This is a genomic window from Novosphingobium bradum (assembly GCF_042646485.1).
Taxonomy (GTDB): Bacteria; Pseudomonadota; Alphaproteobacteria; order Sphingomonadales; family Sphingomonadaceae; genus Novosphingobium; species Novosphingobium bradum.
Window position 1 is genome coordinate 192,995 of the sequence record NZ_JBHRTQ010000003.1, and the last position, 57,671, is coordinate 250,665.

45 protein-coding genes and 1 pseudogene (2 of these 46 running past the window's edge) are annotated in these 57,671 nt (G+C 69.0%); 16 read left to right on the plus strand and 30 right to left on the minus strand.

Going from position 1 to position 57,671, the window contains the following annotated elements; all coding sequences use genetic code 11:
- Positions 1 to 232, minus strand: the 5' portion of a protein-coding gene (locus ACFOD9_RS03145) for a hypothetical protein (RefSeq protein WP_379508628.1). Its footprint begins 59 nt before the window's first position; only the first 232 of its 291 coding nucleotides appear in the window; its start codon is at positions 230 to 232; its stop codon lies off the left edge, out of view.
- A 143-nt stretch (positions 233 to 375) separates the two neighbouring features.
- Between ACFOD9_RS03145 and ACFOD9_RS03150 the strand changes: the two are divergent.
- Positions 376 to 876, plus strand: a pseudogene (locus tag ACFOD9_RS03150) (magnesium chelatase subunit ChlI family protein); the annotation flags it as partial.
- Positions 877 to 880: 4 nt separating this feature from the next.
- Here ACFOD9_RS03150 and ACFOD9_RS03155 read toward each other — a convergent pair.
- The 4 genes from ACFOD9_RS03155 to galE all read right to left on the minus strand — a co-directional run bounded on the left by ACFOD9_RS03155 (position 881) and on the right by galE (position 3,602).
- Complete coding sequence (locus ACFOD9_RS03155; RefSeq protein WP_379508629.1) at positions 881 to 1,555, minus strand: peptidylprolyl isomerase; 675 nt, start codon at positions 1,553 to 1,555, stop codon at positions 881 to 883.
- A 37-nt stretch (positions 1,556 to 1,592) separates the two neighbouring features.
- Positions 1,593 to 2,207, minus strand: coding sequence for an HAD family hydrolase (locus tag ACFOD9_RS03160; protein ID WP_379508630.1), 615 nt, complete (start codon positions 2,205 to 2,207; stop codon positions 1,593 to 1,595).
- A gap of 126 nt (positions 2,208 to 2,333) precedes the next feature.
- Positions 2,334 to 2,459, minus strand: a complete 126-nt coding sequence (ykgO, locus tag ACFOD9_RS03165) for a type B 50S ribosomal protein L36 (RefSeq protein WP_003046794.1) — start codon at positions 2,457 to 2,459, stop codon at positions 2,334 to 2,336.
- Between the two features lie 120 nt (positions 2,460 to 2,579).
- Positions 2,580 to 3,602 carry a UDP-glucose 4-epimerase GalE gene (gene galE, locus ACFOD9_RS03170; protein WP_379508631.1) on the minus strand — a complete coding sequence of 341 codons (1,023 nt, stop codon included), beginning with the start codon at positions 3,600 to 3,602 and terminating at the stop codon, positions 2,580 to 2,582.
- 182 nt (positions 3,603 to 3,784) lie between these two features.
- Between galE and ACFOD9_RS03175 the strand changes: the two genes are divergently transcribed.
- Together ACFOD9_RS03175 and ACFOD9_RS03180 are read left to right on the plus strand one after the other, a co-directional pair.
- Complete coding sequence (locus ACFOD9_RS03175) at positions 3,785 to 4,417, plus strand: DUF4136 domain-containing protein (protein ID WP_379508632.1); 633 nt, start codon at positions 3,785 to 3,787, stop codon at positions 4,415 to 4,417.
- A 16-nt stretch (positions 4,418 to 4,433) separates the two neighbouring features.
- On the plus strand, positions 4,434 to 5,600 hold the full coding sequence (locus ACFOD9_RS03180; protein WP_379508633.1) for a M14 family metallopeptidase: 1,167 nt from the start codon (positions 4,434 to 4,436) through the stop codon (positions 5,598 to 5,600).
- 264 nt (positions 5,601 to 5,864) lie between these two features.
- Here ACFOD9_RS03180 and ACFOD9_RS03185 read toward each other — a convergent pair whose 3' ends face one another.
- From ACFOD9_RS03185 to ACFOD9_RS03200, 4 genes are all read right to left on the minus strand, one after another.
- The gene (locus ACFOD9_RS03185) at positions 5,865 to 6,893 is read right to left on the minus strand and encodes a hypothetical protein (protein WP_379508634.1); all 1,029 of its coding nucleotides are present in this window, start codon (positions 6,891 to 6,893) and stop codon (positions 5,865 to 5,867) included.
- A gap of 137 nt (positions 6,894 to 7,030) precedes the next feature.
- Positions 7,031 to 7,474 (minus strand): cytidine deaminase, encoded by a 444-nt coding sequence (locus ACFOD9_RS03190; RefSeq protein WP_379508635.1) that lies wholly within the window; start codon positions 7,472 to 7,474, stop codon positions 7,031 to 7,033.
- Between the two features lie 22 nt (positions 7,475 to 7,496).
- Positions 7,497 to 8,207: a glycoside hydrolase family 25 protein gene (locus tag ACFOD9_RS03195; protein ID WP_379508636.1), complete on the minus strand. Its 711-nt coding sequence runs from the start codon at positions 8,205 to 8,207 to the stop codon at positions 7,497 to 7,499.
- A gap of 73 nt (positions 8,208 to 8,280) precedes the next feature.
- Positions 8,281 to 8,763 (minus strand): UPF0262 family protein, encoded by a 483-nt coding sequence (locus tag ACFOD9_RS03200; RefSeq protein ID WP_379508637.1) that lies wholly within the window; start codon positions 8,761 to 8,763, stop codon positions 8,281 to 8,283.
- Between the two features lie 140 nt (positions 8,764 to 8,903).
- On the opposite strand from ACFOD9_RS03200, the gene ACFOD9_RS03205 reads away from it, so the two are divergent.
- Positions 8,904 to 10,436: a replicative DNA helicase gene (locus tag ACFOD9_RS03205; RefSeq protein ID WP_379508638.1), complete on the plus strand. Its 1,533-nt coding sequence runs from the start codon at positions 8,904 to 8,906 to the stop codon at positions 10,434 to 10,436.
- A 204-nt stretch (positions 10,437 to 10,640) separates the two neighbouring features.
- A complete protein-coding gene (gene rpoZ, locus ACFOD9_RS03210; RefSeq protein ID WP_379508639.1) occupies positions 10,641 to 10,985 on the plus strand; it encodes a DNA-directed RNA polymerase subunit omega in 345 nt (114 codons plus the stop codon).
- A gap of 364 nt (positions 10,986 to 11,349) precedes the next feature.
- Here the strand turns inward: rpoZ and relB are convergent, their stop codons facing one another.
- The 3 genes from relB to ACFOD9_RS03225 form a co-directional block, all read right to left on the minus strand.
- Positions 11,350 to 11,529, minus strand: a complete 180-nt coding sequence (relB, locus tag ACFOD9_RS03215) for a type II toxin-antitoxin system RelB family antitoxin (RefSeq protein ID WP_379508640.1) — start codon at positions 11,527 to 11,529, stop codon at positions 11,350 to 11,352.
- A gap of 71 nt (positions 11,530 to 11,600) precedes the next feature.
- Positions 11,601 to 13,535, minus strand: a complete 1,935-nt coding sequence (gene ftsH / locus ACFOD9_RS03220; protein ID WP_379508641.1) for an ATP-dependent zinc metalloprotease FtsH — start codon at positions 13,533 to 13,535, stop codon at positions 11,601 to 11,603.
- A gap of 107 nt (positions 13,536 to 13,642) precedes the next feature.
- Complete coding sequence (locus tag ACFOD9_RS03225) at positions 13,643 to 14,869, minus strand: glycosyltransferase family 4 protein (protein WP_379508642.1); 1,227 nt, start codon at positions 14,867 to 14,869, stop codon at positions 13,643 to 13,645.
- Between the two features lie 161 nt (positions 14,870 to 15,030).
- Between ACFOD9_RS03225 and ACFOD9_RS03230 the strand changes: the two genes are divergently transcribed.
- Entirely contained in the window at positions 15,031 to 15,759 is a 729-nt protein-coding gene (locus ACFOD9_RS03230; RefSeq protein WP_379508643.1) for a fatty acid desaturase CarF family protein, read from the plus strand.
- Here ACFOD9_RS03230 and ACFOD9_RS03235 read toward each other — a convergent pair.
- The 9 genes from ACFOD9_RS03235 to ACFOD9_RS03275 form a co-directional block, all read right to left on the minus strand.
- Positions 15,723 to 17,021: a capsule biosynthesis protein gene (locus ACFOD9_RS03235; RefSeq protein ID WP_379508644.1), complete on the minus strand. Its 1,299-nt coding sequence runs from the start codon at positions 17,019 to 17,021 to the stop codon at positions 15,723 to 15,725. The genes ACFOD9_RS03230 and ACFOD9_RS03235 overlap by 37 nt on opposite strands.
- Positions 17,018 to 18,724 (minus strand): capsular polysaccharide export protein, LipB/KpsS family, encoded by a 1,707-nt coding sequence (locus tag ACFOD9_RS03240; RefSeq protein WP_379508645.1) that lies wholly within the window; start codon positions 18,722 to 18,724, stop codon positions 17,018 to 17,020. The genes ACFOD9_RS03235 and ACFOD9_RS03240 overlap by 4 nt, the downstream gene beginning before the upstream one ends.
- 78 nt (positions 18,725 to 18,802) lie before the next feature.
- Positions 18,803 to 19,939 carry a GDP-mannose 4,6-dehydratase gene (gmd, locus tag ACFOD9_RS03245; RefSeq protein ID WP_379508646.1) on the minus strand — a complete coding sequence of 379 codons (1,137 nt, stop codon included), beginning with the start codon at positions 19,937 to 19,939 and terminating at the stop codon, positions 18,803 to 18,805.
- Positions 19,936 to 20,784 (minus strand): 3-deoxy-8-phosphooctulonate synthase, encoded by an 849-nt coding sequence (gene kdsA / locus ACFOD9_RS03250; protein WP_449290021.1) that lies wholly within the window; start codon positions 20,782 to 20,784, stop codon positions 19,936 to 19,938. The genes gmd and kdsA overlap by 4 nt, the downstream gene beginning before the upstream one ends.
- Complete coding sequence (kdsB, locus tag ACFOD9_RS03255) at positions 20,777 to 21,586, minus strand: 3-deoxy-manno-octulosonate cytidylyltransferase (protein WP_379508647.1); 810 nt, start codon at positions 21,584 to 21,586, stop codon at positions 20,777 to 20,779. Before kdsB ends, kdsA begins: the two co-directional genes overlap by 8 nt.
- Before the next feature lie 15 nt (positions 21,587 to 21,601).
- Positions 21,602 to 22,621, minus strand: a complete 1,020-nt coding sequence (locus tag ACFOD9_RS03260; protein WP_379508648.1) for a KpsF/GutQ family sugar-phosphate isomerase — start codon at positions 22,619 to 22,621, stop codon at positions 21,602 to 21,604.
- 143 nt (positions 22,622 to 22,764) lie between these two features.
- Positions 22,765 to 23,550 (minus strand): DUF5672 family protein, encoded by a 786-nt coding sequence (locus tag ACFOD9_RS03265; protein WP_379508649.1) that lies wholly within the window; start codon positions 23,548 to 23,550, stop codon positions 22,765 to 22,767.
- Complete coding sequence (locus tag ACFOD9_RS03270; RefSeq protein ID WP_379508650.1) at positions 23,532 to 25,136, minus strand: glycosyltransferase family 2 protein; 1,605 nt, start codon at positions 25,134 to 25,136, stop codon at positions 23,532 to 23,534. The genes ACFOD9_RS03265 and ACFOD9_RS03270 overlap by 19 nt, the downstream gene beginning before the upstream one ends.
- 25 nt (positions 25,137 to 25,161) lie before the next feature.
- Complete coding sequence (locus tag ACFOD9_RS03275) at positions 25,162 to 26,220, minus strand: polysaccharide biosynthesis/export family protein (protein WP_379508651.1); 1,059 nt, start codon at positions 26,218 to 26,220, stop codon at positions 25,162 to 25,164.
- A gap of 296 nt (positions 26,221 to 26,516) precedes the next feature.
- Between ACFOD9_RS03275 and ACFOD9_RS03280 the strand changes: the two genes are divergently transcribed.
- Positions 26,517 to 28,289, plus strand: a complete 1,773-nt coding sequence (locus ACFOD9_RS03280; protein WP_379508652.1) for a glycosyltransferase family 2 protein — start codon at positions 26,517 to 26,519, stop codon at positions 28,287 to 28,289.
- Positions 28,286 to 29,401: a phytanoyl-CoA dioxygenase family protein gene (locus ACFOD9_RS03285; RefSeq protein WP_379508653.1), complete on the plus strand. Its 1,116-nt coding sequence runs from the start codon at positions 28,286 to 28,288 to the stop codon at positions 29,399 to 29,401. Before ACFOD9_RS03280 ends, ACFOD9_RS03285 begins: the two co-directional genes overlap by 4 nt.
- 3 nt (positions 29,402 to 29,404) lie before the next feature.
- Here ACFOD9_RS03285 and ACFOD9_RS03290 read toward each other — a convergent pair whose 3' ends face one another.
- The 4 genes from ACFOD9_RS03290 to ACFOD9_RS03305 all read right to left on the minus strand — a co-directional run bounded on the left by ACFOD9_RS03290 (position 29,405) and on the right by ACFOD9_RS03305 (position 35,772).
- A complete protein-coding gene (locus tag ACFOD9_RS03290) occupies positions 29,405 to 30,052 on the minus strand; it encodes an ABC transporter ATP-binding protein (RefSeq protein WP_379508654.1) in 648 nt (215 codons plus the stop codon).
- The gene (locus ACFOD9_RS03295) at positions 30,049 to 30,831 is read right to left on the minus strand and encodes an ABC transporter permease (RefSeq protein WP_379508694.1); all 783 of its coding nucleotides are present in this window, start codon (positions 30,829 to 30,831) and stop codon (positions 30,049 to 30,051) included. Before ACFOD9_RS03295 ends, ACFOD9_RS03290 begins: the two co-directional genes overlap by 4 nt.
- 2 nt (positions 30,832 to 30,833) lie before the next feature.
- Complete coding sequence (locus ACFOD9_RS03300) at positions 30,834 to 31,994, minus strand: Wzz/FepE/Etk N-terminal domain-containing protein (protein WP_379508655.1); 1,161 nt, start codon at positions 31,992 to 31,994, stop codon at positions 30,834 to 30,836.
- A 97-nt stretch (positions 31,995 to 32,091) separates the two neighbouring features.
- Positions 32,092 to 35,772, minus strand: coding sequence for a glycosyltransferase (locus ACFOD9_RS03305; RefSeq protein ID WP_379508656.1), 3,681 nt, complete (start codon positions 35,770 to 35,772; stop codon positions 32,092 to 32,094).
- Between the two features lie 321 nt (positions 35,773 to 36,093).
- Between ACFOD9_RS03305 and ACFOD9_RS03310 the strand changes: the two genes are divergently transcribed.
- From ACFOD9_RS03310 to rfbA, 6 genes are read left to right on the plus strand one after another with little or no spacing between them, the layout of a single operon-like run.
- On the plus strand, positions 36,094 to 41,586 hold the full coding sequence (locus tag ACFOD9_RS03310; RefSeq protein WP_379508657.1) for an HAD-IA family hydrolase: 5,493 nt from the start codon (positions 36,094 to 36,096) through the stop codon (positions 41,584 to 41,586).
- A complete protein-coding gene (locus tag ACFOD9_RS03315; RefSeq protein ID WP_379508658.1) occupies positions 41,583 to 44,906 on the plus strand; it encodes a glycosyltransferase in 3,324 nt (1,107 codons plus the stop codon). Before ACFOD9_RS03310 ends, ACFOD9_RS03315 begins: the two co-directional genes overlap by 4 nt.
- Positions 44,903 to 45,478: a dTDP-4-dehydrorhamnose 3,5-epimerase gene (gene rfbC, locus ACFOD9_RS03320; protein WP_379508659.1), complete on the plus strand. Its 576-nt coding sequence runs from the start codon at positions 44,903 to 44,905 to the stop codon at positions 45,476 to 45,478. Before ACFOD9_RS03315 ends, rfbC begins: the two co-directional genes overlap by 4 nt.
- On the plus strand, positions 45,469 to 46,524 hold the full coding sequence (rfbB, locus tag ACFOD9_RS03325; protein ID WP_379508660.1) for a dTDP-glucose 4,6-dehydratase: 1,056 nt from the start codon (positions 45,469 to 45,471) through the stop codon (positions 46,522 to 46,524). The genes rfbC and rfbB overlap by 10 nt, the downstream gene beginning before the upstream one ends.
- A 9-nt stretch (positions 46,525 to 46,533) precedes the next feature.
- Complete coding sequence (rfbD, locus tag ACFOD9_RS03330; protein WP_379508661.1) at positions 46,534 to 47,436, plus strand: dTDP-4-dehydrorhamnose reductase; 903 nt, start codon at positions 46,534 to 46,536, stop codon at positions 47,434 to 47,436.
- Positions 47,433 to 48,296, plus strand: a complete 864-nt coding sequence (rfbA, locus tag ACFOD9_RS03335) for a glucose-1-phosphate thymidylyltransferase RfbA (RefSeq protein ID WP_379508662.1) — start codon at positions 47,433 to 47,435, stop codon at positions 48,294 to 48,296. The genes rfbD and rfbA overlap by 4 nt, the downstream gene beginning before the upstream one ends.
- Positions 48,297 to 48,377: 81 nt before the next feature.
- Here the strand turns inward: rfbA and ACFOD9_RS03340 are convergent, their stop codons facing one another.
- A complete protein-coding gene (locus ACFOD9_RS03340; RefSeq protein WP_379508663.1) occupies positions 48,378 to 53,144 on the minus strand; it encodes a beta strand repeat-containing protein in 4,767 nt (1,588 codons plus the stop codon).
- A gap of 226 nt (positions 53,145 to 53,370) precedes the next feature.
- On the opposite strand from ACFOD9_RS03340, the gene ACFOD9_RS03345 reads away from it, so the two are divergent.
- The gene (locus ACFOD9_RS03345) at positions 53,371 to 54,348 is read left to right on the plus strand and encodes a complex I NDUFA9 subunit family protein (protein WP_379508664.1); all 978 of its coding nucleotides are present in this window, start codon (positions 53,371 to 53,373) and stop codon (positions 54,346 to 54,348) included.
- A gap of 57 nt (positions 54,349 to 54,405) precedes the next feature.
- On the opposite strand, the gene ACFOD9_RS03350 is transcribed toward ACFOD9_RS03345, so the two are convergent.
- Entirely contained in the window at positions 54,406 to 55,077 is a 672-nt protein-coding gene (locus ACFOD9_RS03350) for a glutathione S-transferase family protein (RefSeq protein ID WP_379508665.1), read from the minus strand.
- A gap of 96 nt (positions 55,078 to 55,173) precedes the next feature.
- Positions 55,174 to 55,563, minus strand: a complete 390-nt coding sequence (locus ACFOD9_RS03355) for a hypothetical protein (protein WP_379508666.1) — start codon at positions 55,561 to 55,563, stop codon at positions 55,174 to 55,176.
- 131 nt (positions 55,564 to 55,694) lie between these two features.
- On the opposite strand from ACFOD9_RS03355, the gene ACFOD9_RS03360 reads away from it, so the two are divergent.
- Complete coding sequence (locus ACFOD9_RS03360) at positions 55,695 to 56,072, plus strand: VOC family protein (protein ID WP_379508667.1); 378 nt, start codon at positions 55,695 to 55,697, stop codon at positions 56,070 to 56,072.
- A gap of 131 nt (positions 56,073 to 56,203) precedes the next feature.
- Here the strand turns inward: ACFOD9_RS03360 and metW are convergent, their stop codons facing one another.
- Positions 56,204 to 56,794, minus strand: a complete 591-nt coding sequence (gene metW / locus ACFOD9_RS03365; RefSeq protein WP_379508668.1) for a methionine biosynthesis protein MetW — start codon at positions 56,792 to 56,794, stop codon at positions 56,204 to 56,206.
- Positions 56,791 to 57,671, minus strand: partial view of a homoserine O-acetyltransferase MetX gene (metX, locus tag ACFOD9_RS03370; protein ID WP_379508669.1) — the 3' portion only. The gene runs 253 nt beyond the window's last position; only the last 881 of its 1,134 coding nucleotides appear in the window; its start codon lies beyond the right edge, outside the window — the gene reads right to left on this strand; the stop codon is at positions 56,791 to 56,793. The genes metW and metX overlap by 4 nt, the downstream gene beginning before the upstream one ends.

Below are 57,671 nucleotides of genomic sequence, written 5' to 3' on the forward strand. Positions count from 1 at the left end.
TAGCTACAAACACAGGCAACATCGGCCATAGCCTGTCCTCCGGGGGATCGATGATGAGAAATGTGAAGAACGCCCCCAGCGACACCAAGGCAACGCTCGCCTTTCTCCGTTTAGTGAAAGGCCAGTATTCGTAGTCAAAACTGGTCATTTTGGCGGCAGCCCCATTGACCAAAACCCAGTCATACACAGGTGCGCCGACCAGCGCCGCAATCACAGCTTGTTCCAAGGCCATAAGGGGCAAGTTGGCAGGATAGAGGCCAGTCCGCAATGTCGAAATATCCAATTCCGGCTCTCTGACCAGGCCAGAACTGCCGCTTTTCTGGCCGCTCAGCGCGCAGCCGACCAGTTTTTATGCCTACGTGCGTTGCCACTTGCGTCCAGCTGATCGCGGCGATGAACCCGTGCCGCTGCGGGCACCTGGGCGATCCGGCGCTGGGCTGCTCGCGCGCGCCCAGATGCGCCGCCGACTATCAGAGCAAGGTCTCCGGCCCCCTGCTTGACCGCATCGATCTCCACGTCGATGTCGATCCGGTCCGCGCCGCCGATCTCGCCCTGCCCCCGCCCGCCGAAGGCTCGGCCGAGGTGGCGGCCCGGGTCGCGGCGGCCCGCGCCGTGCAGACCGCGCGGCTCGAAGGCACCGGCGCGCGCTGCAATGCCCAGCTCGATGGCGAGCCGCTCGAACGCTTTGCCACGCCCGACGAGGCGGGGCGCAAGCTGCTGCTCCAGGCCGCCGAAGCCATGCGGCTCTCCGCGCGCGGCTACACCCGCATCCTGCGCGTCGCGCGCACCATCGCCGACATGGCCGGCGCCGAACAAGTCGGCCGCATCCACGTGGCCGAAGCCCTGAGCTACCGACGGATGCCCGCGCGCAGCTGAACCATCACGGCTGGGCCGCACGCCGCACGGTCAGCACCTTGACCGGCGGCTCCAGCATCTGCCCCTTGAGCGCCCCTTCCCCGGCGGTGGGCGAAAGCGGCGAATCCCAGATCCGGCGCACCACGTCCATGCCCGAAACCACCCGGCCAAAGGCGGCATAGCCGGCCCGGGCCTCGGCATCGGCGGCCTCGGGATTGGCATCCAGCCCGCCCAGATCGGAGAGCAGGATCGAGAAATCGGCGGTCGCCGTGCCCGGCGCCCAGCGCGCCATCGAAAGGGTTCCGGCCTTGTGGCGGATGCCGGTCTGGCTGGTCGGCTCGTGGGCGATCGGCTTGAACACCTTGGCCGGATTGCCACGCAGCCCGGTCTGCACCAGGCCATTGGGCTGGTCGCCCCAGGCCAGCCGCATCGCGCGATAGAAGGTCATCCCGTCGAACCTGCGGCCATCCACATAGCGCATGAAGTTCTCCACCGTGACCGGCGCATGGCCATGATCGAGCGCCAGCTCGATCGGGCCAAGCTCGGTCACCATGATCACCCGCACCGTATCGCCCAGCGGCGCGGGCGGCGGCGGCGGCGGGACCGGGCGGGCGGGCGTGGCCTTGCGCGGCGCGGCGGCGGCGGGCGCCCCCAGCACGGCAGCGGCGATCAGGGCGACAAGGGCGAATCGGCGGTTCATGGCCGCAGGATGCCGGGCGATGCCGCCGGCGCAAAGCCTAACCGATCAGCCCCCGCGCCCTGAGGTCCGCCTCCAGCCCCGCCGCATCGGTGAAATGGTGCCCCTGCCAGCCGCAGGCCCGCGCGGCCTCGATATTGGCGGCATTGTCATCGATGAACAGCATGGCCTCCGCCGCATGGCCGAAGCGCGCGCGGGCAATCTCGTAGATGCGCTGATCGGGCTTGGTCACCTTCTCCACGCCCGAAACCACCACGTCGCGGAAGCGGCCAATCACCGGCCAGTGCGGGCGGAAGCCGGCCCAGAACTCGGCCCCGAAATTGGTGATCGCATAGAGCGGCACCCCGCGCGCGTGCAGCGCCTCGACCAGGTCGGCGGTGCCCGGCACCGGCCCAGGGATGGTTTCGTTGAAACGGGTCGCCCAGGCGGCGATCAGCTCGGCATGATCGGGAAACTCGGCGCTGCGCTCGGCCACCATTTCGGTGGGCGAACGGCCGGCATCGTGCTGGAAGTGCCAGGCCTCGCTGACCACGTTCTCCAGGAACCAGGCGCATTCGGCGGGATCGGGGATCAGCGGCCGGTACAGCGCGCCCAGGTCCCATTCGACCAACACCCGGCCGACATCGAAGACCACCGCCTCGATCCGTCCCGCCATCGCACCTGCTCCGCCCGGCGGCCCGGCAGGCCGCGCCCCAAACGACCGCGGCCCGCGCTCCGGCAAGGGAGGCGGGCCGCCGATCATGCCGGCCAGGCCATCATGGCCCGGCCGCAACCCGGGCCTTCAGCCCTGGCGCGCCTTGAAGCGGCGGTTGGTCTTGTTGATCACGTAGGTCCGGCCGCGACGACGGATCACGCGATTGTCCCGGTGACGGTCCTTGAGCGACTTCAGGCTGTTGCGAATCTTCATGGAGTACCTCGTGCGGGACAACCCCGCGGAAAACTGGAAGCCGGGCCGTTAAAGGCAGGCCCGGCCCGAGTCAAGGCGCTGGCTGGCCAAAGCCCGCCGCCCGCCCGTCCGCACGCGAATCTAGGCGCCCCGCAGGTCCCCCAGCCGCCGTTCCCAGGCCAGGGCATGGGCCACGATGGTATCAAGGTCGGCATATTTCGGCTCCCACGGCAGGGTGGCCCTGATCAGGCGGTTGTCGGAAACCAGGCTCGCCGGATCGCCCGCGCGCCGCCCCTCGAACCGCCGCGCGATCGCGCCGCCCGTCACCCGGTCGACCGCATCGAGCACTTCCAGCACCGAGAAGCCCCGGCCATAGCCGCAATTCATCGTCAGCGAGCGCGCCGGCTCGGCGATCAGCGCCTCCAGTGCCAGCAGGTGGGCATTGGCCAGGTCGGCCACGTGGATATAGTCGCGCACCCCGGTGCCGTCGGCCGTGTCGAAATCGGTGCCGAACACGCCGACATGGCCGCGCTTGCCCAGCGCCGCTTCCACCGCCACCTTGATCAGGTGCGTGGCCCCGGCGGTCGATTGGCCCGAACGCGCCTGCGGATCGGCCCCGGCCACGTTGAAATAGCGCAGCGCGCAATAGTTGAGCGCATGGGCCTTGGCCGTATCGGCCAGCATGAATTCGGTCATCAGCTTCGACATCCCGTAGGGATTGATCGGCCGGCGCGGGCAGTCCTCGGTCACCGGCGATACGTCCGGTTCGCCATAGGTGGCGGCGGTCGAACTGAAGATGAAATGCGGCACGCCCGCCGCCACGGCTGAGGCAATCAGGGCGCGGGTCTTGGCGGTGTTGTTGTGATAATACTTGAGCGGATCCTCCACCGATTCAGGCACCACGATCGATCCGGCGAAATGCATGATCGCCCCGGTGCCCGCGCCCATGCCCTGCTCGGCGAAGATTCGCGCCACCAGCGCCTCGTCGGCGATATCGCCCTCGTAGAACGGCACGTCCCCGGGCACCGCGAAGCGGAAGCCGGTGGTCAGGTTGTCGATCACCGCCACCGGCCAGCCGGCATCCTTGAGCGCCAGCACGGCATGGCTGCCGATATAGCCGGCGCCGCCGGTGACCAGAACGGGAATGGGGGCAGGCTGGGACATCGTTCGCGAATCGCTCCTTGGCAACAGGCGTTAAGCGCTAGCACAGAGCTGGCGCCAAGCCGTTAAAACGGTTGCAGCGGGCGCGCCGCCGGCGATCGGCCCTGCGATCGGCCCTGGAATCGGAAAGACCGGCGGAGCACGCCGTCCTTGCAAATGCCCCCCGGGCGGCACAGGTTGGCCCCATGGTTCCCGCCTCCCTCCGGCGCCTGCTCGCGCTTGCGCTCCTGCTCCCGCTGGCCGGCTGCGTCGCGCCCACCGGGCCAATCGAGGTCACCCGCTTCCACGTGGCCGATGTGGCGCCGCTGGGCCACGGCCCGATCGCGGTGGTGCCGGCACCGGGGATGGACCCGGCCTCGGCCGACCTGCAAACCTTCGCAGCCGCCGTCACCCGTGAACTCCAGCGCGCCGGCTATGCCACGCCCCCGGGGCAGGCAGGCGCCCAGATCGCCGCCCAGGTCGCCGCCCAGGTCGCCGAGGTGCGGCTCGAACGGCGCACCTGGCAGCCCGAACGCGCCCGCTCGCCGGTCAGCGTCGGGCTGGGCGGTTCGGCCGGAACCCATGGCTCGGGCCTGGGCATGGGCGTGGGGATCGACCTGTCCGGCCCGCCGCCCCGGATGACCGAAACCCTGCTGGGGCTGGTGATCCGCGATTCGGCCAGCCGCGCGATCCTGTGGGAAGGGCGCGCCCTGTTCACGGTCCGCGCCGATTCGCCGCTGGCCACCAGTCCGCTCGGCGCGGCCCAGCTGGCCTCAGCGCTGCTCGGCGGATTTCCCGGGCGCTCGGGCGAGACCGTGCTGGTCCGCCCGGCGCCCTGACCGCAACGCTCGCACCATGCCCGATATCCCAATCCCCGATATCCAGATCCACGCGGCCTTCGATTCCGGCAATATCGCAGTGCTCGCCCTGTCCGGCACCGAGGCCCGCCTCGCCATCCGCAAGGACCAGGGCGCCGATTTCTTCCAGTGGTTCCACTTCCGCGTGGCGGGCTGCGCCGGGCGCGAACTGGTCCTTCGCCTCACCGGCCTTGCCGCCAGCGCCTATCCGCTGGGCTGGCCCGGCTATCACGCCGCCGTCTCGGAAGACCGCGCCGAATGGACCCGCGCGGCAACGACGTGGGACCGCGAGGCCGATGGCGGCACTCTCACCATCCGTCACCGCCCCAGTGGCGATCTCGCCTGGTTCGCCTATTTCGCCCCCTATTCGCTCGAACGGCACGAGGATCTCGTCGCCCGCGCCGCCCGCGCGCCGGGGGTCACCCACCGCTGCCTTGGCACCAGCCTCGATGGCCGGCCGATCGATTGCCTCGATCTGGGCGAGGGCGATGTCCAAGTCTGGCTCTATGCCCGCCAGCATCCTGGCGAAACCATGGCCGAATGGTGGATGGAAGGCGCGATCGACCTGCTCACCGATCCCGGCAATGCCTGGGGCCGCACCTTGCGCGAACTCTGCCGCTTCCACCTGGTGCCCAATTGCAACCCCGATGGCTCCTTCCGCGGCCACCTGCGGACCAATGCGGCCGGCGTGAACCTCAACCGCGAATGGCACGCCCCCAGCCCCGAACGCTCCCCCGAAGTCCTCGCCATCCGCGATGCGATGGATGAAACCGGCGTCCACTTCGCGATCGACGTCCACGGCGACGAGGCGATTCCCGCCGTTTTCCTCGCCGGGTTCGAGGGCATCCCTTCGTGGACCGAACGGCAGGGCGCCGAATATGCGCGCTACCGCCAGATCCTCCAGCGCCGCACCCCCGATTTCCAGACGCGGCTGGGCTATCCCGTCGCCCGCCCCGGCGCGGCCAATCTCGCGATGAGCACCAACCAGCTGGCCCAGCGCTTCGGCCGCTCGCACGGCTGCGTCTCGATGACCCTCGAAATGCCCTTCAAGGACAACGACGACCTGCCCGATCCGGCGCGCGGCTGGAGCCCGGCCCGCAGCCGCCAGCTCGCCCGCGATTGCCTCGCCGCGCTGGGCGAATGGCTGGAAACCCGCGAAACCTGACCAACGAAACGCCCAGCCCTCCCCCGCGCCGGGGAGAGGGATCCCGCAGCTTGACGGCAAAGCCGTCCAGAATCTGATGCCATTGGATCGAAGCGCCGGGCTCCCCTCCCCATTGGGGAGGGGCTGGGGGTGGGGGTACGGCGCCGGCGTGGAACCCGCATCCCAACCGTTCCCCAACGGGGAAGGGCTTTGCGCTTCAACGCAATGTCATCCTGCTCCAGCGCAGGTTGGGTGGGGGTAACGGCCTCGCCGAAGCCCGCCCCGTCAACTCTCCAGCAGCAGCGAAAAATCCTTCAGCAGGTCCAGGCACCGCCCCTCGCCCAGGATCACCCGGTCGTCGCGCTCCACCCCGGTCTTGCGCTTGAGCATCCGGATCGCGGCATCGCGGTTCGGCCCGGTCAGGCCGGGGGCGGAAATGACCAGCTCGGGATTGTGCGAAAGGCTGCCGTCCACCATCAGGTCGAGCGCGGCGGGCGCGAAATCGAAGCCCAGGAACACGATCCGCTGCGAGGCCGCCACGGCGGCGCGCAGCGCGCCCAGCGCGGCGCGGTCCTTCATCGCCTGGCCGGCGGTGCGGATATGGGCCGACAGCGCGGCGATGTTCCAGGCCGTCTCGTTGCCCCAGTCCACGTCCGGCCCCTCGCCGGTCTGCCACGGCAGGCGGCCCACCGAACCCAGCGGATGGAACACCTTGAGCTTGCCCGCCACCAGCCGCTGCGCCTCCTGCACGGTCATCCCGTAGGCGGTGGAGAGCACATAGGGCAGGACGTGCTCGGCCGAACGGTCATAGGTGAAGGACACGATGGCCAGGTCCGCCAGCCCCTTCTCCAGCTGCGAGCGCGGCAGCCCGGCCGAGATCAGCCGCCCCAGTTCCAGCAGCCAGTAATCGCCGGTCTGCAACGGCACCCCCCCGGGCACCTGCGGCACGGCGCGCACGGAAGACCGCTGCTCCGATTGCAGCGTGAACACCGCCAGCGCCAGCTTGCCGAAAGCCTCGACCAGCGGATCGTCGTCGTTCTGGTCAACCACGCCCTCGATCGTGCGGCCCACCTTGGCCGCCTGGTGAATGCGCTGGGCGGCGCGATAAAGATGTTCCTCGGTCCGCCCCGTCCGCTCGGCCAGCTTGCCCACGTGACGCAGGATCGCGGCGGTATCGCGGGTCATCTGGTTGGCCGAGGCGCGCGAAAAATCGAGCGCCGCCGCAATCCGCTCCAGCGTCTCCCCCGGCCCCGGAAAATGCAACTCCGCCGCGGCGCCAGGCCCAAGCACAAAGGTGGTCTTGCTGCGGATCATCAGGCGGGCACAAGGCTTTCCGGCGGGCCGCCATCCCCCATGGCAGCGGCCCAGGCAAACACCCCTAGTGGAAAGTCCTTAACCAAGATTTGCAGGCAGAGGATTTCCGGCCCCACCCTCGTCGTCCTTGCGGAGACCTACAAATTCCCCGGCCCGAAGGCATGGGGCAGCAGCAGGGAAAGCCGCGTCTCCAGCACGTCCTCGCCCGAAACGCACCACACCACCGGGTCGGTTCCGCCCAGTCCGGCCAGTTCGGCCAGAACCTGCCGGCAGCGCCCGCATGGCGTGACCGGCTCCGGCCCGGGGGCTGCCTCGCCGCCTGCTCCCGCCGCGCCGCCGATCACCGCCACCGCCACCAGCCCGCCTCGCGCGCCGGCGCTCATCGCGGCGGCCACGGCCACCGTCTCGGCGCAGAGCGACAGGCCGTAGCTGGCATTCTCCACATTGGCGCCGGTCACCACCCGCCCATCGGCGAAGCCCAGCGCGGCGCCCACGTGGAAGCCGGAATAGGGCGCATAGGCCTTGGCCGAAGCCGCGCGGGCGGCTTCGATCAGGGCAGAGCGATTGGGGGGCGTGGTCATGGGCGCCACTATGCCCGCAAGCTCAGGGCTGCACCACCACCCAGCGCAGCGGCTCCGCGCTCGCATCGGTGATGAGGCGGGTGTTGGCGGTCCACAGCGTCCAGGGCCGCCCGGCATAGTCCGGCTCCACCCGCTCGCCGGTCAGCCACAGGTTGCGATCGAGCGCGGCGGCCACATGGTAGCGCGCCTCGAACCGGCGCGAGAGCTTGAGGATTGCGGCCTTGCCGGTGTGGTTCTCGATCTGGTTGAGGAAGGTGGTCAGCTCGCTTTCCACCGCCGCATCGCTCACCGGCACCGGGCAATCGTCGGCCAGCCGGTCAAGGTCCACCGCGGCGGGCAGCATCCTAGCATCGCGCGGGATCACGGTCACGAAATTCGCCGCCTGCTTTTCCGCCGGCTGGCACGGATCATAGAGATGCACCGCGCCCACCTGCAATTTCGCGGCGCGGGCATCCTCCAGGTTCTTCACGAAGGCCGGATCGCGGGCAAAGGCGCTGGCCGAGGCATCGAGATAGACGAAATCGGCGCCCACCGCCTTCAGCGCCTTCCAATCGACCTCCCCTTCCATCGTGCCCACCTCGGCGCCCTGGTCGGGGAACGCCTCGCGCGGCGGGGTCCATCCGCGCAGATGCCACCACAGGGCAACCGCCCCCACGAGCGCCGCGAGCAGCACCAGAGCCGCGAGCCGCAGGCGCCAATTGCCGCCGGAGCGGGCGCCGCTTCTTTTCGCCATGGCCGTAACCGTCCCGTATCCTGGCAGCGGCCTGCTTGCATCAGCGTTGCATGGCCGTTGCGTGCGCGCCCCGTCAGGCCCTGATATGCAGCACGCAGATCAGCGTAAAGAGCCGGCGTGCGGTGAGGAAATCGCTTTCCACCTTTCCGGCGAAGGCTTCGAGCAGCAGCTCGGCCGCTTCGTTGTGAACCCCGCGCCGGGCCATGTCGATGGTCTCGATCTCGGTCGCGCTGGCCTTGCGGACAGCCTGGTAATAGCTGTCGCAGATCGCGAAGTAGTCCTTGATGTGACGGCGGAACCGGCCCAGCCCAAGGATGATCGTCTCCAGCGGCTGGCCCGCCTCGTCGCCGATCTCCAGCACCAGCCGCCCGTCCTGGACCGACAGGCGCAGGCGGTAAGGGCCGGGGTTTCCAGCAGAAAACGAACGCACCGGGGTGAAGGCATTGTCCTCGATCAGGTCGAACAGGGCAACCCTGCGCTCCTGTTCGATATCGGCATTGCGGGCAATGATCGTCGCCTCGTCAAGCTCGATGTGGGAGATGCGCTGCTGGCCCATGCGGCCCCGCTTGTTGCAAATGCGAAGGGCGCTAGCAAGGCGTGTCTGCGAAGGCCCGGCAATCGTCCCCGCTATCCACAGCGCCTTTGCCCGCGCGGGCCTTGCCGCGAATCCGGAACAGGCGCATCAGTCGCCCGCTCATGACCGAAGCCCTGATCATCCCCGCGCTCGATGCCGCGCCCTCCATCCCCGGCGCAGCCCCCGTGCGCCAGCTGCCCGCCAACATCGAGGCCGAAGCCGCCTTCCTCGGCGCTGTGCTGATCGACAACCGGGTGATCGAGGAACTCAATACGCCGTTGAAACCGGCGCATTTCTTCGAGCCGTGCCATGCCCGCATCTATGAACGGGTCACCCAGCTGCTCGATCGCAAGGCGATCGTCACCCCGGTCACGCTCAAGCCCTATTTCGAGGCGGACGAGGCGCTGAAGGCGCTCGGCGGGGTCACCTACCTCGCCCGCCTCACCGCCGATGGCCAGGGCCTGCTCGCCCCCCGCGAACTCGCCGAACAGATCTACGAGCTGGCGCTCCTGCGCGAGCTGGTCAGCGTTGGCCGCAACCTGGTGGAGAACGCGCTCGACACCTCCGAAAGCGTCGAGCCGCTCAAGCAGATCGAGAATGCCGAGGCCGCGCTCTACCAGGTGGCCGAGGGCGCTTCGACCAACAACGAAGCCAAGGACTTCTCCACCGCGACCAAGACCGCGCTGGGCATGATCGAACAGGCGCTGCTTTCGGGCGGCCACGTTTCGGGCAAGACCACTGGCCTCACCTCGGTCAACGAGAAGGTCGGCGGCCTGCACGATTCCGACCTCATCATCCTTGCCGGCCGCCCGGGCATGGGCAAGACCTCGCTGGCCACCAACATCGCCTTCAACGCCGCCGACCGCCTGCGGCGGGACCGGCTCGATGGTATCCCGGACGAGAAATCGGTCGGCGCGGCCACGGCCTTCTTCAGCCTGGAAATGAGCGCGGACCAGCTCGCCACCCGCATTCTCGCCGAACAATCGGGGATCAGTTCGGAAGCCCTGCGAATGGGCAAGATCAGCCGCGACGATTTCCAGTCGCTGTCCTTCGCCAGCCAGCGCCTGGCCGAACTGCCGCTGTTCATCGACGATACCCCCGCGCTGACCATCGCCGGCCTGCGGGCAAGGGCAAGGCGGCTGAAGCGGCGGCACGGCTTGGGCCTGGTGGTGGTCGACTATCTCCAGCTGCTCCAGGGCAGCGGCCGGGCGACAGACAACCGCGTCAACGAAATCTCGGAAATCTCGCGCGGTTTGAAGACGCTGGCCAAGGAACTCTCCGTTCCCGTGATCGCCCTCTCCCAGCTTTCCCGCGCGGTCGAACAACGCGAAGACAAGCGCCCGCAGCTTTCGGACCTGCGCGAATCGGGGTCGATCGAGCAGGACGCCGACATGGTCTGGTTCGTCTACCGCGAGGACTATTATGTCGCCGCCAAGGAACCCAAGCGCCCCAACGAAACCGACGACGCAAAAACCCACGAGGCCCACGGCGCCTGGGCGGCCGAGATGGAGCGGGTCTATGGCCTCGCCGAACTGATCGTCGCCAAGCAGCGCCACGGCGCCACCGGCAAGGTGCGGATGCGCTTCGAGCCGCGCATCACCCGGTTCAGCGATCTGGCCGAGGATGCGCTGGGCGCGGCCTATGGGGACGATTGACCGCGCGAGTTGCACATTTGCCTGCGCAAATTCCTGACAACCGCCGGATGCGCCGCGCGCCGCCTCACGCGCAGCGCCTTCATCGCGGAAGCGGCACGAAACCAAATCAAGGCGCACATTGACCTGCCCCATTTCCTTGACTTTCCGCGCCCCTTTCCCTAGCTGCCAGTCTTTCCGGCAGATTCTGACCATTCGGAGTGCTTGATGGCACGCGTTACCGTTGAAGATTGCGTCGACAAGGTTCCCAACCGCTTCGACCTCGTCCTGCTTGCCGCGCAGCGCGCGCGCGAGATTTCGGGTGGGGCCGAACTCACCATCGAACGCGACCGGGACAAGAACCCCGTCGTCGCCCTGCGCGAGATCGCGGATGAAACCGTGCGTCCCGCCAACCTCAAGGAATCGATGATCAACGCGCTCCAGCGCGTCCAGCCCGAGGACGACGACGAGGTCGATGAAATCGGCTCGCTGTCGCAGCAGGCCGAAGCTCTGCGGATCACCGCCGCCGCCCCGGTCCGCAACACCTCGCTAGGTGGTGACTACGACGGCTGAGCCCTTGCGGCCCTGCCGACAGGAAAAAGGCCCCGGGAAACCGGGGCCTTTTTCGTTGGGGCGGGGCGGCGGTTGGGCGGGGCGGCTGTGCCGTGAGCGACCCGGGGCAGCGCCCTGCCGCCCTGGATTGCCGCACAGCCTGCGGCTGCTCGCAATGACGAGGGTGGGATTGCGGCGCCTCTCGGTGGTGCGGCACACCATGTCGATGGCTGACTTCCTCGTTCCCCTCGCTGTCCATCGCCCCGGCTTTATCCTGGGTCCAGCCCATGTGCCGCAGGTGAGTGGAACGCGAGGGCAGGTATGCCCGCCCAAGGCAAAAGGAAGCGGAGCCCCGGGTCAAGCCCAAGGCGACGGGGACTGCTTTTCAGTGCTGCGAGCGCAGCTTCTCAAGATTTCGGCGGATACGGGCCATCGCCTCGTCATGCGGAACGGGCGGGCGTGGATCCGCCCGCGCAGCTTCTACCTTGGCGCGGAACCAGCGGTCGTAGGCCGCAGCCTCTTCCTCGGTCTCGAACTCCGAGACGATGGGCGAGAACTTGTCCATGACGGCAACATACCCCGACAGGCCGATATTGCCAACAGGATGCCTCCGCCTTGGAGGCATCCCGCAGGCGGTCACGCCCCCTGCGGCGCGGCTTCGCCGCCGTAGCGCTTGCCGGTCTTGGGGATGGCCGAGCCGCGCACGGGTGCCGGGGCATTGCCGCTGGCCGGGCGATCCGGGCGGTCGATCTTGCCGTCCTTGAGGAGCTGGGCGATGTCCTCGCCGGAGAGGGTCTCGTATTCGAGCAGCGCTTGCGCGAGCAGGTGCAGCTTGTCCTCGTTTTCCTTGAGGATCGCGGTGGCGCGGGCGTGGGCGCCGTCGACCAGGCCGCGGATTTCGCTGTCGATCACCTTGTTGGTCTCGTCGGACGCGAACAGGCGGGCGGTGCCGCCCATGCCGAGATAGCCCTCCTGCTGGTCTTCATACTGGAGCGGGCCGAGCTTGTCGGACATCCCCCAGCGGGTGACCATGTTGCGCGCGAGGCTGGTGGCGTACTGGATGTCGGACGAAGCGCCCGACGACACCTTGTCGTGCCCGAAGATCAGCTCTTCCGCCACGCGGCCGCCCATCGAGACCGAGAGGTTCGCGTGCATCTTGTCGCGGTGGTAGGAATAGGAATCGCGCTCCGGCAGGCGCATGACCATGCCGAGCGCACGGCCGCGCGGGATGATCGTGGCCTTGTGGATCGGATCGGACGCGGCCTCGTTGACCGAGACGATCGCGTGGCCGGCCTCGTGATAGGCGGTCATCTTCTTCTCGTCCTCGGTCATCACCATCGAGCGGCGTTCCGCGCCCATCATGACCTTGTCCTTGGCGTCCTCGAATTCCTGCATGGCGACCAGCCGCTTGTTGCGGCGGGCGGCGAGGAGAGCGGCCTCGTTGCACAGGTTGGCAAGGTCGGCGCCGGAGAAGCCCGGGGTGCCGCGCGCGATGGTGCGCGGGTTCACGTCGGGCGCCAGCGGCAGCTTCTTCATGTGAACGCCGAGGATCTTCTCGCGCCCCTCGATATCGGGGATCGGCACGACCACCTGGCGGTCGAACCGGCCCGGGCGCAGCAGGGCGGGATCGAGCACGTCGGGCCGGTTGGTGGCGGCGATGATGATGATGCCTTCGTTGGCCTCGAAGCCGTCCATCTCTACCAGCAGCTGGTTGAGGGTCTGCTCGCGCTCATCATTCGAGTTGCCCAGGCCATGGCCGCGATGGCGGCCGACCGCGTCGATCTCGTCGATGAAGACGATGCAGGGGGCGTTCTTCTTGGCCTGCTCGAACATATCGCGCACGCGGGATGCGCCGACGCCGACGAACATTTCCACGAAGTCGGAACCGGAAATGGTGAAGAAGGGCACACCCGCCTCGCCGGCGATGGCGCGGGCCAGCAGGGTCTTGCCGGTGCCGGGCGAACCGACCAGCAGCGCGCCCTTGGGGATCTGGCCGCCCAGCTTGGCGAAGCGGCTGGGATCGCGCAGGAATTCGACGATTTCCTCCAACTCCTCGCGCGCTTCATCGATGCCCGCCACGTCGTTGAAGGTGACCCGGCCCGAACGCTCGGTCAGCAGCTTGGCCTTCGACTTGCCGAAGCCCATCGCGCCGGAACCGCCGCCCTTCTGGACCTGGCGCAGGGCAAAGAAGGCCACGCCGAGGATCAGCATGAACGGCAGAGCCTGGACGAGGATATAGAGCAGCACGTTCGGTTCTTCCGGCGACTTGCCCGCATATTTCACGCCGTTGTCCTGCAGGAGCTGGGGCAGCGTGGTATCGTTCGGGATCGGCACGGTATTGAACGCATCGCCGTTCTTGTAGTGCCCGCTGATCCGTTCGGACCCGACCTGGACATCGGCGACGCTGCCTTCGGCCACCTTCGCGCGGAAATCGGAATAGGGCACCGGGGTGCCCCCGCCATCGGTCTTCGCGCTGAACATCGAGACGACCAGCAACAGGGCCATGAAGATCCCGCCCCAGACAAGCAGGCTCTTGAGCCAGGGGTTACCGTTGGGCTGGTCTTCGTTCATCGCAGGGGAAATCCTTTCGCGGCCCAATGTAGGATGCGAGGTCTGAATGGCAAGCTAACCGGGGCCAGGCGATTGGTCCGTAAGGGCGGTTGGCCGAAAGGGGCGGATCAGGCGGTCCGGCGCACGGAACGGTCCGGGGCTGATGAACCGTCGAGCAGGCGATGCGGCAGGCCAGCCAGCCAGGGATCGACCTGGGCGAAATGGCCCTCCCAGTCCGGCCCGCGATAGTCGCGCATGAGCCTGAGCTGGCGCTCGCGTTCGGCGCAATCGTCGAGGAACGAGAGCACCGCGCGTTCCCAGCCCTTGCCATCAAGCGGATCGAGGAACAGCGGGATGTCGCCGGCGATCTCGCGGAAGGCGGGAAGGTCGGAGCAGATCACCGGCGTGCCCAGTTGCAGCGCCTCGACGATGGGCAGGCCGAAGCCTTCGGCGAAGGAGGGCATCAGCAGCGCTCGCGCCCCGGCGATGAGGCGCGCCAGTTCGGCATCCTCGACATTGCCCAGTTCGCGCACGTGGCCCTTGAGCAGCGGATTGCGATCGAGCAGCGCGTGGGCCAGTTCCGCCTCCCAGCCGCGCTGGCCGACCACCAGCAGGCGCGGCGCGGCATTGCCCATGCGCTCGATCAGGCTCCGCCACAGCTGGAGCAGCAGGACATGGTTCTTGCGGCCCTCGATCGTGCCGACCACGATGAAATAGGGGCGGTCCATCCCGGCGGCAGGCGCCACCCGGGGGACATCGTTGCCGGAAATCCAGGCGGGCAGATAAGGCGGCACGGCCATGCCCTCGGCCGCGGCAAAGGCCTCGAGATCGTCCAGCGTCGCGCGCGAATTGCCGATGATCCCGGCCGCGCAGGTCAGGACATTGCACATCCGCGCCACGTGGCGTTCGCCCTCGCCAGCGCGGCAGAATTCGGGGTGGGTGATCGGGATCAGATCGTGGACCAGGAACACCGCGCGCAGCGAACAGCGCTCCACCCAATCGGCCAGGCCCGGCTCTTCCAGCCCGGTATGGCCGATGTTGAGGTAGATCGCATCGGCGCCATTGGCCCGCGCCGCGCTGGTCGCCAGCACGATCGGCAGGAGCGAGGCCAGACCACGGCGAAAGCCCGGGCCGCCATTGCGGATCAGGGCGAAGACCCGGTCGGATTCGCGCGGGGCGAGGATGCGAAAGACACCATTGCGCTGAACCACGGCCTGGGCGCGCGAACCATAGCGATCGAGATAGGCCAGGCAGACCCGATCGATCCCGGTGGGCAAGCGCCCGGTCCACACCCGCCAGACCAGGCGGCTGATATCTATCAGGAATTCACGTTCAATCAGAAATTCGATCCCCAAATGCCGCTCATCGGCCCCTCTGCCCGAACGGTCCTGCCAGTGCGATCCGCGCCCCTTCCCGTCACCGGATCATTTCGGCTTTGCCTCCGATCCGCCTCACTATAGGAGCAGGGCGCGGGCGGACAGGGTGAAATGGCAATTGCCGACGACGGGTGAGTTACATGCGGCCAATTGAGGACAATCTATCCTGGCGCCAGGCATTGCTGGGGCTGTTCTTCCTCTCCAGTCTGGCCAATGCCCTGGCCCTGGCCGCGCGGCCGAGCTGGTGGATCGCGCCGGGCCTGGTGGCCGGGTGGTATCTTGCCGATCTGGCCTCGGGCCTGATCCATATGTGGATGGACTATCGCCCCTGCCCGCCCGGCAAGCGCCTGAACGACCTGTTCTTCTATGCCGGATCGCGCGAATCGGACGAATACCAGACCATGCTGCGCGAACGCATGGCCGCAATCACCCCGTTCGAGCGGCTGGTCTACGATTTCAAGAATCACCACCCCCGTCCACTGGCGCTGGGCCGGCGCTCGCTGTGGCGGCTGATCGGATCGACCCTGATCGTGGGCGGGCTGCCCCTGTCGCTGGCGCTGAACCTGACCTGGGCGCTGTGGCCGCTGCCAGCGGGCCTGGCCGCGGCAGCGCTGGCCTTCACCATCGGCGCCAGCTTCGCCCAATTGTTCCATGCCGCCCTCCACCGCGAGCGCAATCCCTGGCCGATCGCCCTGCTGCGCCGCCTGGGCCTCTTGATGACCCCGCCCGCGCACCAGTTGCACCATGATACCCTGCGACGCGATTTTGCCACCAATTGCGGCTGGTCCAACCCGCTGGTCAACCGGCTGTTCACCACCCTGCGGCGGCGCGGCTATCTGGACGATTCGGGGCTTGAGCCCAGCTCCTGACGGCTGCTGGCCCCGCGGGCCGCGGCGGCACGCAGCTTCTCGCCAGGCGAAGGATCCTCGGCCAGCATCCGCTCCACGCTGTTGGCGATGAGGGTGCGGATCGCCGAAGCGCTGGCCAGCCCGCCGCGCACCAGACAGCGGGCATGGAGCACCTTCTTGAAGGCGCGATAGAGATCGCCCTCGGGCAGTTCGGGCCGCGACCAGAACGCATCGAGCGTGCCCTGGTGGGTCACCCCCGGCACATCATAAACCGCATCGCCAAGGACGATCACCGGGATGCCCACCTCGAGCGCGAGGGTACCCGAGGTGCTGTTGACGCAGACCATCCCCGCCGAGGCGGCGCACAGTTCCGACAATTCGCCGCCATCGATATGGCGCACCCGGTCGGCCACGCCGAGACGGCGGGCCTCGCGCATCAGGTAGCGGCGCCAGTTGCGATAGCCCACGTCCATCGGATGCTCCTTGACCAGCAGCATGGCCTGGGCCGGAGCATGGCGGGCGAAGGACCGCAGGACATAGTCCGCCGCCATCCGCATCGAGGCAAAGGGCGAGTGGGCGCGGATCTGGTAATCGCCGGTGAGCTGGAGCGGGAACAGGAAGAAATGGCGCCCGGCGATCTCGTCGAGCACGGCCTGGGCCTGCTGCGCGCGCAGCGACGAGCGGGCAAAGCGTAGCAGCCAGCCGATGCCCTCGCCCACGATCGAGGCGGCGCGATGGCTGGTGTAGAACGGGAACCGCCAGCGGCCGAGCACGACATGGTGATAGTGCCAGTAACTGTCACGCGCGCGGCGGCTGAAGGCAGCGGTGATCGACGGCAGGCTGGGCACCTCGGGCAGCCACTGGGCCGCGGCGAGGATCACCTCGGGATCGCGCGCCAGCCGCGAATGGCCGTTCACCCCGTCGCGCTCCAGGGTCATCCAGTCGGGCCGGATATAGCCTTCCTCGAAGACGTGGACCTGCAGGCCGCGCAGCTGGGCAAGGCGCAGGGCCGCCAGGTGCACCGGCCGGCAATCGCCATAGACCACCACGTCGGTCACTGCGTGGTCCTGCACGAACTGGTCGAAGAACAGCGGCCAGTTCTTCATCCGCCCGCGATAGTCGACCGCGCCGTGCGGCCAGTCATAGCGGTCACCCCCGCTCAGGTTGATGCGGTGGACCGCGCAGCCGCGCCGCACCAGCTCGCGGCCTAGCAGCGGGAAGAACGGCCCCGGCGGTCCCTGGAGGAACAGGAAGCAGCGGCTGGGCTTGCGGCCGGTGTTCATCGCGGCCTCTCAGGGTTCTGGGCCGGGTTCCGGCGCTGGTCCGCTGGCCGGCGCAGGAGCAGCCTGGCCCGGCCCTGAAGCTCGCGCAGCCAGACCAGCGGCGAGGTCACGCGGGCACGATCCTGTTCGAGGCGGTGCACCAGAACCTCAACCGGGCAGGGCAAGCGCGAAACCGGATCCATGTAACGGGGATACAGGATGAGGGTCGCCGCGACAAGTTGGTTGATCGACAAATTTCGACTGCGACCCGCCGGAACCGGCGCGAGATCGCGGGTCAGCCCCCAGCCGGCATAGAACGGAACCCCATGGGTGGTCACCGGGATGCCGCGCATCAGCGCCTCGAATCCGGCCAGCGAGGTCAGCACGTGGAGCGAATCGGCCCGGGCGAGCAAGGGCGCGATCGGGCCGGACCGATCGATCTCGTCCGCCCAGCGCAGCGCCTCGGCCTCGGCGATGGCCCCGGCGCGGTGGCCGGCCTCCACGTCGGGGTGGGGCTTGTAGGTAAGCCAGGCCTCGGCCCCTTCCAGTTCGCGCGCGCGGCGCAGCAGGGCGAGATTGGGGTTGGCCTCGGCGCCGAGCGCGGCATGGCCGCCGGTCAATACCGAACGGTCGTCCGCCACCTGGCCGGTGACCAGCACCCGCCGCCGGTTGTCCGGCGAAGCGTTGGCGGCGGCCGGCTCGGCGCGGCCATATTTGCCGATGCCCGCCGCCACCAGCCGCGCGCGCAGCGCGGCGGCCCGGGCCACCAGGCGCTCGGGAAAGTCCGCCTCGGCCAGCAGCCGTTCGAGCGCGCTGGGCCGCGAGGGATCGAAATAGATGCCATCGAAATCGACGATGACCGAGAGCGGCGGCACGCAGTTGGCGCCAAGCCCGGTGCCGCGGATCATCCCGTCTTCCACTTCGCCGACCGCGATGCCTCGCGCGGCGAGATCGGGCACCAGCCCGGCCGGCACCCGCGCCCCCCAGACCAGCGCACGGGCGCCCCGGCCCAGGGCGCGGGCGCGGTGCCCGCCGGCGAGGGCATGGCGCGGCCCGACGCCGCCGTCCCACAAGAGGCCATCCATTGTCACCCGCTTCCACCGGGCCACGCCGAACACCGCGTCGATCGTGCGGTTGGCATCGATCAGGGCGCGCCACTGGCCAAGCAGGTCGATCGCTTCAAGCGGCGCGATATCGCTGCCGGTAAAGGGGCTGGTCCAGCGCCAGGGCGAAAACAGGCTGGCGACCAGGGCGCGCCCGTCATGCGGGTCAAACGCGCTCCAGCGGCCCTCGCCCATCACCTCCACCGCCACTCCGGCCAGGGCCGCGATCGGCGCCCATTCGCCTTCGGCGCCGGCGATGACCCGGCTGGCCTGGCCCACCACGTGCCACGGATCGACCAGCCGCGCGATGACTGGAATGCCATGGCGCGCGGCGAAGGGGCCAACCAGGCAGGCGCGCCCGGCCTCGCCCCGCGCGGCCACCAGGTCCTGCATGGCCAGCGCCCCGGCCCGATCATCCGGGGCAAGCACGATGTCGCGCCCGGCGGGCAGCGACGGCTGCGCCCCCCAGAAGGGGCCGCCCACCCGGGCTTCGGCAAGCGCCTGCGGCAGGCGGGCCAGATCGCGCGGATGCAGGGCCATCGGCTCGGCCCGCGTCTGGCCCAGCGCGGTCACGCGGCGGCCGGGAAACGGCGGGATACGCAGGAAGGGAAGGACGGCCATCACCGCCCCCCTATCACCCGATAAGGATGAACGGGAACTTTCCGCACCGAACCGGCGCGAATATTCGCTCCCGCCGGCTCAGTTTTCCTGGACCACGGCAATGTCATAGCCATGGCGGCGCAACAGCGCGTGGCGGCGCGCGGCGGCAAGATCATGGGCGACCATTTCGGCGCACATTTCCTGCGCGGTGATTTCCGGCACCCAGCCGAGCCGCTCCCTGGCCTTGGTCGGATCGCCCAGCAGGGTATCGACCTCGGCCGGGCGGAAATAGCGCGGATCGACCCGCACGATCACGTCGCCGGGGCGCACGGTGACCGCCTGCGGATCGGCGATCGCCGCGACGGTGCCCACCTCGTCGATCCCGCTGCCGGAGAATTCCAGCGTGATCCCCAGTTCCGCGGCCGACCAGCGCACGAAATCGCGGACCGAATGCTGCACCCCGGTGGCGATCACGAAATCCTCGGCCATGTCCTGCTGCAGCATCATCCACTGCATCCGGACATAGTCCCTGGCGTGGCCCCAGTCGCGCAGGCTGTCGAGGTTGCCCATGTAGAGGCATGGCTCCAGCCCCTGGCTGATATTGGCAAGGCCCCGGGTGATCTTGCGGGTGACGAAGGTTTCGCCGCGCCGCGGGCTCTCGTGATTGAACAGGATGCCGTTGCAGGCATAGAGCCCGTAGGCCTCGCGGTAGTTCACCGTGATCCAGTAGGCGTAGAGCTTGGCCACGCCATAGGGCGAGCGCGGATGGAACGGCGTGGTTTCGCGCTGGGGCGTTTCCTGGACCAGGCCGTAGAGTTCGGAGGTGGAGGCCTGGTAGAGCCGGGTCTTCCGTTCCAGCCCGAGAAAGCGGATCGCCTCGAGCAGGCGCAGCGCGCCCAGCCCATCGACATCGGCGGTATATTCGGGCGCCTCGAAGCTGACCGCGACGTGGCTCTGCGCGCCGAGGTTGTAGACCTCGTCGGGCTGGATCTCCTGGATCAGCCGGGTGAGGTTGGAGGTATCGGCAAGGTCGCCGTAATGCAGCTTGAGGCGCGGCGCGGGGGCGTGCGGATCCTGGTAGATATGATCGATGCGCTGGGTGTTGAACGAGGAAGCGCGGCGCTTGATCCCGTGGACCGCATAGCCCTTGGCCAGCAGCAACTCGGCGAGATAGGAGCCGTCCTGCCCGGTGATGCCGGTGATCAGGGCCACCTTGCCGTTGCCGTCCACGCTCATCGGGCCACCTCCGCCTTGACCACCCGGTCGATCGCCTGGACCTGGCGCAGGAACGGCTCCAGCCCGGCCAGCGGCAGGGCGCTGGGGCCGTCGCACAAGGCCCGGGCGGGATCGGGATGGGCTTCGAGGAACAGCCCGGCGAGGCCCAGCGCCATGGCGCTGCGGGCCAGCGCAGTCGCCTGCGGGCCGCGCCCGTCCGCACTGTCGGCCCGGCCGCCCGGGCGCTGGAGCGCGTGGGTCACGTCGAACACCACCGGGGCCAGCCCCCGCATCTCGTCAACCCCGAGCATATCGACCACCAGGTTGTTGTAGCCGAACGAGGTGCCCCGTTCGCACAGCAGCACGCGTTCGTTGCCGCATTCGGCGAACTTGGCAAGGATGTGCGCCATCTCGCGCGGGGACAGGAACTGCGGCTTCTTGACGTTGATCACCTTGCCGGTGGCGGCAAGCGCGGCGACCAGATCGGTCTGCCGGGCGAGGAAGGCAGGCAATTGCAGGATATCGGCAACCTCGGCCACCGGCGCGGCCTGCCAAGGTTCGTGGACATCGGTGATCACCGGCACGCCCAGCCGCGCCTTGACCGCGGCCAGCGCTGCCAGCCCCTTGGCCAGCCCGGGGCCACGGAACGAATGGATCGAGGAGCGGTTCGCCTTGTCGAAGCTGGCCTTGAACACGAAGGGAATGCCCAGCCGCGCGGTCACTTCCACGAACTGCGCGGCGACATCGAGCAGGAGCGCCTCGTCCTCGATCACGTTCATCCCGCCGATCAGCACGAAGGGCCGGTCGTTGGCGAAGGTGATGGCCTCGTCGAGGCGGACCTCGGCCATGGCGGGACGGTCAGGCAATGCCGCGCTCCTTGAGGATGGCCTCGATCACCGGCACGTCAGCCGGATTGTTGAGCTCGATCGGCGACCAGTCGGGCGGGTCGAAGGCGACCACGCGCACCGGCAGGCCCGCTTCCAGGAAGCGCAGCTGCTCCAGCCCCTCCAGCTCCTCCAGCACGCCCGGATCGAGCGCGGCATAGCGGGCCAGCGCCTCGGCGCGGTAGGCATAGAGGCCCAGGTGGAGCAGCGTTTGGTCATGCGCGCGGGCAAGGTCGCTGTCCGGCACGTGGGGGAGCAGGCGCTTGGAGAAATAGAGCGCGCGGCCCTGCCGATCGGTCACCACCGTGGTTCCGCCGACCCGGCCGGCGGCGGCATCGGCGGCGAGGTGGGCATAGGTGGCGGGCGAACAGCGCACGGCGGCGGTGGCCATGGCAGCCTCGGGATCGGCCACCAGGGCCGCGACCAGCCGCTCGATCATGAAGGCCGGGGTCAGCGGGGCATCGCCCTGCCAGTTGACCACGATATCCGCGCCAATCTGCGCCACGGCCTCGGCGCAGCGCTCGGTACCGTTGCGACGTTCGGGCCCGGTCATCAGCACCTGGCCGCCGAAGCCGCGGACGACCTCGGCGATGCGGTCATCGTCGGTGGCGACGAACACCCGCTCGCCCCCCGCGACCGCGCAGGCCCCGTCCCACGATCGCCGGATCAGCGGCCGCGCCTCGCCGGTCGCCCCGGCCAGCATGGCCAGCGGCTTGCCGGGATAGCGGGTGGAGGCATGACGGGCCGGAATGATGATGGCGAATGCCGCCGCGCGATCAGCCATGGGCAGCGGGTCCGCTCAACCCAGCCCGTGGCGGACGAGATCGTGCATATGGATGATCCCGATCGGCTTGCAGCCACCCTGCGCGGTATCGACCACGAAGGCCGCGGTGATGGCATTGCGGTTGAGCAGGGCCAGGGCGTCGGCGCCGAGCATATCGGCGGTGACCGAGCGGGGCGCCGGGTTCATGATCTCCTCGGCACAGGTCGTGCCCGGATCGTCGAAATGGCGGCGCAGGTCGCCGTCGGAAATCACCCCGATCAGGTGGCCCGCTTCATCGAGCACGCCGGCCAGGCCGTGGCGTCCCGATGAAATCGTGCAGACGACATCGCCGATCGGGGCGCGGCGCCCCAGCAGCGGCAGGGCGCTGGCGGTCTGCATGATCTCGTCCACGCGGCTGAGCTGGAGGCCGATCGCGCCGCCCGGATGGGTCAGGCCCAATTGTTCGCGCGTGATCCCGCGCATATCCATCACCGCCATGGCCAGGGCATCGCCCAGCGCCAGTTGCATGGCGGTCGACGAGGTGGGGGCGATATTGGCGGCACAGGCCTCGCGTACGCGGGGCAGGAGAATCGGCACGTCGGCCATGTCCATGATCATCGAATCCGGCGACGAGGCGGCAGCGATGATCGGGATGGCGAGGCGCCGGGAATAGTTGAGGATCGGGCGCAGTTCGGGGGTGTTACCCGAGTTCGACAGCACCAGCAGGATATCGCCGGGCGCCAGCGTGCCGAGGTCACCATGCGCGGCTTCCGAGGGGTGGACGAAGACCGCCGGGGTTCCGGTCGACGCGAAAGTGGCGGCGATCTTGCGGGCGATGATGCCCGACTTGCCCATGCCGGTCACCACCACCTGGCGGCGGCCGGCGGCGATCAGTTCGGAGGCGGCAACGAACTGGTGATCGAGCGCCTCGTCCAGCAGGGCGAGAGCGCCGGCAAGGATCTGCACCACCTCGCGGCCACGGCCCAACACGTCATCGGCGCGCCCGGAATCGGCGAGGTGCAGGAATTGTCGCGGCAAGTTGTTGTTTATCTTCATTCTGTCTTCGCCGGCCTGCCGCAATAAAATTGGGCAGCCCTCAGCTCCGGGAACACTTGGTCAAGTTGGCGACCATCACCAACTTGCATAGAATACGGCCCATGGCAATTGCCCGGCGCTCGCGCAAGCGGGGCCGGGTCTGGTCAGAGCCACCGCCGCCAGCGCCGCGCCACCTCGGCCGCCAGCCGCAGCCGTCCGTGCCGGAGCGCCCACCACCCGATCTCGCGCAGTTCGTTGCGGGCCAGCGAGCGCATCGGCAATTGCGCCACCAGCCCGGCCGCTTCGCGGTCCGAGACCAGTTCGACGAGATTGAACACGCCGTGGAACCCGAAGGCCGGCGCAGTGCCGCGCTCGCGCTCGTAGGCGAAGCGGGCGGCCAGTTCGGGCGGGGCGAAGCGGATCGCATGGTCGCGCTCCAGCCGGGAGCGCATGGTCCGGCAGATGAACACGTCTTCCGCCTCCGGTCCGCAGCCGGGAAGCGCGGCGCAGGCTTGCAGCAGACGGCGCGATCGCAGGGAAAAGCCGCCATTGCCGACCACCGCGCCATCGCGGAACTGGGGCCAGACCGCGCCGATGTAGTCGAAATCGAGGAACGCCGGGTCCCAGCGCGCTGGATCGATCACGTGGCCATCCCACTGCACGCACAGAACATGATCGGTGCCGACCAGCCCGGCAAGGTCGCGCAGCATGAACCGGGAATAGGCGTCGCGGCTGGTGAGCGGGGCGATCGGCTCCCAGCGGACCCGGCCGGCCAGCGATGGCGGCGGCGCAAGGTCGCTGATCCACAGCACCTCACCAAAGGCGATCCCGGCCATCGAGAGCGCCACGGCCCGCGCGGTCGCTTCCGGCGCGATGCTGGTGATCGCAGCCAGGGTCACCTGCGGCAGGGCCACGCCTGTGGACGACGGGGTCAGAACTGGAGCAGGCATTCCTGGCTGTCCTTCCGGAAAAGCGGGTGGAACCAGGGATCGCGGCAGGTCTTGGTCTGCCAGATGGCTTGCAGGTTGTGCAATTCGCCCTCGAACCGGACCAGATCGGCCCCTGTCCGCCGGGTCCCGCGCGACTTGGACTCGTGGTGGATGAGCGCGGCCTCGCTCACCACCCGGTTCTCATAGCCCGCGCGCTGGAGCCGCAGGCACAGGTCGACATCGTTGAAATCGACCGCGAACCGCTCCTCGTCCATCCCCCCAACGGCCTCGAACCGCCCCCGCTCCACCACCAGGCAGGCCGCCGTCACCGCGCTGACCCGGCGCGTGGCGGAATGCCAGATGCGGTGCTCGGCCGCGCCGGGCAAGGCGCCCTTGGCCACGTGCCCGGCCGCGCCGCCGATGCCGAGCGCGATGCCGGCGTGCTGCACCGTGCCATCGGGATAGAGCAATTGCGCCCCCACCGCCCCCACGCGCGGCACCAGGGCGTGAACGGCCATCCGGCCCAGCCAGTGCCCGTCGAGCGGCTCGATATCGTTGTTGAGCAGGCAGAGCAGGTCATGGCTGGCCGCACGCGCGCCGTGGTTGATCATGGCAGCGAAGTTGAACGGACCGGGATGGCCGACGATGCGCGCCTGGCCGGATTGGACGAGCCGGGCAAACAGCGCGTGGGTGGCCGGCTCCACGCTGTCGTTGTCGATCACGAAGATTTCGACCGGACCGGGATAGACCAGCCGCGCAAGGCCGGCGAGGCAGGCTTCAAGCAGGTCCGCCCGATCGCGCGTGGGAATCAGGATCGAGATGCCGGGCAGCGGTCCATCCGCCGCGCCCTCGTCCGCGACCGGCGTGGCTGGCACGGCGACACAAGGCTGATGGCTGAGGATGAGCGGCAGGTGCAACGGCCCTGCATCGCCCTGCAAGGCCACTGCAAGCCGGAGCGCGCCTAGGTCGGCGGTGTCCGCGCCGCCCTCGGCCAGAACGGCGGCGGCACGATCGCACCGCACCACCGATGCCCCGCCCAGCAGATCCACCTCGCGCTGGAGCAGCGGGTCCCAGTCGGGCTTGAGCACCGGGGCGCCGCGACGCCCGTTCTCCAGCAGGTCGTGGTCCCAATAAACCACCGGGGCACAGGGTGCGGCCAGCGCCAGCGGCAGCACCCGCGCCAGGTGCGGCGAGAGGCGGCAGCCCGCCGGGAGCGGCAGGAGCCAGTCGCACCCGGTCCGTTCAGCCTCGGCCAGGACCTCGGCGGGGTTGCCCGGCACCAGGGCCACGCCTAGCCGGCCGAGCGCGGCGACCGCCCGATCGGCGTCCGGCCCCGGTGCGACGATCCCGATGCGCGGAGGCGGGTTCGTCCCGCCCCCGGCCTCAGCCGAGCCCAGCCAGGCGGCCAGCGCGCGCGGTTCGCCGTGGCGGATCCACGCAGCGTAGTAGCCGGGATGGCACGAGGCCGCGCGGTTGAGCATGGTGCGCCCGCGCTGGCGCTTGCCGCGCGCCAGGCTGGCCAGTGCCTTCAGCGCCTCGGCCGGATCGGCCATGAGGGCGAGGCGGGCCAGCGCGAGGGCGGCGGCGATGCGCCGCGGTTGGCGCAAGGAGGGTTCCGGCGCCCGCGCCGGATCAGTTGACGACACTGTTGAGGACGACCAGCGGCCCGAACAACTGGCTGACCAGCGACACCACCTTGCTCGGCTGGTTGGCCTCGGAATTGCCGACGTAGAGCACGTCCTTGTCGCGCATGACGAAGCGCTGGCTCAGGAAATAGCCCGAGGCGCGCATCATGTTGACGTGATAGGCGATCGGCTTCTCGGCGCCCGCGGCGTCCTTCTCGAAGCGGAAGACGAAGACCGCGGCGGCATTGCCCGCGCCGGGATTGGACCCGCCGGCCTGGGCGAGAGCCTCGGCGAGCGAAATGGTCGGCCCGGAGAAGGCCATCTGCTCGACCCGGCCGGGCGCCCCCATGACCGCGATGGTGCGCGGGGCGCGGACCACGGCGATCCGGTCGGCCGGATAGATCCGCATATCGCGCTCACCATGGGCCATCACGTCGGCCAGGCGCAGTTCCACGGTCTGGTCCTGGCGGACCACGCGGAGCGACAGGTCCTTGACCTCGCCCCGGTAGCCGCCGGCAAGCGCCAGCACGTCGGACAGGGTCTCGGTGTTGGTCGGCAGGACCAGCCGGCCCGGGCGGGCCACCTCGCCCGAAAGGATCACGCTGTTGCCGATCGATTCGCGGATGGCGACCATCACCTGCGGGTTCTGCGACATCCCCTTGTAGCCGGCCCGGACCTTGGCCTCGAGCTCGGTCGAGGTGAGGCCGGCCACCACCAGGCGCCCGATATAGGGCAGGCGGATCGCGCCCATGTCATCTACCCGGACGGGGGGCAGGCGTTCGACCTGGGCGGTGGAATCGAAGCCGGCGGCCGCGGCGGCCGAAGCGCCCTTGGTGCCGCCGAACAGGGTGACCCCGGATTCGTAGACCGCGATCTCGAGCAGGTCGCCCGGCGCGATCAGGTTGGTGGGCGGGACATAGCGTTCCGGCTGGAACACGCCCGGCACCGCTGGCGCGGGGGGCAGCGTGGCGAGATCGCCCACTTCGACGATATCGAAGGCCAGCTTCTGGTCCCGCGCGCGGGCATCGGCCCGGATCTGGCCCGAGGTCGGCCCGCTGGACGGCATGAGCGCGCAGCCCCCCAGCAGCGAGGCGACAAGCGCGACGCCGGCAAGAATGGGGCTGAACGGAGAAAATCGTGCGCGTTCGCCGACTTTGCCGCGGGGACGGAAGATTTGTGCACGCATTGACGCGGGCCATTATCATTCCGTCCCGACCATGCAAATGCTAAACCCGCGCGGCCTTAATATTGCCGCCTCTGCTTGTGCTTTTTCAGCGACAACCCTAGACGCTGCCCAAGCTGCCGCGACCGGGCCAGGGACCGCCCGGCCCAGCGGCCCCGCCTGGACGAAACCGCCGCCGCATGAGCCCTTTCTATCGCGAGTTCATGGAAACGCTGCGGTGGCGGCCGCTTCAGGCGCTGACCGGCCTCTACTGGCACCTCACCCGCCGCCGCCTGCGCGCGATCCACTGCCTGCGGCGCGATTGGCACACGGCCAGCGACGCCTATATGCGCTGGACCCGGCTGGTCGAGCGCAACGGCGCAGAGGTGGAACGACTGGCGGCCGAGAGCGCCGGCTGGCCCGACCGCCCCACGCTTTCGCTGTTCGTGGAAACCGGCGCCGAGCCGCCCGCAGCCCTGGCCGCCCAGATCGCCAGCATCCTGGGCCAGCCCTGGGCCGAATGGGAACTGCTGGTCTGCGGCGACGGATCGACGGCCGGCTTGCCCGACGATCCGCGCATCCGGCCGATCGCCGTGGCGCGCGGTGCGACCGCGCTGGAAGCCGCTCTGGCCGCGGCGCGCGGCTCGCACCTGCTGCCGCTGGCGCCGGGCGCGATCCTGCCCGGGCCGGCCCTGCTGCGCTGGGCAGAAGCGGTTCGCGCCACCCCTCCCGCAACCCTGGCCTATGCCGACGAAGACCTGATCGCGCCGGACGGCGAACGATCCGCGCCGTGGTTCAAGCCGGCGTGGCAGCGCGAACTGCTGCTTTCGCAGGACTACCTTTCTTCCTGCTGCCTCGTGCCGGTGGAAGCGGGGCGCGCGCTGCTCCCGCTCGACCCGGCCCAGCGGCGCGCGCCGCTCTATGCCCTACTGCTCGAACTGACCCACGATCCGGCCCCCCCGGTGATCCACCTGCCCCATGTCCAGGTCCACCTCGGGCAGCGCGAAGCCGAGCCGGGGCAGGCCAACCGGGTTGCGGTCCTGCGCCGCCATCTTGCCCCGCTGTGCGCCGATGCCGAGGCCGGCCCCTTCGGCACCCACCGCGCGATCTGGCCCCTGCCCGCCCAGCCTCCGCTGGTCAGCATCGTGATCCCCACCCGCGACAAGGCCCACCTGCTGCGCGCCTGCCTTGACAGCGTGCTGGGCAAGACGACCTGGCCGGCCTTCGAGATCCTGGTGGTCGACAACAACAGCGAGGAGGCCGCGACCTTCGCCTGCTTCGCCGACTATGCCGCGCACCCGGCGGTGAAGGTGCTGGCCGACCCGCGGCCCTACAATTTCTCGGCCATCAACAACCGGGCGATCGAGGCGGCCCGGGGCGACTATGTCTGCCTGCTCAACAACGACACCGAGGTGATCGCCCCGCAGTGGCTGGACGAGCTGATGCGCCAGGCGGTGCGCCCCGAGGCGGGAGCGGTGGGGGCCAAGCTGCTCTATCCCGATGGCTCGATCCAGCACGCCGGAGTGGTGATCGGCATGGGCAATGCCGCCGGCCATGCCCACCGCCTGCTGCCCGAGGGCGAGGCCGGCTATTTCGCCCAGGCCCACGTGGCCCGCGAGGCAACTGCGGTGACCGCGGCCTGCCTGGTGGTGGGAAAGCGCAAGCTGGAGACGATAGGCGGGCTGGACGAGGACCACCTGGCGATCGCCTACAACGACGTGGACCTGTGCCTCAAGCTGCGGGCGGCGGGCTGGACCAATTTCTACGTGCCCACGGCCCGGCTGTTCCACCACGAATCCGTTTCGCGCGGCGACGACTTCTCGCCCGAGCACAACCAGCGCTACCTGGCCGAGCTGAAGGTGTTGCAGGAGCGCTGGGGCACGGCCACCTTCATCGACCCGCTGCACCACCCCCGGCTGGACCGGGCGAGCGACCAATATGCGATGGCCTTCAGGATGGACGATCCGCGATGATGCTTACAGGCGCCCCTGCTGCCGCGCTGGCCGGCAATGTGCTTCCCGGCATTCCGCCGGTGGAATCGCCCCTGTTCGAGCGCCTGCTGCCCGAGATGGGCCTGAGCGCGGCGGAGCAGGAGGTGGCCCGGCAGCTCAACACGCGCGGCTATGCGGTGATCGATTTCCCCGACGCCGAGCTTGACGCCCGGATCGAGCGGATCACGGCCGACCTGGCCCCGCGCTTCGGGATCGACCCGGCCGATGCCGCGGCGCCCAAGGCGCCCGGGCACCACCGGATCCAGGACGCCTGGCAATTCCAACCCGACGTGGGCGCTATCGCGGCGAATGGCGCGGTGCTCTCGTTGCTTTCGCGGCTTTACGGGCGGCGGGCCTTCCCCTTCCAGACGCTGAACTTCCCGGTCGGCACCCAGCAGGCGCTGCACAGCGACGCCGCGCATTTCTCCAGCCAGCCCGAGCGCTTCATGTGCGGCGTGTGGGTGGCGCTGGAGGACATCCGCGCCGAGGCCGGGCCGCTCAACTACCTGCCCGGATCGCACCGCTGGCCGATCATCACCAATGCCATGGTCGGCCGGCGCGGGTGGCAAACCCGGCTTCATTCCGCGCAGGACCCGTTCGAGGCGGCCTGGCAGGCCCAGGCGGAGGCCAGCGGCACGGCGCCCGAAACCTTCCTCGCGCGCAAGGGCCAGGCGCTGATCTGGGCGGCTAACCTGCTCCACGGCGGCAGCCCGCAGACCGATCCCACCCTCACCCGCTGGTCGCAGGTAACGCATTACTATTTCGAGGACTGCCTCTACTACACGCCGGCCTTTTCCGACGAGCCGCTTGGCCTGCTCGACCTGCGCGCGATCACCGACATCGCCACAGGCGAGCTGGTGCCCAACCGGCTGCTGGGCGAGGCGGTGCTGCCCCAGGCGCGGGCCGTGCCGGCGCGGCGCAAGGCTTCCTGGCTCAAGCGGCTGCTCGCCCCGGCCCGGCGCGCCGACCTGCCCGAAGGCTGGGATCCGCAGGCCTACCTGGCGCTCAACCCAGATGTTGCCGCGGCCGGCGACGATCCGCTGGCCCACTTCGAGAAGCACGGCCGCGCGGAGGGGCGCCGCTACCGCGCCTGACCGTTACAACTGGGCGTAGACCGCCAGGCCTTCGTTCACATCGTCGTAGATCGTGCCCTGGCCCTGGTGGAGGACCATGGCGCGGTTGCAGAATTCGCGGATCACGTCGGGGCTGTGCGAGGCCAGCAGCATGGCCCGGTCGGCCCGCTTGTCGAACAATTCGTAGTGGCACTTGCGGTGGAAGTTCTGGTCGCCGACCAGGATGATCTCGTCGATCATGTAGCAATCGAACTCGATCGCCAGCGACAGGGCGAAGGCCAGCCGCGCCCGCATCCCCGAGGAATAGGTCTTCACCGGCATCTGCAACTGCTTGCCCAGCTCGGTGAAATCCTCGACGAATTCGCGCAGGTCGCGATAGTCGCGCCCGTAGATGCGGGCGATGAAGCGGGCATTGTCGTAGCCGGTGAGGCTGCCCTGGAAGCCGCCGCCGAAGCCCAGCGGCCAGGACACGGTCATGTCACGCTCGATCCGCCCGGAAGTGGGCATCTCGACGCCGCCGATCAACTTGATGAGCGTGGTCTTGCCGGCGCCGTTGCGGCCGAGCAGGCCGACCTTGTCATGTCGGCCGACGGTGAAATCCAGCCCGTCGAGCACGACCTTGCGGCCGCGCCCCATCGGGTAGGATTTCTTCAGGTTCCGGGCCGTGATCATTCCACCTCCAGGTGATTGCGAACGATGCGGCACAGGAACAGGCCGAGCAGCGAAAGCACCATCGGCACCAGCAGCGGCACCGCGAAGCCATAATAGGGCGCCACCTGATCGCCGAAGATGCCCGCGCGCATCATCTCCATCGCGTTGACCGGCGGTGACCACAGCAGGTATTCGCGCGCGGCCGGGGTGAGCCAGGAGACCATGTTGAAGGTGCCCGACACCGGGATCATGATGTAGGTGGTCACCGGCATGAACTTTTCCAGCGCGCTCGACATCTCGGAGGCCGGCGCGATGACCAGGCACAGCGACAGGGTGAACAGGCTGTAGAGCAGGAAGCCCGCCACGAAGATGCCCAGGTCCGCCGGGACCGGAAATAGGTCGAAATAGATCAGCACCACGGCCACGAACAGGTAGGCCATCAAGGTGCCCACCACCTCCACCAGCACGCGCACGAAGATGAAGTCGAGGATCTTGATCTGGCGGTGGTACATCAGGCTGGAATTGACCTGGAACACGCTAACCGCGCGGTTGACCGAGTTGCGGAACAGGGTCAGCGGCAGGTAGCCGGTGATCACGAAGGCGACCACGCTGACGCCATGTTCCTCCGGCCCTTTCATGATCGTCCACATGATCGAGACCAGCGAGCCGAACAGCAGCGGCTCGGCCATGATCCACAGGAAGCCGATGTTCTCGCGCCCGAACCGCGTGGTCAGCTCGCGGATCATCAGGGCCGTGATCACGCGGAACTGGATCCGGGTTCCTTCGCGCAGGGAGGCCACGATCAACTGTCCGGCGAATGCTCGAGAATGCCGACCACCAGCATCCAGCCGATCAGGTAGAGGCACAGCGAGACGCCCGCGACGGACAGGATCTGGCGCAGGCGGTGGGGCAACTGCGGCTCGTCCGGCAGGTTCGGCTCGACCACGCGTTCGAGGTAGAACTGCTGCTTCTGCGCCTCGCTGCGCGCCTGTTCGAGCGAGGCGCTGGCGGCGGTGAGCATCTGCTGGGAGAATTCCTGCTCGGCCAGCAGGTTTTCATACTGGCCCAGCTTCGAGGCAATACCGCCCTGGGTGCCGGCAACCCGCCCGCTCTGCAGCGCGATCTGGTTGCCGATCGTGGCGATGCGCGCGCGCAGCGTGGGGATCGACGGATTTTCGGGGGCGACCCGTTCCATCTCCTCAAGCTGGGCACGCAGGCCCGCCTGTTCGGATACGAGCCGGTTGGTCACCTCCAGCACGCCGGCGGCCTGCTTGGCGGGATCGAGCAGCTCGGCGGCATTGCGATATTCGCGCATGGCCAGCCGCGCCTTGCGGACCCGGGCCTCGGCCAGGGCGACGCGGCGTTCGCCTTCCTCGATCCCGTGGCTCTGGGCGCGATCGTTCAGCCGATTGACCATTTCCTCGCCGAGACGAAGCAGTTCGCCATTCACCCGCTGCGCGTCCTGCGGGGAGAAGCCCCAGACGCTGAGCACGACAACGCCGGTCTCGTGATCGCTGTTGGCCGAAACGGCCCGCTGGTAATACTTGTAGAGATCCTCGAAGGTGCCGCTGGAAAACGGCCCCGGGAACCGTGACCAGGCATCGGCGCTGCTCGGTTCATAGCGCTTGGCAAAGGCGATGCGCTTGTCGAGCGCGGCCAGGGCATCGCGCGAGCGCAGATATTCCATCACCTCGTTGGCCTGCTCCTGCCCGGCGCTGAGGCCCGAGGTCTGGATCAGATTGGCGAGCGTGCTCAACTGCGGCTGGCGCTGGCCCGGCGACTTGATGACGAAGCGGGATTCGGAAATGTAGCGGTCGCTGGCGATGAGGCCGTAGTAGCCGGAGGCCACCAGCACCGGCAGGATCACGAACAGGACGAACCACTTGTTACGCCTGACAAGGTTGCCCAGCCATGACGCGGGGCGGGCTGCTTCCGCCCCGTCTGCTTGTGAAGTGCTGGTCATGGGATGGGGTTTTGTCACACTGCCTTGGCCAAGGCCGCCCGGTTAGCCGCCATGCCGCCCCTTGGCAAGCAGCGAGCCGCCTCCCCGAAGCGCGCCATCATGCTGGTCGGCGCGGGGCGCGGGCCGGGGCACGGCACGGGGTGGCCGCCACGATTTCCCGATAGACCCGCGCCAGGTCGGCGGCCTGGTCGCGCGCGGTGCGTCCGGGGGCGGCGCGCGGGGCGATGACGCCGCGACGGTAGGTCTGGGGCGTCGCGTCGAGCCGCGCCAGGACCGCCTGAAGATCGGCCGCGCCCGATACATCGACCACAAACCCGGTGCGCTCGGGGACCACGTCGGCCCCGATCGCCCCCAGGTCGGAGGCGACCACCGAGCAGCCGTAATGCTCCGCCTCGCGCGTCACCAGGCCGAAGCTTTCGGGGCAGCGCGACGGCGCCAGCAGCACGTCGGTCCGGCCGTAGAGCCGCGCGACCTCGGCCTGGGGCCACTCGGCCGAGAGACAGACCTCGCTGGCGCCCCACCGGGTGCGGACCGTCTCGCCCGCCGGGAGGCGGCCATCGACCATCAGCAGCGACAGGTTGGGATAGGCTCCACGGCGCAGCGCCGCCTCGACCAGGTCGGCCCCCTTGTGGCTGGCGCGCCCGCCGATGTGGGCGAGGCGCAGCGGCCCCGTCGGCGGATCGGGATCGGCAATCGGAGCGGGCAGCGCGGGCAGCCCATTGGCCACCACCTCGATCCCCGGCAGCCCGGCCGACCGGTAGATCTCCGCGAATTTCTCGGACACCGTCAGCAGGCGCGCGGCACCCAGCAGCAGGGGCGCGAGATGCTGGCGATGGCGCAGGGCCGCCGCGGTGGCCGCCGGCCTCCGGGCCAGCCCGGCGAACAGGTCAGGCCCGGGCAACCGCAGCAAGCCGTCCTGGTCCATCAGGAACTGGTGGGGCGAGAGCCACCAGCCATCGTGCGCGGTGACCACATAGGGCACGCCGGAATCGCGGCATTCGCGCAGCGGCGCGGCGGTGAGGCGCTGCATACAATGGAAATGGACGAGATCGGGCGCGAACAGGTCCAGCACCCGGCGAAAGGCCGGCAGGACCGCCGGATCGTCGATCAGCCCCTCGCCGCCGGGCGGCAGGGCCACGCGATAGACCGGGACCGAACCGAACCCGGTGGTCCGCAGCCGGCCGGGCGGGCCGAACCCGTGATCGAGGCAGAACACCGCCAGGTCGATCCCGCCGTCCTCGGCCAGGTGGTGCACATTGTCTTCCACCACCCGGGTCGCCCCGCCCAGCGACTGCGGAGCGAAGAAGACATTGACCACCAGCACGCGCGGGCGCCGGGGAGCTGGGGCGGCGGCGGAGGCCGGTGCGGGAGCGGGAGCGGGAGCGGGAGCGAACACCGCCGGCCAGGCCGCGCCGATGGCTTCCAGCGCATAGTCGTGCAGCGCCCGGGCGCGGGCGGCAGCGCCAATCCGTTCGCGCGCGGCTGAATCGGCGCAGAGCTGCTCCAGCGCGACGCGCCACTCGTCCGGGCTGGAGGCGAGCAGGCCGGTTTCGCCCGGCACGATAACCTCGCGGAAGGTGGCCGTGGCGCTGGCGACGGTGGGAATGCCGGCGGCGGCGGCTTCGAGCCACTTGATCTCGCTCTTGGCATCCTCGAACCGGCCGGGCGCCAGCACCGCCAGGGCGATATCGCAGGCGGCCAGGACCGACCAGTAGTCCGTGATCGACGCGATGAACGGATAGCGCAGGACCCGGTCGCCGAACGGCTCGAGCACGGCATCGCGCGGCACGTGGCCGACCAGGACCAGGTCAACCTCGTCGCGCCCGGCCATCAGCCGCGCGAGCGCCGGGGCGGCGATCGTGCTGAAATCCTCCGCATGGGCCAGGGTGCCCGAACCGTAGAAGATCCGGATGCGGCCCGAGGCCGCGCGCGGCCGCCCGCCCAGCGCGATGGCGGCGCGGTTGCGGCTGTCGAGGCCGTTGCGGATCACGACCCCGGTGCCCTCGCGGGTCAGCGGCGCCATGTGGGCCAGCAGCGCCGGAGTGGAGGCGATGGCCCGGTCGCACAGGGCCAGGGCGAAGCGGAACAGGGGCACGGCATGGCGCATCCCTTCCCATTGCGTCTCGCCGATCAGCCCGCCGAACGAAGCCAGCGGCGGCGGGCAGACCTCGGCATCGAACAGCAGGTCGTCGATCTCGTAGAAGGTGGGGATGCCCATGGCGCGGGCGGCAAGGATCGCGCGCATGACATCGGGCGTGGCCGGCACCCGATAGAAAATCGCCGCGCGGGCGCCCGGCAGGTCGGCGATAAAGCCGGCGGCATCGTCGGCGGCGTGGCGCCGCAGCGCGATGCCGGCCACGGCGAACTGCTCGGCCTTCTGCTCCAGCCGGTAATGGGTGCATTGCCGCACGGCTTCATTGCCCAGCACCACCACCGGCCCATCGGCGGGCGGGACCAGGCCGGCCGGCGCCGGCTCCAGATCGGCAATGGCCTGGGCCAGTTCGGCCAGGGCCACGGTGAAGGCCTCGCCGGCCGCAGCGGCGGGCATGATCCGGAACGCCGCCATGGCCGCCTCGCTGGCGGCGCCGAACAGGCGGTCGACCGTGGTTTCGACCAGGGCCGCGTAGTCCGCCTGGCCGAGCCAGCGCTGGCGCTGCGCGCGCAGCAGGGCGATGGCCCGCCCGCCGTCGCCCAGGGCAGCGGCGAGCCTGACCGCGCGGGCGAAATTGGCCCAGCTGTCGTCGCCGAGGCGCAGGGCATGATCGCAGGCCTCAAGCGCCTCGGCGGCGCGGCCCTGGCGGTCGAGCAAGGCACCGCGCAGGGCATGGAGCGCGGCCGGCCAGGCCGGTTCTTCCGGAAAGGCGGCAAGCAGGGTCAGGCCATCGGCCGCCTGGTCGCGGGCCAGCCGCTGGCGAAGCAACGGGACCAGCAGCGCCGCCCGCGGCTCGGCGATCAGCGGAACGACCTCGTCCCACTGTCGCTCGGCCTCGAACAGGGCGGCGAGGGCGGCCACGCGCGAGCCATCCGGCAGGCCGCGCAGGCGGGCATAGCCGCGCCAGTCGAACTGCTCGGGAAAGGCGGCATGGCCGATGAACGGCAGCAGGGCCTGGGCCTCGTTGGCCGCGCGCCCTTCCGGCAGTCCGTGGTCAAGCCAGTCGGCATAGAGCGCCGCGTCGTCGGGCTCCGAAAGTCCGTAGTGGGCGCGGTAGAACCGCGGATCGAACAGGTGGTCGAGGTGGATCGGCGCGAGCGCGGCCATGCCATGGGCACGAAAGTGCGCCAGCGCCTCGGCCCGGCTGGCGAACGGGGGGACCGCCCCATCCTGGGCGACCCATGACCAGTAGTGCCCGACCGAGAAGATCCGCGTCCATGGCTGCCCCCCGCCATCGGCTGCGTCATCGCCGTCCTCGCCCGCAGGGAACACCGCCGGCCGGCCTTCGGCGCGCCCGTTGCGGATATAGTGCAGGATGAAGTCGCGGTCCTCGCGGAAGACGCCGGCGAGATCAGGATTGAGCAGCCGATAGGCGGCGATGTCGAACTGCGGCGATGGGGTCAGGTAGCGGTGGTATTCCGCCTCTTCCTCGGCCTGGGCACTGGCATGGCGCCCTTCGACCAGGCCATGGGCGAGATAGTGGTGGCGCACTTCGGCAATGCCGCGCAGCGCGGCAAGATCGGCATAGCGGCGCTGGTACCAGACCGGATCGAACCCCGCGAGCAGGCGACGTTCGCGCCGACGGCGCAGGCGCAGGCGCACGGATTTCCGAATTCTTGCGAACATACCTTCCCGCGCAGTCATCGTGCCAGACCCGACTGGTGCCAAGCCAGACCGGTGCCAAGGCCGACTGGTGATCGCCCCGCCCCTGCCTGTCAACGATGGAGGGGACAGGGACGGCCCGGGCTGTCGCCTGGCGCAATGCCCCTTGAAGCCCCCCCCGATCTGCGGCAAGGCGCCAGCCTAACATGAGGTCGTGACCAACAGCATCCTGCCGCCCGGTCGATAGCCGGACACCGGCAGCCTTAGTGAGATCGTGAAGCGCCGCCGGCTGGGAGGGGGTGCCAATCGCGGTCGCACGCCACGTCAGGGAGCGTTTTCACTACCATGGCCAAGATCGCAGCGATCGGCGACTTCCGGCACCACGCCGGCGACTATCGGTATGTATCGTTTGACTTGTTCGACACGCTGATCAAGCGCCGGTTCCTGCACGTCTACGACGTCCACCAGGCGGCCGGGATGTATGCCCAGACCCTGCTTGGCCAGCACGGGGAACGCAGCCCCGAGGAGATGGCCTCGCTGCGCTATCGCGCTGGCACGGCGCTGAAGGAATCGAGCGAACGGCCGATCCAGGAACCTTCGGTCGACATGGTCTGGGACCGCCTGCTCGCCGAGGACATGGGCGTTGTCGAGGGCGGCCGCCGGGCCGATCTGGTCCGCGCGATCGTCGACTTCGAGCACGCGATGGAACTGGCCAACCTTGGCCTGGTGGATGGCGCGGCCGAACTGCTCCAGGCGCTGAAGGACCAGGGCAAGGTCATCACCGCGATCTCCGATATGTATTTCAGCCGGGCGCAGATGGAGGAAATCCTCGCCAGGCTTGGCATCCTCCACTTCTTCGACCACCTTTACGTCTCGGCCGAGGTCAACCTGACCAAGCAGACCGGCGACCTGTTCCGCCGCGTGGTCGCCGATCTCGGCATCGAGCCGCGCGAGATGCTCCACGTGGGCGACAATGCCCAATCGGACATCGCCATGGCCATCGATGCCGGCGTGCCCTGCGTCCATGTCGAACAGTTCGGCCTGCTCGAGCTTGAACGCTCGGCCTATGGCAAGCGCGACCGCATCGAGGAAGAGGTTGCCGACGTCGTCAAGGCGCACCTCTTCTCGGTCCTGGTCGATGCGCGCAGCCGGGGGGTGGAGCACCTCTATTTCCTCGCCCGCGACGGGCTGGCCATCCGCCGGTTCCTCGCGGCGTGGAATTCGCCGTTCCGGGACGCGTTCCTGCCGGTTCCCGACCACAGCGACCTTCACCTCAACCGGGTGCTGACCTGCTGGGCCAATGTCGATTTCGGCCATGCCGATTGGCTGGCCCAGGCCGTGGGCATTGCCTTCTGGCTCAAGGAGGGCAAGGCCAGCGCGGCCGAGCTTTCGGCGCTACTGGGGATCGAGGAGGTGCCCGAAGAACTGGGCGCCGGCATCCTCACGGCCACCACCGACACGGCCCGGGTCGCTCAGGCCTATCGCCACCATGGGCTGGAAGACGCGGTGCGCGATGCCGTGGTGGCCCGGCGCCGCCAGGTCGAGCGCTATCTCACGGACATCGGTTTCTTCGAGCGCAAGTCGGTCGCCCTGGTCGACGTGGGCTATTCGGGAACCGTGCCGCGCGCGCTCAACACCCTGCTGGTCCAGGCCATCGCGGAGGGCCGGGACCTGGCCCCGCCGGCCATGGTGCTCCACCTGATCGCCACCTACGACAATTACGAGATCAATCGCGGCCCGGCCCTGCCGCACGTGCACTTCGCCGACGAGGCCGTGCTTCCCGTCGAGCGCCTGCCCGATGGCCTGCGCGGCTACTCCTGGATCGAGCTGTTCTTCAAGCACCCCAGCCTACTGCCGATCCTCGGCTACGTCGAGCAGGACGGCAAGCTGGTGCCCGACCTGCGCGAAGGCGAGGCGTTCCCCGGAGAAACCCCGGCGCAGCGGGTAGAAAAGTTCGCCGCTGGGCGGGACGAGGACATCGTCTTCCTGTGGATGGCCATGACCGGCCGGTTCGATGCCCTGCGCGATCCGGTCGTCGCGCGGTTTGCCGATCCTGACGCCGCCACCATCGCGCAGATGCGCGACGAGATCTTCGAGCTTGATCCGATCGCCGGAACCCGCCGCTCGGTCATCCTCGAATTGCCCGATGCCGACAGCGAGACCATCGCCGAGGCTGCCCGCAAGGGCGATTACTGGGTTGCCGGCTCGGTCGCGGCGGCGCGCCTGGCCGGCGCCCCGGCCGCGCCGCGTGCGGGCCGGGCGCAGGGCAGCTTGTGGCGCAGACTGCTGGGCCGCGCCAGCGGGCGGCGCAATGAAGCCCTGCAAGGCTTCGATCCGGCCTTCTACCGCGCCTTCTACCCCGATCTGCGCCACTTCGGCTCGGACGAGGCGCTGTGGCGCCACTTCGACCGGCATGGCCGGGGCGAACGGCGGCTCGGCTCACGCCTGGCGCTGGAAACGCGGCTGCAAACCGAATGCGGCGCAATCCCGGAGGATTTCCAGCCGGAATCCTATCTCGCCTACAATCCCGACGTGGCGCAGATCATCGACACGCCGGAACGCGCGCTTGATCATTATATGCGAACCGGCGCCCGGGAGGGGCGCCGCTACCGCCCTTTTCTTGAACCGCTGGTCGAGGATTTCGAGCGGTTCCGGGCCGAAGGCCGCATAGTCCTCAACGAAGCGGAAAGCCGGCAGCACGCCCGAGGAACCTCGACGTTCGACCTGTTCCTCGCGCGCCACCGGATCGCCGCCGGGCGCTGGGTCGACGAGATCGTGGTGCCCGAGTTTCGCGCGATGCACGTGGCCTGGGCCGGCCCCGTGGCCAATCGCGCCGAATGCATCCTGGCCCTGTGCGAACAGGGGCTGGCGCTGATGCCGGCCCTCGCCTTCGCCGCGCCGTTCGACCTCGCGTTCTACCGGACGCGGCAGCCCTCGCTGGCCGGGCTCGATCCCGCCGGGCTCTTTCGCCATTACCTGGCCACAGGCTCGTCGGCCGGCCTTGCCCCGTCCGAGGCCGCGGCGCTTCACCGGCTCTGGGGCCATCCCGAATATCCCGAATGCTTCGCCTGGGAAGCCTGGCGCGAGCAGGGCAGCCATACGGCCGCGCTTGGCGGGGCTGACCGGCTGCGGGTGCTCCAGGCCTTTGTCGATGCCGACGTAGCCGATCCAGAACGGTGGCTGTCGGGCGAGGGTTCGGCCCACCTGCTCGGCATTGCCGCCGACCGGGCGCGGCGCCGCAATCAGCGGGGACAGGCCGCGCGGCTGCTCGAGGCGGCCTTGCGGATCGAGGGCGACCACGGCTGGGTGTATCACCTGCTCGGCGACCTGGCCGCCGAAGCCAGGGAGCCGGCCAAGGCGGCGGTCTATTACCGCAAGGGCATCGCCGCCCCCGCCCCCAATCGCTGGAGCCATGTCAACGCCGCCGACCTCCTGCTGAACCAGGGCGACTGGCGCCTGGCCCTCGCGGTCCTCGCCCAGGGCCGGGCGGCCTGGCAGGAGGCCGCGCCCTGGCGCGCCATGCACACGCGCGCGGTGGATGCCTGGGCGCGCGACTGCGCCGCGCGGATCGGCCGGCAGCCGGGCAACGCCGATTTCGCTGAAGCCGAGGCGATCTTCGCGGAAGTGGCCAGTCGCGTGCCCGATTCACTGCCCGTGCGGGGACCAGGCGAAGGCCTGCTGGTGCTGACCTCGCGGCCGGCCTCCGCCCTCAGGCAGGACGCGGAATTCCACCGCACGGTCACCGTGGTCGATATCGCTGCCCCCGGCACGCCCGACTATCTCGCCGCCCTGCTGCGCCATGGCGAGGTCATCCTTCACGAACCGACGTTCTCGTTCGCGGCGCTCCACGCATTGCAGCTCGCGCGCCGGATGGGCAAGCCGGTTACCCTGTGGCTGGGCGATCTGACCGCCTGGGGCGGGCATCCCCTGGCGGCCACGCTGTGGGGCGAAGGGGGCGAGGAAACCAGCCGGCTGCGAGCCGGCACGGCGTTCGAGGCGGCGACGGTTGCCCGCTGGTGCGACCGGATCGTGGTCACTCTGGCCGGCTGCACCCCGCTGCTGCGCGCCGCGGCGGCGCAGGTGCCGATTCACGATCTGACGCGGGCCGAACCGGCCCGGCGCGGCGCAACCCGCGCGCGCAAGGAGATCATCGTCACCGTCGCCGGCACGCCGCGCCGCAGCCAGCTCGAGGCGGTGGCCGAGGCGCTGGTGGCCGCGGCACAGGCCGATCCCGCGCTGCAATTCCTGGTCGACAAGCGGCTGGCCGCCCTGCCTGCGCTTACCCCGCTGGCCGGGCGCCGCGCAGTGCTCGAGGGCAATCCGCAACTGCCCTCGCTGGCACGGTTGATCAGCCTGGCCGATCTGGTGGTGGCCCTGGCCGATGGGCCAACACCGCCTTTCGCCGCCTGGGAAGATGCCCGCGCGCACGACGTCCCCGCGCTGGTGGTGCCGATCAAGGCCGCCAGCGACGCGGCCTGGCCCGCGCAGACGCCGCTGGCCGACGACGACCTGTGCGCCATGATCCTGCGCGCGACCAGCACCCCGGCCCGGCCCGCCGCACCGCCAGCAGCCGCGCTCCCGATCGTGCCGCCACTGCCAGACCGACCAGCCAACCCGCGCCGCCGCCGCATCCTGCTCACCAATGTCTGGGCGCCGCCGCAGGTCATCGGCGGGGCCACCCGGGTGATGCAGGACAATGTCGACTATTTCATCGACAACCACGCCGACGAGTTCGAGCTGGCGATGTTCGCCTGCGATGAGCACAACATCGCCAGCGGCCAGTTCAGCGTGGACAGCTACCGGGGCGTGCCGGTGTTCCGGGTGGCGCCGCCACAGGGCGAACAGGCCTATTGGCGGCCGTTGAATGCCCAGGCCACCGCCCGGTTCGGCGCGGTGCTTGATAGTTTCGCCCCCGATTTCGTCCATATGCACTGCCTCCAGCGGCTGGGCGCGGGGCTGGCCGAGGCCTGCCGGGACCGGACCATTCCCTATCTTGTCACGCTCCACGACGGGTGGTGGCTGTCGGATCATTTCTTCCTGGCCGACAGCAATGCCATGCCTGTGGCGGTCACCGAGGACTTCTTCGCCCAGCCGCATTCCGGCACGGTTCGCGCAAGCGGCTCGGCCCTGCGCGCGCAGATCCTGCGAACGGCCCTGGCCGGCGCCGAGCGGCGCCTGTCGGTCTCTCGCAGCTTTGCCCGAACCTATGCCGAAGCCGGCTTCGCGGTCGAGGTGGTCGAGAACGGCGTCTCGCGGCTGGCACCGGTGCCGCGCCGCCCGCGCGAGGGCGGCCGGGTGCAAGTCTGCCACGTGGGCGGGCTGGAGCCGCACAAGGGGGCCTTCCTGGTTGAAGCCGCAGCCCGTGCCCACCGCTTCGACAACCTCGCGCTGACCATCGTGGACCTTGCCCAGGGTCCGGACTACCGCTTCCACACGCGCTGGGGAACAACCCCGGTCACGCTGGTCGGGCGGATGGCGCCCGACGAACTGGCCGAATTCTATGGCGCCATGGACGTGTTGCTGGCGCCCTCCACCTGCGAGGAAAGCTACGGCCTGGTGGTCCGCGAGGCCTTGGCCCATGGCCTATGGGTGGTCACCGGCGATCGCGGGGCAATGGCCGAACCGATCCGCCACGGCACCAATGGCTTCGTGGTGCCGGTGGTCGATGCCGATGCGATCGCGCAAGTTATGGCGCAGATCGACGGCGATTGCGCCCGCTTCCGCCAGCCGCCACCCGCCCCCGAGGCCATGCGGTCGGCCGATGACCAGTCGCGCGAACTGGTCGACATCTACCGGTCGATGCCGCTGTGCGGCGCCGATGGAGAGCGGCCGGCATGAACGACGTGCTCGCCGGCGAGTTCGAGCGGCTCCGCCTTGCCGGGCGGATCACGCTCGATGAGGCCGAGGCCGTGCGGCACCGCGCCGGCGAGAGCACGCTGTCGCTCTACCTCGCCCGCCATGCGCTTGCCGCCGGCCCATGGATCGAGCAGATCCAGCCGGCCGAATTCGGCGCCCTGCACCGGAGCTGGTGCGATGCGGTCGAAAGCCGGGCCGATTGCATCCTCGCCATCTGCGAGAAGGGCCTGGAGCGAACGCCCGCGCTGTCGCTGCGCCTGGCCTTCGACCCCGCCTGGTATCGCCGGCAAGCCGATGGGCTGGAGCTGCTGGCGCCCGCCGCGCTGTATCGCCATTACCTGGCCGAAGGGTCTGAGGCCGGCCTAGCCCCCAGCGAAGGGGCCGCCCTGGTCCGCATCTGGGGCAACGATGCCTTCCCGAGCTGTTTCGACTGGGAGGCCTGGCGCAACCACGCCGCGCCGGATGCCGATGACGATGCTGATTCCGATGGCTTCCCCCTGCTCGACCGGGCGGCGGTCCTGGCGGACTTCCTCGATTCCGCGGCCCCCGACCGGAGCCGCTATGTTGCCGGCCCGGGCTGCGCCCATTTCCTTGCCGCGATGGCCGAACGGGCCTGGCGGGTTCACGGACGGACCGATGAGGCGCGCGCCCTGTTCACCGAGGCGCTTGGCCATGACGGGCCATCGGGCTGGATCCACCACCTCCTCGGCGACCTGGCCCGGGACCTGGGCGATCCGGCGCAGGCTCTGGTCCATTACCGCGCGGGCATCGCCCAGGCCGCCCCCAACCGCTGGAGCCATATCAACGCCGCAAGGCTGCTGCTGGCCGAGCGCGACTGGCGCAGCGCGCTGGAGATCCTGCGCGAAGGCGCCGGACCATGGCAAGAAACCGCACCGTGGCGGACCTGCCACGATTTGGCCATGCACCTGTGGTCACAGGACTGCACACGGCGGCTGAACGAGGCGGAACGCGGCGCGCCGCCGCCTGCCGACCTGTTCGCAGAAGTGGACGCGCTCGCACGCGACATCGCCGCGCGCCTACCCAAACCGCACAGCATGGGCGCGACAAGCGGCGCAACCCTGCTGTTCAGCGCCCGCCCCGTCTCCCCCGCCCGGCAGGACATGGGGCTGATCGCCGGCCTCACGGTGCTTGATCTCGGGGCGATCGACCGCAGCGAATACCTGGGCGCCATGCTGGCGAGCGAGACGGTGATCTTCCACGAGGCGCCCTTCACCTATGAAGTGCAGCGCGCGATGCTGGCGGCACGGCGGCTGGGCAAGCGGGTCATCGTCTGGCTGGGCGACCTGGCGGAATGGGAAGGCCTGCCGCTCGAGCACGCGCTCTGGGGGGACCGGGCGCAGGAGTATTCCTGGCTGCGCCGCGCGGCGCTGCGCGAGCTGGCTCTGGTTGCCCGCTTCGCGGACCAAGCCATCACCACCCTTGCCGGAGCGCTCGAAGCGCTGTGCGCCTGCGCGCCCGATGTCCCGCGAGCGGTATTGGCCAGCCCGCCCGCCGACCTGCGCGGCCGGCCGCGAGCGCGCCGGGCCGTGCTGGTTGCCCCGGGCGGCCTGCTCGACAATGACCAGCTCGCAGCCATGGCCTGGGGGCTGGTCGCGGCGGGCAAGCACCTGCGCGACCTGCACTTCCTCGTCACCGAGGATCTCGCCCGCCATCCGGCCCTGCGCGAACTGGCCGGGCGGTGGTCGCGGATCGACGGCGATCCGGAATTGCCGCTGCTGGCGCGCCTCCTGGCCGAGGTCGACCTGGTGGCCGTGCCTTCGGGGGCCGACTGGCCCTATGCGATCAGCGCCGAAGCCCGGGCTCGCGGCGTGCCCGCACTGGACCTGCCGCCGGACGCCGATACCGGGACGGCCGTCGCCAACGCCCTGATCGACGCCCTTTCCGCCCCGCCACCGCCGCATGACGCGAGCGGGGCGCCAAGTCCCGCCTGCGCGCCGGCCCGGACGCCCCCCGCCGATCCCGCAACCGATCGGCCACGGATCCTGATGGTTAACGTCTGGGCGCCGCCGCAGCAGTTCGGCGGTGCCGCGCGCATTTTCTGCGACAACATCGACTATTACCTCGATCACCACCGCGAGCGCTTTACCTTCGCCGCCTTCGCCTCGGACGAGTACAACGAGGCCTGCGGCCAGTTCACGGTCGACACCTATCGCGGGATCCCGGTTTTCCGGGTGGCCACGCCGATCGAGCCCGACATCTACTGGCGCGGTGCCAGCGCCATGGCCGCCGCCCGGTTCGGCGCCGTGCTGGATGCCTTCCGGCCCGACCTTGTCCATTTCCACTGCCTCCAGCGGCTGACCGCCAGCCTTGCCCGGGAATGCCGCCGGCGGGGCGTGCGCTACATCGTGACCATGCACGACGGTTGGTGGCTCTCCGATTTCGTGTTCGTCTCAGAGCCGGATGGCCGTGCCGCCCTGCCGGCGCGCGACTGGTTCGACCAGCGCCGCGGCGACCACCGCGACCACACAGCCTCGATCCTGCGGTCGCGGCGCTTGCGCGAAACCTTGCTGGGCGCCGAGCGGCGGCTGGCGGAGTCGCCGGAATTCGGGGCGATCTATGCCGCCTGCGGTATTCCCTGCGAGGTGGTCGCCAACGGCATCTCGCGGATCGCGCCGGCGCCCCGGGCGGCGCCGGGCGAGCGGGTCGAACTGTGTCACATCGGCGGGCTTGAGCCGCACAAGGGCGCCTACCTGGTCGAGGCCGCGCTGCGCCAGGGCAACTTTGCCAATCTGAGCCTGAGCATCGTCGACCTCGACCAGAATTCCGCATTTCGCCTGGAAACCCGCTGGGGAAGCACCCCGGTGACGATCATCGGCCGCATCCCCGCGGACCGTTTGTCGGAATTCTATGCCCGGATGAACGTGCTGATGGCGCCGTCGGTCTGGCCCGAAAGTTTCGGCCTCGTCAGCCGCGAGGCGCTGGCCCACGGCCTGTGGGTCGTGGCCGGGAACCGTGGCGCCATGGGCAGCCCGGTCGTGCCCGGCACCAACGGCTTCGTGGTCCCGGTGGAGGATGTGTCCGGGGTCGCGGCGGCCCTTGCGGCCATCGATGCCGACCCGGGCCGCTACCAGGCCCCGCCTCCAAGGCCCGACGCGCCGATGCGTACGGCCGACGACCAGGCCCGCGACCTCATCGCGATCTACGCCGACCTGACCGCACGCTCTCCCATCGCGAAGCTGGGCCGGCGGGTGCGACAGGGCTGGACGGCCCTTGTCCGTCAGGCCATGCCCATGGGCCGGTCGCACCGCACCCCGTCCACCCGACCAGGACCCCACACGTGAACTTCCAGCAACTCCCCATCCCCGGCCTGATCGAGATCACCCCCCGCCGCCACGGCGACGAGCGGGGGTATTTTGCCGAGATCTTCCGGCTTGACCTGTTTTGCCAGGAGGCCGGCGAGGCCACGTTTGTGCAGGAGAACGAATCGCTCAGCAGCCGGGTGGGCACCATTCGCGGGTTGCATTTCCAGACCGAGCCCTTTGCCCAGGGCAAGCTGGTGCGTTGCACCGCCGGGGCCGTGTTCGACGTGGCGGTGGACCTGCGCGCCGGGTCGGCCACTTTCGGGCGCTGGGCGGCGGTGGAACTGACCCCTGAAAAGGGCAACCAGCTGTGGATCCCCGCCGGCTTCGCCCACGGCTTCTGCACGCTGAAGCCCGATACTGTGATCAACTACAAGGTCACGGCATATTATTCGGCCCAGCATGACAAGGGACTGGCCTGGAACGATCCGGCCATCGCCATCGCCTGGCCGGCGCTGGCCGATGCCGAAACCCTTTCCGCCAAGGACCGGGTCCAGCCGCTGCTGGCCGACCTGCCCGCCCACTTCCGGATGGAGAGCCAGCCATGCGCGTGATCGTTACCGGCGGGGCCGGGTTCATCGGCTCGGCCCTGGTGCGCCACCTCGTGCTCGAACAGGGCTACGAGGTGCTCAACGTCGACAAGCTGACCTATGCCGGCAACCTCGCCTCGCTGCGCGATGTCGAGGGGCGGGCCAACTACCGCTTCCTCCAGGCCGACATCTGCGACCGGGCCGCGATGGAGCAGGCCGTGGCCGGCTTCCGCCCCGACCGGATCATGCACCTTGCCGCCGAAAGCCATGTCGATCGTTCGATCACCGGAGCGGCCGAATTCATCCAGACCAACGTGATCGGCACCTTCACCCTGCTGGAGGTGGCGCGCGCCTACTGGTCGGCGCTGGACGGCGCGGCGAAGGAGGCCTTCCGCTTCCTCCACGTCTCGACCGACGAAGTCTATGGCTCGCTCGGCGATGAAGGCCTGTTCCGCGAGGATACGCCCTACGATCCCTCATCGCCCTATTCTGCCTCCAAGGCCGGGTCCGACCATCTCGCCAAGGCCTGGCACCGGACCTACGGCCTGCCGGTGGTCGTCTCCAACTGCTCCAACAATTATGGCCCCTATCACTTCCCCGAGAAGCTGATCCCGCTGACCATTCTCAACGCGCTGGCCGGCCGGAGCCTGCCGGTCTACGGCAAGGGCGAGAACGTGCGCGACTGGCTCTACGTGGAAGACCATGCCCGCGCGCTCGATCTCATCATCGCGCGTGGGCGCCCGGGCGAAACCTACAACGTCGGCGGCCGCAACGAGCGGCGCAATATCGACGTGGTGCGCCGGATCTGCGCCGTGCTGGACGAGCTGGTTCCCGCGCCGGCCCCGCGCGAAAGCCTGATCGCCTTCGTCACCGACCGGCCCGGCCACGATGCCCGCTACGCGATCGACGCGACGCGGCTCGAAACCGAGCTGGGCTGGCGCGCGGCCGAGGATTTCGACAGCGGGATCGCCAAGACCGTGCGCTGGTATCTCGACAGCGAATGGTGGTGGGGGCCGTTGCGCGATCGCTACGATGGCCAGCGCCTGGGCCTGATGGCCACGGCGAAGTGACCTGACGCGATGCGGATCGTCGTTACCGGGGTGAACGGACAGGTCGTCCAGAGCCTGGTCGAGCGCGGCATGGCCGGGGGCCATGTGGTAATCCCGCTGGGCCGCCCGCATCTTGACCTGGCCGAAAGCGACGCCGGGGCGATCCGCGCCGCGCTGGAGCTGGCCGCGCCCGAGGCGATCGTTTCCGCCGCCGCCTATACCGCGGTGGACAAGGCCGAGAGCGAGCCAGACCTCGCCCGCGCGATCAACGCCACCGGCGCCGGTCATGTCGCCGAGGCCGCCGCGGCGCTGGGCGTGCCGCTGATCCACCTTTCGACCGACTATGTCTTTTCCGGCGAGGGGAGCCGCGCCTGGCGCGAGGACGATCCGACCGGCCCCAGATCCGTCTACGGCGCCACCAAGCTGGCCGGCGAGGCCGCCGTGCTTTCCGCCTGCCCCAACAGCGCGGTGCTCCGCACGGCCTGGGTCTACAGCCCGTTCGGCGCCAATTTCGTGAAGACCATGCTGCGCCTGGCGGAAAGCCGCGACGAGCTGGGCGTGGTCGCCGACCAGGTCGGCAATCCGACCAGCGCGCTCGATATCGCCAGTGGCGTGCTGGCGGTTGCGGCCAACCTGCTGGCCGACCCGGCACCCGCGCGGCGCGGCCTGTTCCACATGGCCGGCACCGGCGAGACGAGCTGGGCCGGTTTCGCCGAGGCGATCTTCACGGCCTCGGCGGCGCGCGGCGGGCCGCACGCGCGGGTCAATCCCATCACCACCGCGCAATTTCCCACAGCGGCGGTCCGTCCCGCCAATTCACGGCTGGACTGCACCAGGCTGGCCCAGGTTCACGGCATTCGCCTGCCCGCCTGGCAGGCGTCGCTCGAAACGGTGATCGACCGGCTGGTCGGCGCAGAAGGAACACAACGATGAAGGGCATCATCCTCGCCGGCGGCAGCGGCACCCGGCTCTATCCGATGACCATGGCGGCCTCCAAGCAACTGATGCCGGTCTATGACAAGCCGATGATCTACTATCCGCTGTCCACCCTGATGCTGGCCGGCATCCGCGAGGTGCTGGTCATCACCACCCCCCACGATGCCGCCCAGTTCCAGGGGCTGCTCGGCGATGGTTCGCAATGGGGCATGGCGATCAGCTATGCGGTGCAGCCCGAACCCAGGGGGCTAGCCCAGGCCTATACCATCGGCGCGGATTTCGTCGCCGGCGGGCCGAGCTGCCTGGTGCTGGGCGACAACATCTTCTTCGGCCACGGCCTGCCCGACCTGTTCAAGTCCGCCGCCGCACGCCCTTCGGGGGCCACGGTTTTCGCCTATCACGTGGCCGATCCGGAGCGCTATGGCGTGGTGGCGTTCGACAGCGCCATGCGCGCGCGCTCGATCGAGGAAAAGCCGGCCGCGCCCAAGTCCAACTGGGCGGTCACCGGGCTCTATTTCTATGACGAGCAGGTGGTGGACATCGCCGCGAACCTCCAGCCTTCGGCGCGCGGCGAACTGGAGATCACCGATCTCAACGCGGTCTATCTCCAGCGCGGGCAGCTCAATGTCGAGATCATGGGCCGAGGCTATGCCTGGCTCGACACCGGCACACCCGACAGCCTGCTGGAAGCGGCCGAATTCGTGGCCACGCTCGAACGCCGCCAGGGCATGAAGATCGCCTGCCCCGAGGAAATCGCCTTCCACTCAGGCTTCATCGACGCCGCCGGCCTTGAGCGCTGCATCGCCCGCCACGGCAAGAGCGCCTATGCCGGCTATCTCGCCGGGCTGCTGACCTGATGATCTTCGCCTGAGACGATAGCCGCGCGGCGGCTGAGCCTTGCGGACGCCCCTCCCACAGGGGGGCGCCCGTCCCGCGGATCAGATCAGGAAATCGCCCTGGTTGGTTCCCACCAGCACGCCTGCGATGCCGAAGCCGACCACGTCGCCAAGGCCATCGTGGTTCATGTCGGCCACCTCGCGGTGGTAGGTGTTGTCGCTGGTCCAGCCCTGGGTGGCCCCGAAGTTGGCCACGTCGAACCCGGCTTCGGTGAAGGTGCCGTCGCCATTGCCGAAGGCCACCAGCGTTCCGGCGATGCCGAAGCCGACGATGTCGGCAATGTGATCGCCGTTCACGTCGGTGACGAGGCGGCTGAAGCTGTCGTTGCTTGACCAGCCCTGGTTGGCGCCGAAATTGGCGAGGACCAGCTTGGCATCGGCAAAAGTGCCATCGCCATTGGAGAGCGCCACATAGGTGCCGGCGATGCCGAAGCCGACGATATCGGCCTTGCCGTCGCCGTTCACGTCGGCCAGCGCGCGGTGGAAGCTGGTGTCGCTGGTCCAGCCCTGGTTAACCCCGAAATTGGCGATGCCCGTGGCCACCGGCTTGAACGTGCCATCGCCATTGCCAAGCGAAACCAGCGCCCCGGCAAAGCCGAAGCCGACGATGTCGGCCTTGCCGTCGCCGTTCACGTCGCCCACCGTGCGGGCAAACCCGGTCTGGCTGGCCCAGCCCTGGTTCGAGCCGAAATTGGCGACCCCGGTGAAGGGATTGTCATAGGTGCCATCGGCCTTGGCGAGGCTCACCAGCGTTCCGGCGATGCCGAAGCCGATGATGTCGGCCCGCCCGTCGCCGTTCACGTCGGCGAGCTCCCGGTGGAAGCTGTTGTCGCTCGACCAGCCGGCGGTCTGGCCGAAGTTGGCGACGACCACGGCGGCGTTCGAGAAGGTGCCGCCCGCCGAACCGAATGAGACCAGCACGCCCGAAAAACCGAAACCGACAATGTCCATGAAGCCATCGCCGTTCACATCGGCGAGGTGACGCGGATACTGGTCCTGGCTGGACCAGCCGTTGGCCGGGTTGAAATTGGCCACCACGTTCGAAACCGCGCTGGCATATGTGAAGGAGAACAGGCCATCGGAAAAGCGGACCTGTTCGATATGATGGAGCGTGTCGGTGCCATCCAGGCCGGTGGTCACGGTGAGCGAATGATCGCCATTGCGGGTGACCGTGGCCGAACCGCGCGTGCCGTCGAACACCGCCACGTCCACGCCGCCGCGCCCATCGAGGGAATCCGTGCCGGCCCCGCCGTGCAGCGTGTCGTTGCCCGCGAGGCCGTCGAGCGTGTCGTTGGCCACGCCGCCGGTAAGATAGTCCGGCCCGGCGGTGGCATAGAATCTGGTGATGTTTCCGGCCGAATCGTAGGTCCGGGTATAGAGCCCATCGTCGACCACGAACGGCGTGCGGGTGGTCACGTCGGTGCTGAAGGTGCTGCCCTGCGCGAGGTTGGATGCGATCAGGACGATATTGGCATCGTGATAGTCCAGCAGGCTGAGCAGGCCGGTGGGCACGGCAATATTTCCGTTCGCATCAGGCGCAATGGATCCGCTGGTCAACACCCCGTTCGCCTGCATGGTGAAGGCGACGCCGCCGATGGTCATGCTCTGGCCGGCGAGCAGGCCAAGCTGCCACAGGACGGTCGAGCCGGTGACCTGCAGGCTATAGCCGATGGTGGCGCTGGGCGCCGCGGTGGCGGCGGTGACGTGGAAGGATTCCGCCCTGCCCGCGGCAAACGATGTGCCGAAATAGATCGTATTCGCGCCCACCACCACGCTGGAAACCGGGTTGTCGAGATGAACCGACGTCGTTGGCTGGTCAGCGAAGTACCGCTGGTCCTGCAACGAGGTTCCGTTCACCGAAACGGTCTGCCCGGCAGCCATTCCGGTAATCCGGAAGGTCACGCGTTCGTTCGAGGCAAAACCGGCGAGGTCCGCGGGGGAAATGGTGGCCGTGCCAGCGCCGCCCTGGCCGACCATGTTGAGGTTGACGACAACCTGCTGGCCTTGGGCATTCTGCCCGACCAGCTGGAACAGCAGCCCCGTCAGGTTGCCCGTACTGGACACGACCGAAACCGACTCGGCCTGGCCGACGATGGTCAGGTTATTGGAATAGCTGAATACTGCCGGGCCACTCGGATAGGTGCCATTGCCCAGGGTGCCATGGAATTCGACCACTGGCTTCTGCACGTCGAAGCTGGCGGTATAGCCCCCGTTGGTAAGGGCATCGACGCTGTAAAGCAGGCCTGCGTCCATATGCGAGCCGGCAAGATCCTTGAGCGGCAGGCCCGCCAGCTTGACCACGCCGCCCACGGCATTGCCGCTGGCATCAAAGCGCTGCACCCCGATCGCGTCGGGCAGGCCGTCGCCATCGGTATCGGCCAGCCATGAGGTGTAATAGCCGCCGCCGGCCAGCTCGCCCGTGGTGACGTTGGGGTTCACCGCGTTGCCGTCGGTATCGACCACCCATTCATGGGCGGCGGTCGTGTCGATCGTGTGATCGAACTGGAGGGCGCCGGCGGCATCATAGACCCGGGTGTGGATGCTTTCGGTAACTACGGTGGGCGCGCGCACCGTGACATCACCGGACCAGCTGGAACTCTGCGCCAGGTTCCCGATCGACAGCGCAATTCCGGCATCGCGATAGTTCAGGGTTGTCAGCAGCCAGGCCGGCACGGCAATGTTGCCGCCGCCATCGGGTGCGAAGGCACCGGTAACCTGGATCAGCCCGTTCGCCGTCAACGTGTAGGTGAAGCCATCATGGACGACCGCCTGGCTTGGCGCGAACAGCCCCATGTCGGAACGCACATGGCCATCGACCACGACAGACATACTGTAGGTCGGGGAACCCGAAGCGGCCGTGACCGATCCCACGTGGAACGATTCCGCGCGGCCCGCGGTGCTGCCAAGCGAAACGAACCCGGTCGCCGCGACCGTGCCGGTCAGATGGACCGGGCTGGTGGGCTCGGTCCCGCCGTAGCGCCAGTTCGGCTCCAGTTCGGCATGGGCGGTGGCCGACACATTGGCCGGCAGGCCGGTAATGGCGAGCGAGACCCGCTCGGGATTGGCCAGCTGCGCCAGGTTGGCCGCGGTGACGGTGATCGTCGCCACGGTGCCGTTCACCGTCGCGGTCATCGGCACGTCAATCGTCTGCCCGCTCCCGTTCAGGCCGCGCAGGGCGAAGGTCGCCGAACCCAGGGAACCGCTGGCGATGCTGATGGTGAAGCTGTGCGGCTTGCCGATGAAGAAGAGATTGGCCGCGCCCGTGCCCGAAGCGTTGAACACGGGATAGTCCGCCCCGTCGGACGGGGCCGGCACCTCGTAGCTCATCGCAAAGCCGCCGCTGCCGAGAACTTCGAGATCGTAATAGTGCGCCGCATCGTCCGGGGCGCCGGCCAGTTGCAGCAACGGCAACTGGCCAAGCTGGACCACCCCGCCGCTGGCCGTGCCGTTGGCGGCATACTTCTGGACCGCCACCGCATCGGGCGTGCCATCGTGATTGGTGTCGGCCATCCAGCTGACAAAAAAGCCGCCACTGGCCAGGTTGCCGGCGATCACGTGGGGATTGGCCGCCAGGCCATCGCGGTCGAGGATCCATTCCGGCGCGGTGGACGTGTCGATCACATGGTCGAAGGTGAGGCCGCCCGCGGCGTCATAGACCCGGGCATGGAGCGCTTCCGTGACCACGGTGGGCGCGATGACCGTGGCCGAGCCGCTGAAGGTGCTGCCGCTGGCGATGTTGACGGCGGCCAGGCTGATCTGCGCGTCGTGATAGCTCAGCGCGTTGAGCAGGGCGGTAGGCACGGCGATGTTGCCGCTGCCATCCGGCACCAGCGTCGCGCCGGAAACCAGGATCACGCCATTTGGCTGGAGCGTGTAGCTCAGGCCGCTGATCGTCACGCTGGTCTGCCCGCCCGCGAACAGGCCGAGCGAGGCCATGACTTCCGAACTGGTGGTGACCACGAGGGTATAGGCCACCGTGGCGGACGGCGCGGCGGTGACGGACGTGACGTGGAACGACTGGACCCGCCCCGTGAGATCGGAAAGCAAGGCCGCATAGGGCGCGCTGGGCGCCGGCGCCACCTGAAAGGCCAGGGCACTGAGGCTGTGGGAAGCCGTCGCATTGTCGGCGAAGAACCGCCAGTTCTCCTCGCCCGCCCCGGTGATCGACATCGAAGTGAAGCTGAGGTTGCTTCCCGTCACCACCAGCGCAAGTCGTTCCGGATTGCCGAAGCTGGCCAGGTTGGCCGAGCTCACGGTAATCGTGGCCGTGCCGTCGCCATTGTCGACCTTGGTCAGGGCCACGTCGCCAACCGCGCCGCTGACATCGCGCAAGGCAAAGTTCAGGCCCGAGAAACTGCCCGAGACAATGAACTGGGCCGGCTTGCCGACGAACGTCTGCACCGCCGAAATCGATGACAGGCTCGGGAATTGCGCGGCGTTGATGGTCCAGTTGAACTGGGTGTTCGGCGTGGGCACCCGATAGGCCACGGCATAGCCGCCGCCATTCAGGGCATCGAGCGAGAACAGGTCACGCAGATCCTGGTCGGAGCCGATCAGCTGCTTGACCGGCAGCTGGCCCAGCTGGACAATCGATCCGGTCGGGATGCCGGTGGCGCTGTAGCGCTGGACCGCCAGCGAATCCGGCAGACCATCGAGGTTCGTGTCGGTTGCCCAGGCCGTGTAGTAGCCGCCGCCGGCAAGCTGGCCGGTCATCACGTCGGGGCTGATCGGGGAACCGCCGGGGTCCAAGGTCCACGGGTTTGCCCCGGTCGTATCGATGGCCACGTCAAGGCTGGTGTCGAATGCCATGGATCATCCCCTTTTCCCGAACCGCCATGCCCCGAGGGCAAGGCTTACTTTGTGCAGATATTATTATGAACGGCCATAAAGTATTATCACGTATGTTTTCTCCGCGAGGCAAGCCAATTCGGGGCAGGTGACTGAGGGTTCGCCGGGCGAGCGATACCGGTGCGGCCTGGCGCAGGCGCGGGCGCTTGCCGCGCGCCCGCGCCTGTGCCAAGGCGAGGGCCGCTTCATGCCCCGTTTTGCCAAGGAAACCCCGCTCCCCATGTCGCGCCAGGCCGATCCGCTCGCCAACAAGCTCGTGCTGCTCTTTGGGGGCGATGGCTTCGTCGGCACCCATGTCGCGCAGGAACTGCTGGCCCGCGGCGCGCGGCTGCGGATCGCCAGCCGCCATGTCGAGCGCGCGTTCAGGCTCAAGCCGCTGGCGGCGCTGGGCCAGGTCCAGTTCGTCCGCGCCGACATCACCCTCACCCAGCACCATGCCGCGCTGGTCGCGGGGGTGGATGGGGTGGTCAACCTCGTCGGCGCCTTCGCCGGCGATCTGGACCGGCTGCACGTCAAGGCTCCCGCCGCGCTGGCCGCGGCCGCCCAGGCAGCCGGGGTGGGCGCCTTCGTCCAGGTTTCGGCCAATGGCGCCGATCCCGAAAGCCGGGTCGACTATGCCCGCACCAAGGCCGAGGGCGAGACCGCCGTGCTGGCCGCCTTCCCGCGCGCCACGATCCTGCGCCCCTCGGTGATCTTCGGCCCGGACGACCGGTTCGTGAACCTGTTCGCCGGCCTCATCGCCCATGTCCCGGTCCTGCCGGTCTTCGCGCCCGAAGCCAGGCTCCAGCCGGTCTTCGTCGACGATGTCGCCGCGGCCGTGGGAAATGCCCTGGCCGATCCGGCCCGGCTCGGCGGCAAGACCTACGAGGTGGTCGGCCCCGAGGTCCTGACCATGCTTGGTCTGAACGAGAAGATCGCCGCGGCGCAAGGCCGCAAGCGCCTGTTCGCCCCCCTGCCCGATGCCATCGCCGGCCTGATCGCCGCGCTTCCCGGCACGCCGATCTCGCGCGACCAGCTGGCCCTGCTGCGCGCCGGCAATGTCAGCCAGGGCCTGCCCGGCCTCAAGGCGCTGGGCCTTGCCGCGCGGCCCCTCTCGCTGTTCCTCGATCGCTGGCTGGTGCGCTATCGCGAGCACGGCCGTTTCGGCGAAAAGGCAGCCGGGTAAGCTGCCGCCCCGGACCGGGTCCGGGACGAGCCCCGCCTCACCAGTTCAGGTCGCTCCTCACCAGTTCACGTCGCCATAGTGGCTCGGCGGCTGGATCACTTCCATGCGCTCGGCCAGCAGGGGGCGGAAGCTCGGGCGGCTCTTGAACACCGAATACCACGACTTGGCCTGTTCGTGCCCGGTCCAGTCGAGCCCGCCCAGATAGTCCGCCACCGAAATCTGCGCGGCGGCGGCAAGGTCGGCCAGGCTCATCGTGGCGCCGGCCAGCCAGGGCCGGGTGTCGACCAGGTAGTCGATATAGTAGAGATGCTCGTGCGCCAGCTTCATCGCCTCGCGCAGCACCCGGCTGTCGGGCGACTGGCGATAGACCAGCCGCTTCTTCATCCGCTCGTGCAGGAGCGGCCCGGTCACGTCGCCGAAGAAGTTCTCGTCGAACAGGGCCACCAGCCGGCGGATCTCGGCGCGCATCGGGGCGGTGCCGTTGATCAGCGGGTTCTTGTCGACCGTTTCCTCGAAATATTCGCAGATCGCCCGGCTATCGACCAGGGTGATCCCGCGCTCGGCATTGCCGATCACCGGGGTGCGCGCCGCCGGGTTCTTGTCGACAAATTCGTCGCGCTGTTCCCACGGGTTCTCGCGCCACAGCTCGAAGGCCACGCCCTTTTCGGCAAGGTGCAGGCGCACCTTGCGGCTGAACGGACAGAGCGGGAACTGGTAGAGCTGCCACATCAGTCTGCCATGCCGCAGGCACGCCACGCAGATCAACCTGCCCGCCCGGTTTTTTGCAGTGCATAACCCTTGGGCATAACCCTCAGGCCGCAACCCTCAGCGGGCGGGCGGCGGCAATTCCCGGTCGAGCGCAGCAAGGCAGGAGGGCATCACCCCGGCCACCCCGGCGCGGCGCAGCGGCGCGGCCTCGCTCTCGGCGGCGGCGCGGATGCCGGCCTGGTCCAGTCCGGCATCGTCCATCAGCTGAGCCGCGAGGCGCACGAAGTATTCGCGCCCGCGCGCGGCCAGCGGCGGATAGGCGGCCATCCCCGGCTCTCCCCGCGCCTGTCCGGCCGCGACCAGCGCGAAGGCGCTGGCGCAGGTCAGCCCCAAGCGCTCGTCGGCGGAGAGCGGCCGGGCCGCCAGGGCGGGCGAAGCGGCGCCCAGCAGGACTGGGAGCAGCAGGGCGGGAACCAGGGCGATGGGGGGCAGTCGGTGCAGGGTCATGCCCCGGTCCTAGCCGCCCGAACCTGAACCGCAAGCATCGGCCCGATATTGGCGCAAGGCCATGGACGGGAGGCCATTGACGCAACCGGCACAGGCGATACCCATGACGCACAACCACCACGGGAGAGACCATGTTCTCGCATATCGTCGTCGGCTGCAACGATGCCGACAAGTCCTTCGCGTTCTACGATGCCCTGTTCACCGCCGTGGGCGGCAAGCCGGGCAGCCGCATCACCCCTGAAAAGGCGGCCTATATGCACAACGGCGGCCTGTTGATGGTCACCCGGCCGCTCAACGGCGAGCCGGCCACCCATGCCAATGGCGGCACCATCGGCCTTGCCATGGCCAGCCCGGAGCAGGTCGATGCCTGGCACGCGGCCGGCGTGGCGGCGGGGGGAACCACCTGCGAAGACCCGCCGGGCAAGCGCGATCACCTCAAGATGTACCTTGCCTACCTGCGCGATCCGGCCGGCAACAAGCTCTGCGCGATGTATCGCTATCCGGCCTGAGCCGGCGCGGGGCTGACATCGAAGATTGAAGCCCCGTCCCGAAACGCGCGCCCTGTGCGTGCGGGAGGCCGTCCAGCCCAAAGGGCTGCGCGGCCTCCTCGGAAAACCCCGGCCCCCGGTCAAGGGGCCGATCAGCGCGCCAGCAGGAACACCGCGTGTTCGGCGCGCAGGTTGGCCGCCGCCGCGCCGATCCGCCGGTCCCCCTTGAGGAACCAGGCCTGCTCCACCCGGATGCCGCGCTCGGCCAGGTGGGCGCGAAAATCGGCCACGGTCAGGTGGTGGATATTGGGCGTCTCGTACCAGGCCACCGGCAGCAGCCGGGTCACCGGCATCCGTCCGCCCCACAACAGCGACAGCCGCACCCGCCAGTGGGCGAAGTTGGGAAAGCTGACGATCGCCTTGCGCCCCACGCGCAGCAGTTCATCGAGCACCAGGTCGGGCCGCTTGGTGGTCTGCAGGGTCTGCGAGAGCACCGCATAGTCGAGCGACTTGTCGGGATAGAAGGCGAGGTCGGTATCGGCATCGCCCTGGATCACCGAAAGGCCGCGCCCCACGCATCCGGCCACATTGTGCGGATCAAGTTCCATGCCGCGCGCATCGCAGCCCTTGTCGATCAGGGCGGCGAGCAGCTCGCCATCGCCGCAGCCGACATCGAGCACGCTGGCGCCGGCCGGAATATGATCGGCGATGATCGCCAGATCAGGGCGCAAGGGGCCGCTCATCCGAGGAACCCGGCCACAACGCGATCGAGCGCCGGCACGTCGAGCAGGAAACTGTCGTGCCCGAAGGGCGCGGAAAGCTCCATGAAGCTGACCGGGCAGCCCGCCGCGTTGAGCGCATGGGCGATGATGCGCGATTCAACCGTGGGATAGAGCCAGTCGGTATCGAACGAGACGAGGCAGAACCGCGCTGTGCTGCCAGCGAAGGCATCGGCCAGCCGCCCGCCGTGTTCTTCCGCGAGGTCGAAATAGTCCATCGCGCGGGTGATGTAGAGATAGGAGTTGGCGTCAAACCGGTCGGTGAACGACAGCCCCTGATAGCGCAGGTAGCTTTCCACCTGGAAATCGGCATCGAAGCCGAAAGTCTTGGCGCCGGGCGTGCCATCAGGCCGGGCCTGGAGGTTGCGACCGAACTTCTCGGTCAGGCCGGCCTCGGAGATATAGGTGATGTGCGCGGCCATGCGGGCCACGGCCAGGCCTTTTTCCGGCCCCTTGCCCCCCTTGCCCTCGACCCCGTAGTAGTCCCCCCCGCGCCACTCCGGATCGGCCATGATCGCCTGGCGGCCAACCTCGTGGAAAGCGATGTTCTGGGCCGAATGGCGGGCCGTGGCGGCGATCACCAGGGCGGCGGCGCAGCGCTCGGGAAAGTTGGCGGCAAAGCTCAGCGCCTGCATCCCGCCCATCGATCCGCCAACCACGGCATGGACCCGCGCGATCCCCAGCGCATCGAGCAGGGCCACCTGCCCGCGCACCATGTCGCGGATGGTGATGACGGGAAAGCGCATGGCCCAGGGCTGGCCATCGGGGGCCGGACTGGCCGGGCCGGTGGAGCCAAGGCACGAGCCCAGCACATTGGCGCAGATCACGAAATAGCGATCGG

Coding starts and splice junctions, on each gene's coding strand:
- ACFOD9_RS03155 (WP_379508629.1), bottom strand. CDS start 1,555: ATGAACCGCCGATTCGCCCTTGTCGCCCTGATCGCCGCTGCCGTGCTG.
- ACFOD9_RS03160 (WP_379508630.1), bottom strand. CDS start 2,207: ATGGCGGGACGGATCGAGGCGGTGGTCTTCGATGTCGGCCGGGTGTTG.
- ykgO (WP_003046794.1), bottom strand. CDS start 2,459: ATGAAGATTCGCAACAGCCTGAAGTCGCTCAAGGACCGTCACCGGGAC.
- galE (WP_379508631.1), bottom strand. CDS start 3,602: ATGTCCCAGCCTGCCCCCATTCCCGTTCTGGTCACCGGCGGCGCCGGC.
- ACFOD9_RS03175 (WP_379508632.1), top strand. CDS start 3,785: ATGGTTCCCGCCTCCCTCCGGCGCCTGCTCGCGCTTGCGCTCCTGCTC.
- ACFOD9_RS03180 (WP_379508633.1), top strand. CDS start 4,434: ATGCCCGATATCCCAATCCCCGATATCCAGATCCACGCGGCCTTCGAT.
- ACFOD9_RS03185 (WP_379508634.1), bottom strand. CDS start 6,893: ATGATCCGCAGCAAGACCACCTTTGTGCTTGGGCCTGGCGCCGCGGCG.
- ACFOD9_RS03190 (WP_379508635.1), bottom strand. CDS start 7,474: ATGACCACGCCCCCCAATCGCTCTGCCCTGATCGAAGCCGCCCGCGCG.
- ACFOD9_RS03195 (WP_379508636.1), bottom strand. CDS start 8,207: ATGGCGAAAAGAAGCGGCGCCCGCTCCGGCGGCAATTGGCGCCTGCGG.
- ACFOD9_RS03200 (WP_379508637.1), bottom strand. CDS start 8,763: ATGGGCCAGCAGCGCATCTCCCACATCGAGCTTGACGAGGCGACGATC.
- ACFOD9_RS03205 (WP_379508638.1), top strand. CDS start 8,904: ATGACCGAAGCCCTGATCATCCCCGCGCTCGATGCCGCGCCCTCCATC.
- rpoZ (WP_379508639.1), top strand. CDS start 10,641: ATGGCACGCGTTACCGTTGAAGATTGCGTCGACAAGGTTCCCAACCGC.
- relB (WP_379508640.1), bottom strand. CDS start 11,529: ATGGACAAGTTCTCGCCCATCGTCTCGGAGTTCGAGACCGAGGAAGAG.
- ftsH (WP_379508641.1), bottom strand. CDS start 13,535: ATGAACGAAGACCAGCCCAACGGTAACCCCTGGCTCAAGAGCCTGCTT.
- ACFOD9_RS03230 (WP_379508643.1), top strand. CDS start 15,031: ATGCGGCCAATTGAGGACAATCTATCCTGGCGCCAGGCATTGCTGGGG.
- ACFOD9_RS03235 (WP_379508644.1), bottom strand. CDS start 17,021: ATGAACACCGGCCGCAAGCCCAGCCGCTGCTTCCTGTTCCTCCAGGGA.
- ACFOD9_RS03240 (WP_379508645.1), bottom strand. CDS start 18,724: ATGGCCGTCCTTCCCTTCCTGCGTATCCCGCCGTTTCCCGGCCGCCGC.
- gmd (WP_379508646.1), bottom strand. CDS start 19,939: ATGAGCGTGGACGGCAACGGCAAGGTGGCCCTGATCACCGGCATCACC.
- kdsB (WP_379508647.1), bottom strand. CDS start 21,586: ATGGCTGATCGCGCGGCGGCATTCGCCATCATCATTCCGGCCCGTCAT.
- ACFOD9_RS03260 (WP_379508648.1), bottom strand. CDS start 22,621: ATGAAGATAAACAACAACTTGCCGCGACAATTCCTGCACCTCGCCGAT.
- ACFOD9_RS03265 (WP_379508649.1), bottom strand. CDS start 23,550: ATGCCTGCTCCAGTTCTGACCCCGTCGTCCACAGGCGTGGCCCTGCCG.
- ACFOD9_RS03275 (WP_379508651.1), bottom strand. CDS start 26,220: ATGCCGTCCAGCGGGCCGACCTCGGGCCAGATCCGGGCCGATGCCCGC.
- ACFOD9_RS03280 (WP_379508652.1), top strand. CDS start 26,517: ATGAGCCCTTTCTATCGCGAGTTCATGGAAACGCTGCGGTGGCGGCCG.
- ACFOD9_RS03285 (WP_379508653.1), top strand. CDS start 28,286: ATGATGCTTACAGGCGCCCCTGCTGCCGCGCTGGCCGGCAATGTGCTT.
- ACFOD9_RS03290 (WP_379508654.1), bottom strand. CDS start 30,052: ATGATCACGGCCCGGAACCTGAAGAAATCCTACCCGATGGGGCGCGGC.
- ACFOD9_RS03300 (WP_379508655.1), bottom strand. CDS start 31,994: ATGACCAGCACTTCACAAGCAGACGGGGCGGAAGCAGCCCGCCCCGCG.
- ACFOD9_RS03305 (WP_379508656.1), bottom strand. CDS start 35,772: ATGTTCGCAAGAATTCGGAAATCCGTGCGCCTGCGCCTGCGCCGTCGG.
- ACFOD9_RS03310 (WP_379508657.1), top strand. CDS start 36,094: ATGGCCAAGATCGCAGCGATCGGCGACTTCCGGCACCACGCCGGCGAC.
- ACFOD9_RS03315 (WP_379508658.1), top strand. CDS start 41,583: ATGAACGACGTGCTCGCCGGCGAGTTCGAGCGGCTCCGCCTTGCCGGG.
- rfbB (WP_379508660.1), top strand. CDS start 45,469: ATGCGCGTGATCGTTACCGGCGGGGCCGGGTTCATCGGCTCGGCCCTG.
- rfbD (WP_379508661.1), top strand. CDS start 46,534: ATGCGGATCGTCGTTACCGGGGTGAACGGACAGGTCGTCCAGAGCCTG.
- rfbA (WP_379508662.1), top strand. CDS start 47,433: ATGAAGGGCATCATCCTCGCCGGCGGCAGCGGCACCCGGCTCTATCCG.
- ACFOD9_RS03340 (WP_379508663.1), bottom strand. CDS start 53,144: ATGGCATTCGACACCAGCCTTGACGTGGCCATCGATACGACCGGGGCA.
- ACFOD9_RS03345 (WP_379508664.1), top strand. CDS start 53,371: ATGCCCCGTTTTGCCAAGGAAACCCCGCTCCCCATGTCGCGCCAGGCC.
- ACFOD9_RS03350 (WP_379508665.1), bottom strand. CDS start 55,077: ATGTGGCAGCTCTACCAGTTCCCGCTCTGTCCGTTCAGCCGCAAGGTG.
- ACFOD9_RS03355 (WP_379508666.1), bottom strand. CDS start 55,563: ATGACCCTGCACCGACTGCCCCCCATCGCCCTGGTTCCCGCCCTGCTG.
- ACFOD9_RS03360 (WP_379508667.1), top strand. CDS start 55,695: ATGTTCTCGCATATCGTCGTCGGCTGCAACGATGCCGACAAGTCCTTC.
- metW (WP_379508668.1), bottom strand. CDS start 56,794: ATGAGCGGCCCCTTGCGCCCTGATCTGGCGATCATCGCCGATCATATT.